At 46.7% G+C, this 50063-nt stretch carries 46 protein-coding genes, 1 rRNA gene and 1 pseudogene; 21 read left to right on the forward strand and 27 right to left on the reverse strand.

Translation table 11 applies throughout. The features are described from left to right. Nucleotides 1-252 precede the first annotated feature (252 nt). The 3 genes and pseudogenes from FTT64_RS11995 to tyrS all read right to left on the reverse strand — a co-directional run. A pseudogene (locus tag FTT64_RS11995) lies at nucleotides 253-699 on the reverse strand (metallophosphoesterase); the annotation flags it as partial. Nucleotides 700-806: 107 nt separating this feature from the next. After that, complete coding sequence (locus FTT64_RS12000) at nucleotides 807-1079, reverse strand: hypothetical protein (RefSeq protein WP_005181154.1); 273 nt, start codon at nucleotides 1077-1079, stop codon at nucleotides 807-809. Nucleotides 1080-1566: 487 nt separating this feature from the next. Continuing rightward, nucleotides 1567-2799: a tyrosine--tRNA ligase gene (gene tyrS / locus FTT64_RS12005; protein ID WP_005181149.1), complete on the reverse strand. Its 1233-nt coding sequence runs from the start codon at nucleotides 2797-2799 to the stop codon at nucleotides 1567-1569. Between the two features lie 63 nt (nucleotides 2800-2862). Here tyrS and FTT64_RS12010 point away from each other — a divergent pair, with 63 nt between their 5' ends. Then, entirely contained in the window at nucleotides 2863-3990 is a 1128-nt protein-coding gene (locus tag FTT64_RS12010; protein ID WP_180182436.1) for an anhydro-N-acetylmuramic acid kinase, read from the forward strand. A 73-nt stretch (nucleotides 3991-4063) separates the two neighbouring features. Here the strand turns inward: FTT64_RS12010 and erpA are convergent, their stop codons facing one another. The 4 genes from erpA to FTT64_RS12030 all read right to left on the reverse strand — a co-directional run bounded on the left by erpA (nucleotide 4064) and on the right by FTT64_RS12030 (nucleotide 8110). After that, complete coding sequence (erpA, locus tag FTT64_RS12015) at nucleotides 4064-4399, reverse strand: iron-sulfur cluster insertion protein ErpA (RefSeq protein WP_005181144.1); 336 nt, start codon at nucleotides 4397-4399, stop codon at nucleotides 4064-4066. Nucleotides 4400-4515: 116 nt separating this feature from the next. Beyond that, a complete protein-coding gene (locus FTT64_RS12020) occupies nucleotides 4516-5490 on the reverse strand; it encodes a putative solute-binding protein (protein ID WP_171066731.1) in 975 nt (324 codons plus the stop codon). 344 nt (nucleotides 5491-5834) lie between these two features. Next, complete coding sequence (locus FTT64_RS12025; RefSeq protein ID WP_016659761.1) at nucleotides 5835-6845, reverse strand: putative solute-binding protein; 1011 nt, start codon at nucleotides 6843-6845, stop codon at nucleotides 5835-5837. A gap of 257 nt (nucleotides 6846-7102) precedes the next feature. Then, nucleotides 7103-8110 (reverse strand): putative solute-binding protein, encoded by a 1008-nt coding sequence (locus tag FTT64_RS12030; RefSeq protein ID WP_034598267.1) that lies wholly within the window; start codon nucleotides 8108-8110, stop codon nucleotides 7103-7105. Between the two features lie 232 nt (nucleotides 8111-8342). Here FTT64_RS12030 and FTT64_RS12035 point away from each other — a divergent pair, with 232 nt between their 5' ends. Together FTT64_RS12035 and FTT64_RS12040 are read left to right on the forward strand one after the other, a co-directional pair. Beyond that, nucleotides 8343-10280, forward strand: a complete 1938-nt coding sequence (locus FTT64_RS12035; protein WP_127800781.1) for an ATP-binding cassette domain-containing protein — start codon at nucleotides 8343-8345, stop codon at nucleotides 10278-10280. A gap of 311 nt (nucleotides 10281-10591) precedes the next feature. Further along, complete coding sequence (locus FTT64_RS12040) at nucleotides 10592-11755, forward strand: zinc-dependent alcohol dehydrogenase (protein ID WP_104470784.1); 1164 nt, start codon at nucleotides 10592-10594, stop codon at nucleotides 11753-11755. 52 nt (nucleotides 11756-11807) lie between these two features. On the opposite strand, the gene gyrB is transcribed toward FTT64_RS12040, so the two are convergent. From gyrB to dnaA, 4 genes are all read right to left on the reverse strand, one after another. After that, entirely contained in the window at nucleotides 11808-14276 is a 2469-nt protein-coding gene (gene gyrB / locus FTT64_RS12045) for a DNA topoisomerase (ATP-hydrolyzing) subunit B (protein WP_168405797.1), read from the reverse strand. Nucleotides 14277-14318: 42 nt separating this feature from the next. Further along, the gene (gene recF, locus FTT64_RS12050) at nucleotides 14319-15401 is read right to left on the reverse strand and encodes a DNA replication/repair protein RecF (RefSeq protein ID WP_005181126.1); all 1083 of its coding nucleotides are present in this window, start codon (nucleotides 15399-15401) and stop codon (nucleotides 14319-14321) included. A 24-nt stretch (nucleotides 15402-15425) separates the two neighbouring features. Then, complete coding sequence (gene dnaN / locus FTT64_RS12055) at nucleotides 15426-16574, reverse strand: DNA polymerase III subunit beta (RefSeq protein WP_016659767.1); 1149 nt, start codon at nucleotides 16572-16574, stop codon at nucleotides 15426-15428. Between the two features lie 110 nt (nucleotides 16575-16684). After that, complete coding sequence (gene dnaA, locus FTT64_RS12060; RefSeq protein ID WP_005181121.1) at nucleotides 16685-18064, reverse strand: chromosomal replication initiator protein DnaA; 1380 nt, start codon at nucleotides 18062-18064, stop codon at nucleotides 16685-16687. Between the two features lie 660 nt (nucleotides 18065-18724). Here dnaA and rpmH point away from each other — a divergent pair. From rpmH to FTT64_RS12090, 6 genes are all read left to right on the forward strand, one after another. Beyond that, nucleotides 18725-18859, forward strand: a complete 135-nt coding sequence (rpmH, locus tag FTT64_RS12065) for a 50S ribosomal protein L34 (RefSeq protein WP_000831329.1) — start codon at nucleotides 18725-18727, stop codon at nucleotides 18857-18859. Between the two features lie 28 nt (nucleotides 18860-18887). After that, on the forward strand, nucleotides 18888-19280 hold the full coding sequence (gene rnpA / locus FTT64_RS12070) for a ribonuclease P protein component (RefSeq protein WP_005181120.1): 393 nt from the start codon (nucleotides 18888-18890) through the stop codon (nucleotides 19278-19280). A 9-nt stretch (nucleotides 19281-19289) separates the two neighbouring features. Further along, nucleotides 19290-19610 carry a membrane protein insertion efficiency factor YidD gene (gene yidD, locus FTT64_RS12075; RefSeq protein ID WP_045795963.1) on the forward strand — a complete coding sequence of 107 codons (321 nt, stop codon included), beginning with the start codon at nucleotides 19290-19292 and terminating at the stop codon, nucleotides 19608-19610. Nucleotides 19611-19615: 5 nt separating this feature from the next. Continuing rightward, nucleotides 19616-21385 carry a membrane protein insertase YidC gene (gene yidC, locus FTT64_RS12080; protein WP_005181113.1) on the forward strand — a complete coding sequence of 590 codons (1770 nt, stop codon included), beginning with the start codon at nucleotides 19616-19618 and terminating at the stop codon, nucleotides 21383-21385. A gap of 95 nt (nucleotides 21386-21480) precedes the next feature. After that, complete coding sequence (gene mnmE / locus FTT64_RS12085) at nucleotides 21481-22836, forward strand: tRNA uridine-5-carboxymethylaminomethyl(34) synthesis GTPase MnmE (RefSeq protein ID WP_180182437.1); 1356 nt, start codon at nucleotides 21481-21483, stop codon at nucleotides 22834-22836. Between the two features lie 275 nt (nucleotides 22837-23111). Beyond that, a complete protein-coding gene (locus tag FTT64_RS12090; protein WP_005181102.1) occupies nucleotides 23112-23447 on the forward strand; it encodes a DUF1622 domain-containing protein in 336 nt (111 codons plus the stop codon). Between the two features lie 117 nt (nucleotides 23448-23564). Here the strand turns inward: FTT64_RS12090 and FTT64_RS12095 are convergent, their stop codons facing one another. Beyond that, nucleotides 23565-24707 carry an MFS transporter gene (locus tag FTT64_RS12095; protein ID WP_005181100.1) on the reverse strand — a complete coding sequence of 381 codons (1143 nt, stop codon included), beginning with the start codon at nucleotides 24705-24707 and terminating at the stop codon, nucleotides 23565-23567. Nucleotides 24708-24846: 139 nt separating this feature from the next. Further along, a complete protein-coding gene (locus tag FTT64_RS12100) occupies nucleotides 24847-25113 on the reverse strand; it encodes a metal/formaldehyde-sensitive transcriptional repressor (RefSeq protein ID WP_075168114.1) in 267 nt (88 codons plus the stop codon). A 54-nt stretch (nucleotides 25114-25167) separates the two neighbouring features. Here FTT64_RS12100 and dmeF point away from each other — a divergent pair, with 54 nt between their 5' ends. Both dmeF and FTT64_RS12110 read left to right on the forward strand, forming a co-directional pair. Continuing rightward, entirely contained in the window at nucleotides 25168-26181 is a 1014-nt protein-coding gene (gene dmeF / locus FTT64_RS12105) for a CDF family Co(II)/Ni(II) efflux transporter DmeF (protein ID WP_180182435.1), read from the forward strand. A gap of 90 nt (nucleotides 26182-26271) precedes the next feature. Beyond that, nucleotides 26272-26973, forward strand: coding sequence for a DsbC family protein (locus tag FTT64_RS12110; RefSeq protein WP_180182434.1), 702 nt, complete (start codon nucleotides 26272-26274; stop codon nucleotides 26971-26973). A 72-nt stretch (nucleotides 26974-27045) separates the two neighbouring features. Here the strand turns inward: FTT64_RS12110 and FTT64_RS12115 are convergent, their stop codons facing one another. From FTT64_RS12115 to FTT64_RS12135, 5 genes are all read right to left on the reverse strand, one after another. Beyond that, the gene (locus FTT64_RS12115) at nucleotides 27046-27306 is read right to left on the reverse strand and encodes a GlsB/YeaQ/YmgE family stress response membrane protein (protein WP_005181091.1); all 261 of its coding nucleotides are present in this window, start codon (nucleotides 27304-27306) and stop codon (nucleotides 27046-27048) included. A gap of 166 nt (nucleotides 27307-27472) precedes the next feature. Then, nucleotides 27473-28000 carry a hypoxanthine phosphoribosyltransferase gene (gene hpt / locus FTT64_RS12120; protein WP_005181088.1) on the reverse strand — a complete coding sequence of 176 codons (528 nt, stop codon included), beginning with the start codon at nucleotides 27998-28000 and terminating at the stop codon, nucleotides 27473-27475. A gap of 70 nt (nucleotides 28001-28070) precedes the next feature. After that, on the reverse strand, nucleotides 28071-28226 hold the full coding sequence (locus FTT64_RS12125) for a hypothetical protein (RefSeq protein ID WP_005181085.1): 156 nt from the start codon (nucleotides 28224-28226) through the stop codon (nucleotides 28071-28073). Further along, nucleotides 28213-29529 (reverse strand): guanine deaminase, encoded by a 1317-nt coding sequence (gene guaD, locus FTT64_RS12130; RefSeq protein WP_180182433.1) that lies wholly within the window; start codon nucleotides 29527-29529, stop codon nucleotides 28213-28215. Before guaD ends, FTT64_RS12125 begins: the two co-directional genes overlap by 14 nt. Before the next feature lie 263 nt (nucleotides 29530-29792). After that, a complete protein-coding gene (locus FTT64_RS12135; RefSeq protein ID WP_075168119.1) occupies nucleotides 29793-30758 on the reverse strand; it encodes a TerC family protein in 966 nt (321 codons plus the stop codon). Between the two features lie 525 nt (nucleotides 30759-31283). Between FTT64_RS12135 and FTT64_RS12140 the strand changes: the two genes are divergently transcribed. After that, nucleotides 31284-31616 carry a GNAT family N-acetyltransferase gene (locus FTT64_RS12140; protein ID WP_323126860.1) on the forward strand — a complete coding sequence of 111 codons (333 nt, stop codon included), beginning with the start codon at nucleotides 31284-31286 and terminating at the stop codon, nucleotides 31614-31616. Nucleotides 31617-31654: 38 nt separating this feature from the next. After that, nucleotides 31655-31936, forward strand: a complete 282-nt coding sequence (locus FTT64_RS12145; RefSeq protein WP_005181076.1) for a GNAT family N-acetyltransferase — start codon at nucleotides 31655-31657, stop codon at nucleotides 31934-31936. Nucleotides 31937-32031: 95 nt separating this feature from the next. Here the strand turns inward: FTT64_RS12145 and FTT64_RS12150 are convergent, their stop codons facing one another. Further along, on the reverse strand, nucleotides 32032-33117 hold the full coding sequence (locus FTT64_RS12150) for a zinc-dependent alcohol dehydrogenase family protein (protein WP_005181074.1): 1086 nt from the start codon (nucleotides 33115-33117) through the stop codon (nucleotides 32032-32034). 250 nt (nucleotides 33118-33367) lie between these two features. Continuing rightward, nucleotides 33368-34735 carry a UDP-N-acetylmuramate:L-alanyl-gamma-D-glutamyl-meso-diaminopimelate ligase gene (mpl, locus tag FTT64_RS12155; RefSeq protein WP_005181071.1) on the reverse strand — a complete coding sequence of 456 codons (1368 nt, stop codon included), beginning with the start codon at nucleotides 34733-34735 and terminating at the stop codon, nucleotides 33368-33370. A gap of 254 nt (nucleotides 34736-34989) precedes the next feature. On the opposite strand from mpl, the gene FTT64_RS12160 reads away from it, so the two are divergent. After that, nucleotides 34990-35328: a DMT family protein gene (locus FTT64_RS12160; protein ID WP_005181069.1), complete on the forward strand. Its 339-nt coding sequence runs from the start codon at nucleotides 34990-34992 to the stop codon at nucleotides 35326-35328. Between the two features lie 3 nt (nucleotides 35329-35331). On the opposite strand, the gene FTT64_RS12165 is transcribed toward FTT64_RS12160, so the two are convergent. Further along, the gene (locus FTT64_RS12165; RefSeq protein WP_005181067.1) at nucleotides 35332-36612 is read right to left on the reverse strand and encodes a DUF2254 domain-containing protein; all 1281 of its coding nucleotides are present in this window, start codon (nucleotides 36610-36612) and stop codon (nucleotides 35332-35334) included. Nucleotides 36613-36900: 288 nt separating this feature from the next. Here FTT64_RS12165 and purE point away from each other — a divergent pair, with 288 nt between their 5' ends. From purE to FTT64_RS12180, 3 genes are all read left to right on the forward strand, one after another. Beyond that, nucleotides 36901-37413 carry a 5-(carboxyamino)imidazole ribonucleotide mutase gene (purE, locus tag FTT64_RS12170; RefSeq protein WP_005181065.1) on the forward strand — a complete coding sequence of 171 codons (513 nt, stop codon included), beginning with the start codon at nucleotides 36901-36903 and terminating at the stop codon, nucleotides 37411-37413. A 15-nt stretch (nucleotides 37414-37428) separates the two neighbouring features. Further along, complete coding sequence (locus tag FTT64_RS12175; protein WP_180182432.1) at nucleotides 37429-38550, forward strand: 5-(carboxyamino)imidazole ribonucleotide synthase; 1122 nt, start codon at nucleotides 37429-37431, stop codon at nucleotides 38548-38550. Between the two features lie 739 nt (nucleotides 38551-39289). Further along, nucleotides 39290-40573: a lytic murein transglycosylase gene (locus FTT64_RS12180; RefSeq protein WP_075168300.1), complete on the forward strand. Its 1284-nt coding sequence runs from the start codon at nucleotides 39290-39292 to the stop codon at nucleotides 40571-40573. A gap of 42 nt (nucleotides 40574-40615) precedes the next feature. Here FTT64_RS12180 and FTT64_RS12185 read toward each other — a convergent pair whose 3' ends face one another. The 4 genes from FTT64_RS12185 to grpE form a co-directional block, all read right to left on the reverse strand. Beyond that, a complete protein-coding gene (locus tag FTT64_RS12185; RefSeq protein WP_162182855.1) occupies nucleotides 40616-41005 on the reverse strand; it encodes a hypothetical protein in 390 nt (129 codons plus the stop codon). A 120-nt stretch (nucleotides 41006-41125) separates the two neighbouring features. After that, on the reverse strand, nucleotides 41126-42037 hold the full coding sequence (locus tag FTT64_RS12190) for a matrixin family metalloprotease (RefSeq protein WP_180088503.1): 912 nt from the start codon (nucleotides 42035-42037) through the stop codon (nucleotides 41126-41128). Nucleotides 42038-42267: 230 nt separating this feature from the next. Next, a complete protein-coding gene (gene dnaK / locus FTT64_RS12195; RefSeq protein WP_005181052.1) occupies nucleotides 42268-44208 on the reverse strand; it encodes a molecular chaperone DnaK in 1941 nt (646 codons plus the stop codon). A gap of 119 nt (nucleotides 44209-44327) precedes the next feature. Beyond that, nucleotides 44328-44876: a nucleotide exchange factor GrpE gene (gene grpE / locus FTT64_RS12200; RefSeq protein ID WP_005181051.1), complete on the reverse strand. Its 549-nt coding sequence runs from the start codon at nucleotides 44874-44876 to the stop codon at nucleotides 44328-44330. Nucleotides 44877-45708: 832 nt separating this feature from the next. On the opposite strand from grpE, the gene FTT64_RS12205 reads away from it, so the two are divergent. Next, complete coding sequence (locus FTT64_RS12205) at nucleotides 45709-45957, forward strand: hypothetical protein (protein ID WP_160232205.1); 249 nt, start codon at nucleotides 45709-45711, stop codon at nucleotides 45955-45957. 243 nt (nucleotides 45958-46200) lie between these two features. Here FTT64_RS12205 and FTT64_RS12210 read toward each other — a convergent pair whose 3' ends face one another. Further along, complete coding sequence (locus FTT64_RS12210; RefSeq protein ID WP_180057765.1) at nucleotides 46201-46626, reverse strand: hypothetical protein; 426 nt, start codon at nucleotides 46624-46626, stop codon at nucleotides 46201-46203. Nucleotides 46627-46828: 202 nt separating this feature from the next. On the opposite strand from FTT64_RS12210, the gene FTT64_RS12215 reads away from it, so the two are divergent. Then, a complete protein-coding gene (locus FTT64_RS12215) occupies nucleotides 46829-47905 on the forward strand; it encodes an alpha/beta hydrolase (protein WP_180057768.1) in 1077 nt (358 codons plus the stop codon). A 10-nt stretch (nucleotides 47906-47915) separates the two neighbouring features. Here FTT64_RS12215 and FTT64_RS12220 read toward each other — a convergent pair whose 3' ends face one another. Beyond that, nucleotides 47916-48626 carry an acetoacetate decarboxylase family protein gene (locus FTT64_RS12220; RefSeq protein ID WP_160255809.1) on the reverse strand — a complete coding sequence of 237 codons (711 nt, stop codon included), beginning with the start codon at nucleotides 48624-48626 and terminating at the stop codon, nucleotides 47916-47918. Between the two features lie 97 nt (nucleotides 48627-48723). Between FTT64_RS12220 and FTT64_RS12225 the strand changes: the two genes are divergently transcribed. Further along, a complete protein-coding gene (locus FTT64_RS12225) occupies nucleotides 48724-49296 on the forward strand; it encodes a peptidylprolyl isomerase (RefSeq protein ID WP_005181044.1) in 573 nt (190 codons plus the stop codon). 435 nt (nucleotides 49297-49731) lie between these two features. Next, nucleotides 49732-50063: ribosomal RNA gene (locus tag FTT64_RS12230) — 16S ribosomal RNA — on the forward strand; the annotation flags it as partial.

Consider the following 50063-nt stretch of genomic DNA (forward strand, 5'->3'; position numbering starts at 1 on the left):
TGTTCAAATGGCGATTCAGCGTTTAATTGGTTTTGGGAAAAAAGAAGAGTTTAAGGAAATTTTGGCAATTTTAAGAAAGCAGAATCCTGATAGGATAAGGGTTCTGTGAAATTTGTCGTGTACAGAGCGTTCAAATATAAAAGACTTTTCAATGCGCTGAGTCTGATACAGCGGCGAAGATGAGCCGAAATTCACATTGGCCGATACAATACGGGTTGGTGTGGCACAGTTACCGGCATCCAGATAGTTAATAAATTTCTGTAGGCCTGCATCTTTGGCATCAAATTCATGATTACCCAGCACAAAACTGTCAAAGCAGACCGTATTCATGGCATCTGCATCCGCCTTACCTTCAGAAAGGTTGAAATACAAATCGCCGGTAATCGCATCACCACTGTGCAGTTTAATCACATTCGGATATTCCTCTGCCAGACGGTTGATTAAACCGGCGACGCGGGCAAAACCACCCCGGCTGACGCTATAATTTTCTTCCTCAGCCCCTTGTGCCAGGCTAAAGTTCCAGTGCTCTTCATCTAAATGGGAATGATGGTCATTAATATGCAGAATATTCAGTTCAACGGCTTTACCCTCGACTACTGGCGTCGGTGCAGCAGTATGACGGTCATTATCCCCACAGGCTGTCATGAAAACAGAAAGACAGGCTATTGATAATATGGTTTTTTTATTCAATACGTTCATCTGGCAATTACCCTGAGACTCAGTGTTTTAATTGGAATTGTTTGTCTGAGTCTGTGGCCTGAACATGTAAGGCAGATGAAAAAACGATCAAGATTTCATGACAATAGTTAAACCCGTTCGCGAATATGCTGCATGACCTCTAAGACCAGTGCCTGTTTACCGCGATAATCTTCGGCAGCAAACAGCAGTCTGGCTTTGCGCGGCAGTTGCTCGTGAATCAGGGCAAATAGCTGATACATGGCCGACAGCTCTAATTGCTCAAACAGTGTCTTGACCGGTTGATAGGCAAACTGCTTTTCACTTTGCGGCTGATATTCAAACAGGAAACGTAAAATGGCATCCAGCTGCTGATCATGGGTATCGGTATTATAGGAATACATGCGCTCCCTCTGGCTCGAGTTTATTTTTTATATGGAAATGATGATCCGGATTTATTTATACGCCGGATTTTTGCAGCGGGCAACCATGGGCAGACACCGCTCCAGCTGCTCAAAAAAACCGCTTTTTTCAGGTCAAAGGCTAAATTTTGGATAAAAAAAAGAAAGAGATCTCTCCCAAAATCTCTCCCTCGGAGTTGAATCTTTTACGGATCCATATGTTATTGTCATTATTATTTTCGGCTATTTCCGCGCTTCTTGGGGATGAAACGTCATCAAATAGCAATTTACCCTCTAGATATGTAGACACCACATATTTAGACGGATAAATCTTAAACATAAAATATGACAAAATCAAGACAATCGGAAAAATTTAATTCTTGTTTTTATAAGGTTTTTTTTAAATTTAAATATTTAAATATCTTATAAGCAATATCATAAAAAAAGCAGACCGAAGCCTGCTTTTTAATTCAATTACTTAACTGCGTTTTTAGTCGGTAAAGGTGACTTTGGCAATGGCCTTTTTACTGGCCTGTACAATCAAAGTTACGTTTTCTTTCACCGAGAATGAGGCATCGACTGGTTGCCAATCAACTTTCACTGCACCACGACCGACTGCATCTTTAGCCTGTGCCGCGTTCTTGGTTAAACCTGCCGCACGTAAAATAGAAGCAATGAAAATCTCACCGCCATATTCGCCACGTGAAATGGTCACTTCTGGTGTACCTTCTGGCAATTCACCTTCGGTAATCAGGTTACCGGCACCTTTATGCGCATTGGCTGCAGCTTCCGCACCGTGGAAACGCTCGACCAGTTCCAGCGCCAGAATCTTTTTCACATCCTGCGGGTTACGGCCTTCCGCCACTTCTTTCAGTAACTGCTGGATTTCTGCCACAGACTTGAAGCTGAGCAGGTCAAAATAACGCTCAATCAGTGAGTCCGGCATAGACAGTACTTTCTGGTACATCGCGCCTGGGGCATCAAATACACCAATATAGTTGCCCAATGATTTCGACATCTTGTTGACGCCATCTAAACCTTCCAGAATTGGCACGGTAATACACACCTGTGCTTCCTGGTTATAACGGCCCTGTAAGGTACGGCCCATCAGCAGGTTAAAGGTCTGGTCAGTACCGCCCAACTCTACGTCGGCTTCTAAAGCCACTGAGTCATAGCCTTGTACCAGCGGATACAGGAATTCGTGAATCGCAATTGGTTGCTGGTTGTTATAACGCTTGGTGAAGTCATCACGCTCCAGCATACGCGCCACGGTTTGCTGTGAGGCCAATTGAATTAAATCGGCCGCAGTTTTGCTGGCAAACCATTCCGAGTTAAACACCACTTTGGTTTTGTTTGGATCAAGAATCTTGAACACCTGTTCCTGATAGGTTTTGGCGTTTTCCAGTACCTGCTCGCGTGACAACGGCGGACGGGTCGCGCTCTTACCGGTCGGGTCACCAATCATGGCAGTATAGTCACCAATCAGGAAGAAGACCTCGTGCCCCAAATCCTGGAACACTTTCAGCTTGTTAATTAAAACCGTATGACCCAAATGCAGGTCAGGTGCAGTCGGGTCAAAGCCCGCTTTAATTTTTAAAGGACGGTTCTCTTTTAATTTCTTTAGAAGATCTTCTTCAGAAATAATTTCATGCGTACCTCGTTGGATGAGGGCAAGTTGTTCTTCAGCTGGCAAGAAATTTGACATCACAAAACCCAAACACATCAGTTATTCAATTTGTGCGATATACTAACACTTTTTCAGCACATTGCAGGCTTAAGAATAACCATGACAGCGATCTATATTGGGGTAATGACCGGCACAAGTATGGATGGTGTCGATATTGTTGCTGCTTCTTTTGATCCTTTACAGCTTCATGCCACCCTGACCCTGAGCTTCGATCCCGATTTACGCGATGAACTGATGGCCCTGACCCTGCCGGATGACAATGAAATTGACCGGATGGGCAAGGCCGATGTGGCGCTGGCGCAAATGATTGGACATGGCATTAACCGCCTGATTGAAGAACACCAGCTTGATCGCAGCCAGATTCGTGCCATTGGTTCACATGGCCAGACCATCCGCCACCGGCCTGAACATGGCTTTACCCTGCAAATTGGTGATCCAAATATTATTACCGAAATAACCCAGCTGCCGGTGGTCTCGGATTTCCGCCGGCGTGATATGGCTGCCGGTGGACAAGGTGCTCCGTTGGTACCAGCTTTTCATCAGGATGTGTTCCAGCATGACAGCATCCACCGGGTGATTCTGAATTTGGGCGGGATTGCCAATGTCAGCATGTTGCCTGCCGGACAGACGGAAAAAGTCTATGGTTTTGATACCGGCCCGGCCAATATCCTGATGGATGCCTGGTGTGAACGCTACACCGGCCAGCCTTATGATGAAAACGGCAACTGGGCGGCTTATGGACAGCCAATTCGCAGTCTGCTGGACCGGCTACAGGCACATGAATATTTTTCCAAAGAGCCGCCAAAAAGCACCGGCCGTGAAGATTTTAACCTGGAATGGCTGGATGAACAGATTGCCGACTGGCGCAATGACCTGGCCTATCAGGAACTGGAAGATACCCCGGAAAATGTACAGGCCACCTTGTTAAAACTGACCACCCGCGCGATTAAAAAAGCCATTTACCGCTCGGGCATGGACACCGGTGAAGTCTATGTCTGTGGTGGCGGTGCCTATAATTCCTATTTACTGGAACAGCTGCGCTGGCGCTTACGCAAACATGAGTGGAGTGTACAGACCACGGCGGATTTAGGCCTTAACCCGACCTGGGTGGAAGCCACTGCTTTTGCCTGGCTGGCGATGCGTTTTCTGAACCAGCAAAGTGGCAATTTCCCGGCTGTGACCGGGGCCAAAGGCTACCGGATTTTAGGAACATTGACCGCAGTCTAGGCCAATCTCTTTGTATTAAAAAAGATATTAAAAAAGCCCTCAAAATAGAGGGCTTAGTATTTTAAAATTCTGCTTAAATCGAGAAAGAAGAACCACAGCCACACGTAGTGGTCGCATTCGGATTTTGAACCACAAAACGTGAACCTTCCAGACCTTCTAAATAGTCCACCACTGAACCGACCAGATATTGATAGCTAAGTGAATCGACCAGCATTTTTACGTCACCATTCACGAATTCAGCATCATCTTCATTCATGCTTTCAGCAAAGTTAAAGCCGTAAGAGAAGCCCGAACAACCACCACCGGTCACATAAACGCGTAACATTAAATCTTGGTTGCCTTCACTGTCACGCAATTGGCGTACTTTGTTCGCAGCATTGTCAGTCAGCACAAGGGCTTGGGCATTCATGTCGGATTCCTCGTTCGATTCAAATGTCTTTTAACAGAAAAGACCACATATCAAGTATAACATACCCAATATATGGTCAGTCATGTTCAATTCAAAGTCAATTCAGACTAATTTTATCAAGATTGTTTGTAATTCTCATCCTGCAGGCCGCATTCGAAGTTTTTCGGATCCTGCTTACAGCGGAATTGCCACAGCAGCTTCATCATGCGTTTGTCATAAATGCCACGTTTGGTCAGGTCAATCCGCGCCTCACGCATCATCTTCTGATAGCCCGGTTTGTCGGCTGCCGGAATATTCATCCAGTATTTTTGCGGAATATCGGCTTTCATTTTACCCAAGATGTTAAAGGCACGCGGTAATTGACCTTTGACCCATTCCCGTGATTTCTGGCCAAAACCGGCCGGGAACTTGTTCGGGCGAATAATAATATTGCCAGTCACCTGTAAAATCGGATAATTCACAATCGCGCCTTTACTGCCCAAGCCCTTATGCAGCTCCAGTGGCTTAAACACGGCGGCCGGCGCACCAATAATATCGACCTGACCGTTATTGAATTTACTGCCGAAGTTGGTGACATCTGAACTGACTGCCTGCGCGCCAATCTGCTGCACCATAATTTTTTGTGCCTGGTCATAATCCAGGACCGCAATTTTTTTACCGGCAGCTTTGGCCACGGTATTAATACTACGGTCATTGACCATTAAAAAGGCATCACCAACAGGCACTACACCAGCCACTTCATACTGGCCCTGAGTCATGAAGCGGGAAAATTTCGGACTGGCCAGCCCCTGCATGACTTTGACCGCCAGATTTAAATCGGGAATTGCACCAATCGCATCCAGTGAACCGGTAAAGCTGTTAAATTGACGCCCTCGCATACCGGTGACACTAATCCCGTCACATTTACCCGCTTTAAAATCTTCGGCAATTACCGCTTCATTCTGCCCGACCCGCAGTTCAATATCGGCGCCCCAGGCTTTGGCCGCCAGCTGATAGTCCAGCATCAGCGCATACACATCACCACTTTTTCCCACCAAATCAAAGACACACACTGTCTGCTTGGCCTGTGCTGCAGTCGCACCGAGTCCCATCACTGCAGCCAGTGCGATGCCTTGAGCATAATATTTCATTGATCTTTCCTTTATCGCTGTTCTTGTTGTTTTCAGTTGTACTGAAGTGTTTAATATTTTAAAAAGCTGTTTTTGCCTATCCATCATTGTTCTTTTTACCCTTGGAGATCACGCTCTCCTGCTCCTCCTGTCTGTATGCCTTGGATGAAACAACTCATCTCTATTTTTTAGGCTTGGGCAAAGATGAAACTATTATTTTTGATTAGCTTACGTGATTTGACCTGAACTGCAATGGCCCAAGTGACAAGGTTCCAGATGCAACAACCCGGCACAGATGCCGGGTTGTTTTTCCTTAAAAATGAAGCTTATTCACCGCCCAGTGAACACTCGAAGTTGGCTTTATCGACAGAACAGCGGGCACGTTTGAGTACGCTCATCATCGACGCATCATAAATACCGCGCTTGGTCATATCCATCCGCCCTTCACGTAACAGTTTCTGGTATTTGGTTTTCTCTTCCGCGCTCAGGTTCATTTTGTATTTGGCTGGAATGCCTGCTTCCAGACGTTTAATCATGCCCAAACTTTTTGGCAGGTTTTTCGAGAACCAGTCACGCGATTTCTGGCCAAAACCAGCCGGGAATTTCTCCGGACTAATTACTAAATCAGCCGTGACATGCAGTACCGGGAAATTAAACATGGCGCCTTTGCTGCCCAAGCCTTTATAGATTTCCAGCGGCTTATAGGCATAGGCTGGCGCACCAACCATATCGACCTGGCCATTATTAAATTTCGCCACAAAGTTAGAGACATCGGAGATTACCGCCTGAGCACCGACACGTTGCACCATAATTTTTTGTGCATCGTCATAGCCCAGTACCGCAAATTTCTTGCCGGCAGCTTTTTCAATTGAATCAATATTCTTGTCACGGACAAAAATAAAGGCTGAACCTAAAGGTGCAATTCCCGCCACCTCATATTTTTTCCCCCCCAGATTGGTGACCATTTTGCCGGCATTACGTTTGTCCAGTGCAAAGGTAATTGCACGTTGGGCAATGGCATTGCTGGGCACACCGCCCAGCGCATCAATTGAACCGGCAAATTTATTGTACTGACGGGCACGCATCGCAGTCAGGAAAACCGCATCACATTTGCCGGCTTTAAAGTCATTATCGGCCACGGCTTCATCCTGACGGGGAATCAGGTTGATGTCTGCGCCCCAGCCTTTCGCGGCCAGCGCCCATTCCTGGGCCATTTGATAAGATTCACCAGATTTGCCGAGTAAATCGAAGATACATACATCGACTTTGGCTGCCTGAGCATTGCTGGCCATACCCAAAGTAGCCAGCGCAGAAAGCGCGAGAATTGTTTTTTTCATTGTATTTGTCCTTACAGAATCGTCTTTCATCAAGAGTGTCCATACACTTGCTGAATATTAAGCAACTTGTTTTTAAAAAAATAGAGCTTTTACTCCAAATATTTTTAAATCGTGACCAATTCAATTTATACAGCTGCTGATCTCAAACCCACAAATTGCAGAGATCAGCAGTATTTTCAATGGCTTAAAAATTTCAGGCAGCGCAGTGAAAATTTACACATCACGGCCACTTTTTTACAAACTTATAACCATTTTCTCTATTCGCCACCAAGTGAACATTCAAAATTGGTACGTTCTACCGTGCAACGTGCCCGTTTCAGGACCCGCATCATTGAGCCATCATAAATGCCTTTTTCGGTCAGTTCGATGCGGCCATCACGTAGCAGTTTCTGGTATTTGTCCTGATCTTCCTTGCTGAGTCGGGTGCGGTATTTATTTGGAATTTCCGCTTCCAGACGTTTCACCATGGCAAAGTTTTTCGGAATCTGCTGGACAAACCAGCGCCGGGACTGCACTGCAAAACCATCTGCGAATTTTTCTGGCCGGATAATCAGGTCCGCCGTGACATTGACCACCGGAAAATCAATCATGGCGCCGCGTGTGCCCAAACCTTTTTCAATTTCCAGCGGTTTAAAGGCATAGGCCGGTGCGGCCACAATATCAACCTCGCCCTGATTAAACTTGCGTACAAAATTGGAAATATCGGAATCGACTGCAATACCACCGACCCGCTCCACCATCATTTTTTGTGCCGGATCATAATGCAGAATCGCAAATTTCCGGTTTTTAATGTGCTCAACCGAGTTCATGGCCCGATCTTTAACAAAAATATAGGCCGAGCCAATCTGGCCGATGCCAGCCACTTCAAAGGTTTCCTGGCCAATCCGGGTCACCAGACGGCGGTTATTGCGCCGGTCCAGCACATAACTAATGGCTTTCTGGGCAATGCTATTACTTGGCACACCGCCCAGTGCATCAATCGAACCGGCAAATTTATTGTATTGCCGCGCTCGCATTGAGGTCATATAGGCACCATCACACTTGCCCGCCTTAAAATCGCGCTCGACCTGGGCTTCATCCTGATAGGCTTTCAGACTGACATTGCTGCCCCAGCGCTTGCTGGCCAAGGCCCATTCTTCCAGCAATTTATAGGATTCTCCGGCCCGTCCCAACAGATCAAAAACACAGACCTGCGGATTGGCCTGAGCCAGGCCACTGACGCCACACAAGGCCAGTGTCGACAACAACAAAACTCCGTTTTTCATTTTTGTCACCGTACATTTGTTTTTGTTTTTTATCAGAAATTTTAATATATCGGGCTTGGTTTTATAAAAAAACCCTGCATAGCTGCTTTCCGATAGATGACACGGCGCCCGCTTTTTCATTATTTTTTTCGATGTGTTGCTGTAGCACCTGAAATAAACTGCGCCAGCTTTTTGTTTTCCAGAGCGCATCCTTTAGAATAGGCGCATTCTGTTCCTGAGTTTAGTGAGTCCAATGATTCAATTTGACCAAGTCTCTTTACGCCGTGGTGGTCGTGTCTTATTTCAAAAAGCGTCCATGCAGATCCATCCGGGTTGGAAAGTTGGCCTCACCGGAGTCAATGGCGCCGGCAAATCGACCTTATTTGCCGCCTTATTGGGAGAACTGGGGGCAGATGAAGGCAGCCTGACCCGTCCATCGGGCTGGACCGTTGCGCACATGGCCCAGGAAGTCAAAGCCCTAGATATGCCGGCGCTGGATTTTGTGTTATCGGGCGATGAAGAATACTGGCAGATTCAGAAACAGCTGGCACAACCTGAACAGCTCAGTAACAGCGAACTGGCACAATTACATGGCCGTTTTGATGAAATTCATGGCTATTCTGCCCCATCTAAAGCCGCCCAGTTAATGGCCGGTCTCGGTTTTATGGAACATCAGCTACGTCTGGATGTCTCCAGTTTCTCCGGTGGATGGCGCATGCGTTTAAATCTGGCACGCACCCTGATGAGCCGCTCCGACTTACTACTTCTGGATGAGCCAACCAACCACTTGGATCTGGATGCCATTTTATGGCTTGAAGACTGGCTCAATGCCTATGAAGGCACTTTAATCCTGATTTCACATGACCGCGATTTTCTCGATGCAGTGACCGATCATATCCTGCATATCGAAAATCAGGAACTGACCTTATATACCGGCAATTACTCGACCTTTGAAGTGACCCGCAGCGAACGTCTGGCCCAGCAGCAACAGGCCTTTGAAAAGCAGGTTGAAGCCCGCGCACATCTGCAAAAATTTATTGACCGTTTTAAAGCCAAAGCTACCAAGGCGCGTCAGGCGCAAAGCCGGATTAAACAGCTGGAAAAAATGCAGTTGCTGGCACCGGCGCATGTCGATACCCCGTTTACCTTCAGTTTCCGTGAACCCACCAAAATGAGTTCACCCTTACTGACTCTGGATCAGGCCGAAATTGGCTATCCGGGCAAAAGTATTGCCAGCAAAATCAGTCTGCAGATTACCCCAAGCTCGCGTATTGGCCTGCTGGGCATGAACGGCGCCGGTAAATCTACTCTAATTAAATCACTGGTTGGTGATTTAGCGCTTTTAAATGGCCAGCGCAAAGCCTCTGAACTGCTGAATATTGGTTACTTTGCCCAGCATCAGATGGATGCACTGGATGCACAAGCCAGCCCGATGCTGCAATTGTCACGTCTGGCCGACAAACAGATCAGTGAAGCCACCCTACGTTCGTTTCTCGGCAGTTTTGGTTTTAGCGGTGAACGCATGGATACGCCGTGCGAAAGCTTCTCCGGTGGTGAACGTGCCCGTCTGGCCTTGGCGCTGATTGTCTGGCAGCGCCCGAATGTACTGATTTTGGATGAACCGACCAACCATCTGGATTTAGACATGCGTCATGCCCTGAGCATGGCCTTACAGGATTTTGAAGGCGCAGTGGTACTGGTATCGCACGAACGTCAGCTAATCGCCAGTGTCTGTGATGACCTGCTGTTGGTGCATGCCGGACGCTGTACTGAATTTTCCGGTGATTTGCAGGATTATGCCAAATGGTTACGTGAGGCCCGTCAGCAGCAGATCAATGCCCAAACCGCATTGGCACAGGCCAGCGCAAGTACCAACAAGACTGCCGCACCGGCCAAAGTTGATAAAGAAGCACAGCGCAAACTGGCGGCGCAGCGCCGTGAAGAAACCCGTCCGCTGCGGAAAAAAATTGAACAATGTGAAAGCCAGATTGAAAAAATCCAGCCCCGTCTGGCCAGTATTGAAGAACAGCTGGCTGACAGCAGCCTGTATGAAGCTTCGCGTAAAGAAGATCTGCTCAAGCTGATGAATGAACAGACCAGCTTAAAAGCCACGCTGGAACAGGCCGAAGAAACCATGCTGGAACTGATGATGGAACTGGAAACCCTGGAACAATCATTCCAGAACAGTTAATCCCGTTTCTTCCGAAACCTTCCCCTCAAGATAGCCCCAGTGGCTATCTTTTTTTATTTCCATTTTATGATCACTCCTCTTTTTAGCCCGTCTGTTTTCTTTAAAAAGATCAAGGAGGATGCTCACCAATAGCTGTTTTCCTCTCCGTTTTAGCTCTGATTGCACTTACTGAACTGCAATATAAAGCCCTCTTGCACACAGCTTGGCCGGTTTTTTTATACATAAATTTACAGCCGCGCATCTCATCATGAAGAAATGTGGCCGGCTCAATGCGCGGGTCTGGCCTTCTGCTAGCCAAGAGAGGAAATTCTATGCGTGCCTTAACCTATCATGGAGCCCGAGATGTAAGAGTTGAATCGGTGCCTGACCCAATTATTCAGGAACCGGATGATGTTATCCTTCGCGTCACTGCCACCGCCATTTGTGGCTCAGACCTGCATTTATATCGCGGTAAAATTCCGGCCACAGAACACGGCGATATTTTTGGACATGAATTTATGGGCGTGGTCGAAGAAGTCGGCCCCGAGGTCACAGCGGTAAAAAAAGGCGACCGGGTGATTATTCCCTTTGTGATTGCTTGTGGTCACTGCTTTTTCTGTGAACATGAGCTGACTGCCTCCTGTGAAAATACCAATACGGGCCGCGGCGCCATTCTGAATAAAAAACAGATTCCACCGGGTGCAGCGCTGTTTGGCTACAGTCATCTTTATGGCGGCGTGCCGGGTGGACAGGCCGATTATGTGCGAATCCCCAAAGGCAATATCGGTCCTTTTAAAGTTCCCGGTTCACTGCCAGATGAAAAAGTGCTATTCCTGACCGATATTCTGCCAACCGCATGGCAGGCGGTGACCAATGCACAAATTGGCAAAGGCTCCAGTGTAGCCATTTATGGTGCCGGACCCGTGGGATTACTGTCAGCGGCCTGTGCACGGATGCTTGGCGCTGAACAGATTTTTATGGTCGATCATCACCATTACCGGCTGCAGTTTGCCCATGAAACCTATGGCGCGATTCCAGTCAATTTTGATGAAATGGATGCGGCCGAGTTTATTATTGACAATACTCCCGGCCATCGGGGTGTCGATGCGGTCATTGATGCAATTGGTTTTGAAGCCAAAGGCAGCATGATTGAAACCGTGATGACCAACCTGAAACTGGAAGGCTCCAGCGGCTTTGCCTTGCGCCAGTGTATTGCCGCAGTGCGCCGTGGCGGCGTGGTCAGTGTGCCGGGCGTCTATGCCGGTCCAATTCATGGTTTCCTGTTCGGTGATGCCTTTGATAAAGGCCTGACTTTCAAGATGGGCCAGACCCATGTGCATCGGTACCTGCCCGAATTACTGGAACGCATTGAAAATGGCGACCTGTCCCCCGAAGTGATTATTACCCACCGTATGAAACTGGCCGATGCTGCCGAGGGCTATCGTATTTTTGATCAACGCGAACAGGATTGCCGCAAAATTATTCTCACGCCCTAATCCATCGCGCCAACAAAAAAGCGCCCGCAGGCGCTTTTTTTAAATCATGCCCTTAGGCATCAATATCGGCATTCAGGGCGTTCTCTTCAATAAAAGCACGACGTGGTTCCACATCATCGCCCATTAAACATGAGAACATCCGATCTGCTTCAATCGCATCTTCAATGGTCACCTGCAGCATATGACGGTTTTCCGGGTCCATGGTGGTTTCCCAAAGCTGCTCGGCATTCATTTCACCCAGACCTTTATAACGCTGGATCATCATGCCGCGGCGTGAGTCCTGCAGAATATGCTGCCAGACCTGATGGAAGCTGTTGACCTGAATCTTGCGCTCGCCTTTTTGCAAGTACGCGCCTTCTTCAATCAGGCTAAACCAGCTCTTCGAGTTCTTCAGCAAACGTGCGTACTCACCCGAACCGAGTAAACCGGCATCCAGCAAATAGGCATGTGGCAGGTTATGCACATAAATGGTAATACGTGGCCAGTAAATCGCAGACTTCTGTCCTTCCGCATCTTCTTTGTCAAAGGTTTCGATGCTGAGTTCAGGACGTAAACTGCTTTGAGTGGCCGCGATATAGGCACACAGCTGCTCACCCCAAGCCTGTACATAATCCAGATCATGCGCCTGATCCAGCTTGAACGCCTCTTGCGCCAGCAAACCATCTAACAGGCTGGCTGGATAACGCAAGGTTAAACGGCTCAGGCTCTTTTGCGAGGTCTGATAATCGGCAATCACCGAAGCCAGTGCTTCACCACGAATCGCCGGTGCATCTGCGCTGACATGCAGGGCCAGTTCATCAATGGCATTGGAAATCAGATAGGTTTCCAGTGCTTCATTGTCTTTAATGTACTGTTCCTGCTTACCTTTTTTCAGCTTGTACAGCGGTGGCTGGGCAATATAGATATGACCACGTTCCACCAGCTCCGGCATTTGACGAAAGAAGAACGTCAGCAGCAAGGTACGGATGTGCGAACCATCGACGTCGGCATCGGTCATGATAATGATTTTGTGATAACGCAGCTTGTCCGGGTTATATTCTTCACGGCCAATTCCGCAGCCCAGTGCAGTAATCAAGGTGCCGACTTCTGCCGATGAAATCATCTTGTCAAAACGGGCACGTTCCACGTTCAGGATTTTACCTTTTAGCGGTAAAATCGCCTGCATTTTACGGTTACGGCCTTGCTTGGCTGAACCACCCGCAGAGTCACCCTCGACCAGATACAGTTCAGATAAAGCTGGATCTTTTTCCTGACAATCGGCCAGTTTACCCGGTAAACCGGCAATATCCAGCGCGCTCTTACGACGGGTCATTTCACGGGCTTTACGCGCTGCATCACGGGCACGCGCTGCATCAATAATCTTGCCGGCAATCGATTTGGCCGCTTGCGGGTTTTCCAGTAAATATTCCGAGAAGGATTTATTCATGGCCTGCTCGACCGCAGGTTTTACCTCACTCGACACCAGTTTTTCTTTGGTCTGTGAAGAGAATTTTGGATCAGGCACTTTCACCGAAATAATTGCGGTCAAACCTTCACGTGCGTCATCCCCGGAAACCACCACTTTCTCTTTTTTGAGCAGGTTTTCGTTTTCCATGTAGCTGTTTAAACCACGGGTCAACGCGGCACGGAAACCGGCTAAATGGGTACCGCCATCTTTTTGCGGAATATTGTTGGTAAAGCAGCGGACATTTTCCTGATAAGAATCATTCCATTGCAACGCAACTTCAACCCCAATGCCATTTTCTGCCTGCACGGTAAAATGGAAAATATCATTCAGATGGTTTTTGCCTTCGTTAATATATTTCACGAACTCAGACAGACCACCTTCATAGTCATAGATATGTTCCAGGTTAATACGCTCATCTTTCAGGACAATACGTACACCGGCATTCAGGAACGACAGCTCACGTAAACGGCGCGCCAGAATATCAACATTATAAATGGTCTGGCTAAAGGTTTCAGCACTTGGCCAGAAACGAACCATGGTTCCGGTCTCTTCTGTTTCACCAACCACGGTTAATGGATATTGCGGATCACCATGACGGTATTCCTGCTGATGAATCTGACCGGCACGTTTAATGGTCAGTTCCAGTTTGCTCGACAGGGCGTTTACCACCGATACCCCGACCCCGTGCAGACCGCCCGACACTTTATAACTGTTGTCGTCGAACTTACCGCCGGCGTGCAGGATGGTCAGAATCACCTCGGCAGCCGATACGCCTTCTTCCGGGTGAATGTCGGTTGGAATGCCGCGACCGTTATCGGCCACAGATACCGATTCATCTTCATGAATAGTGACTAGAATCTCGTCACAATGGCCGGCAAGCGCTTCGTCAATCGCGTTATCGACCACCTCGAACACCATGTGGTGCAAACCGGTACCATCATCTGTATCACCGATATACATGCCCGGGCGTTTACGAACAGCATCTAGGCCACGTAATACTTTGATACTAGAGGAATCATAAGCCTTTTCATTGGTTTGTTCTGTTTGAGTGGCAGATTGATCTTCTGAACTCATGGTTTCTCCCTAGTAAAAACTGGTCTATCCAAAGATAAAAAACTATTGCACAACAACTTGAACAGTACCGTTTTCAACATTGAATAATTGATAGGAAATAGACAAATCATGTAAGTGATTCTGCACTGATTCATGGTCTAAGGTGGTAATAAAAACTTGACTACCAAGTTGGCTCAATCGCTCAATTAAACGTCGTTGTGCGGTTAAATCTAATTCTGCTGTCAGATCATCTAATAATACCACAGTTTCCTTATTGCACGCATGCAGCATTGCAATCTGTGACAGTTTTAAAGCCATGATCAATAACTTTTTTTGTCCGCGTGACAGCACTACATCGGCATCGCCCGTCGCTGTTTTTAAACGTAAATCTGCGCGATGCGGTCCATATTCGGTATAACGGCGCTCCACATCTTTCTGATGATGATTGACCAAATCGCTCATTAAACCCGGTTCCGGATGAAATCCGGGATGGTATTCCAGGCGAATATTTAAATCGGGCAACAACTGCTGTAAATCCTGCTGAAAATAGTGCTGCCACTGCTCGATAATACTGTAGCGTTGCAGATGCAGCATTTCACCATACTGGCTCAGCATCTGGTTCCACGGTTCTAGTTCTGCCAGGCTTAAATGACGCCGGGTTTTTAGTAAGCTGTTACGCTGTTTTAAGGCCCGCGAATAGTATTGCCAGGCATGATAAAATTCCGGTTCCACGTGGAACATCATCCAGTCCAGCAACTGCCGGCGCGGTTTGGCGCCGTGGTCGATAATATCAGTACTTTGCGGATCAATCAGTTGTAGCGGCAGCAGTTTGGCCAGCTGCCCCTGGGTGGCAATATGATCACCATTGACCTTAATCAGTTGTTCCCCAGACAGCAGTTTTTGCATGCCGATTTTTTCGGTGGGCGACTGGGCAAATACAATCGCATCTTGGGCATCATGCTGAATATAGTTTTTGGGGATATGGGTACGGAAGGAACGACCGGTGGCCAGTAAATGAATGGCTTCCAGAATCGAGGTTTTACCGGAGCCATTGGCACCATAAAAGACATTAAACGGCTGCAACCCGACGAGTGCAACCGCTTTTAAGTTTCGAACACGTTCTATATTTAAACGCGTAATATGCATAATCGTGTCAGATCACATACAAGCTTAGACACGCATCGGCATCACAACATAGGTTTGATCTTGCTGCGCTGGGTCTTGCACCAGTACCGACTGGTTGGCTTCGGTCATGGTCATCGCCACATCATCACCATCCAGTGCACCTAATACATCCAGCAGATATTGAGCATTGAACGACATTTCTAGCGGTGCATTGTTGTATTGCACGGCCAGGTCTTCAATCGCTTCATCCTGCTCCGGGTTGTTGGCGCGTAATTGCAGTGAATCTGCATTAAAGTTCAGGAATACGCCGCGTAATTTTTCATTACTTAAAATCGCCACACGCTGTAACGACTGCTTGAACACGTCATGTGCAATCATCACCACTTTATCACCACCACGTGGAATCACACGGCGGTAATCCGGGAATTTACCGTCAATTAACTTGGTGGTGAAACGTACGGTAATATCGCCCTGCTCTTTGTCACGGCTTGGCACGGAAATGGTTACATTTAACAGTTCACGACCAATTAACAAAGACAGCTGCTCATCTTCAATACTGAGCAAACGCTGTAATTCACCCACGGCTTTACGTGGCACAATTGCCTGAATTGGCTGCGTCGCATTTGAGGAGGCACCGGTTTCACATAATGCCAAACGGTGGCCATCGGTAGTCACAGCGCGCAGCTGGTTTTCATCAATTTCCAGCAAGGTGCCGGTCAAATAGAAACGCACATCCTGCACGGCCATGGCAAAGGCGGTTTTTTCAAATAAACGTTTTAATTCACGCTGGGTCACCGCTACCTGTGTGCCTTGAGTATTTTCAGTGGCCAATAACGGATAATCTTCGGCTGGTAAAGTCCCCAACACGAAACGGCTGTTGCCCGATTTTAAAATACAGCGCTGATCTTCAGTAATCTGCAGGTCAATTAAAGCCGCAGTCGGCAAAGATTTACAGATATCCATCAGTTTACGTGCCGGCACTGTGGTCTCACCCGCCTGTAAACATGCACCTTCAGCCAGAACCGTACTGGCCACCAGCTCAACTTCCAGATCGGAACCGGTAATGGTCAGTGCCTGTTCGGTCACCTGAACTTTCACGTTAGATAAAATGTTTAACGTATGGCGACGTTCAACCGCTCCTACAACATGTGATAGAACATTGAGTAAGCTTTCTTTGGCGATTTTTAAACGCACGGTACATTCCTCTAACAACTGAAGATGATGAAGATAAAAATTAATTTTTTAGCAGTGTACTATGCGGCAGAATATGCCGCATTGCAAGAACAGAATTTGACCAAACCGGCCTAACTTTGCAACAGGCGTTGCAGGTTTTTATAGTCCTCGTTGAAGATTGGATCTTCTTCGCGCAGGCTTTGTACTTTCTCGCAGGCATGCATCACGGTACTGTGGTCACGACCACCAAAAGCCATGCCAATTTCAGGGAAACTGTCACCGGTCAGTTCACGGGCCAGCCCCATTGCCAGCTGCCGCGGACGGGCATAAATCCGGGTACGTTTTGGCCCGACCAATTCTTTCAGTGGAATACGGAAATATTCACTGACCACACGCTGGATATTTTCGGTACTGATGGTACGCGCACGAATCGCCAGCACATCTTTTAAAGATTCACGCACTACATCCAGATCAATCGCGGTGCCTTTAAAACGGGAAATTGCGACTACCTTGTTTAAGGCGCCTTCCAGTTCACGCACGTTGGCGACCACCTGCTGGGCAATAAACAAGGCACAGTTGCGCGGTAAATCGACGCCACTGCTTTCGGCTTTCTTTAATAGAATTTCAATCCGGGTTTCAATATCGGGCGGTTCTACCCCAACTGACAAGCCCCAGGAAAAACGTGACACCAGACGCGGGTCCAGTTCGGTCAGTTCTTTTGGATAACGGTCCGACGTCAGAATAATCTGCTTGGATTCATCCAATAAGGCATTAAAGGTATAGAAAAACTCCACCAGACTGGCTTCTTTACCGGCCAGCAAATGAATGTCATCGACCAAGAGCAGATCAAGTGAACGGCAATTTTTCTTGAATTCTTCAACCTTGCCCTGCTGTAGCGAGCTGACAAAGTCATGTACAAAGCTTTCAGCAGTCATATACATGACCCGGGCATTCGGCTTGGCCTGCAACAAGGCATTCCCCACTGCCTGCATCAAGTGGGTTTTACCCAGACCGGTCGGGCCATATAAAAATAGCGGGTTATGTTGTGAAGCGCCCAGATGGGTCAATACTTTACGGCAGGTTTCTGCCGCCATCTGGTTAGAACGGCCTTCTACAAATAAAGAAAAGGTAAATAAAGGGTTTAACTGACGCTTGCGGCTGTTTTTGCTGCCACTCTCTTCTTTGTCCTTTTTTGGACGGCTGACCGGTGCCGGTGCTGACTCTAAAGCAGCGGTGGTGGTCGCTGGCTGTTCACTGGCCGATAAAATGGCGCCCGGACGGGAATCGACCAGGATTTCAACTTTACGTACCCGTCCTTCAGACAGTTGTTCGGCCAGAATCGTGATCAGCTCAAGATGATGTTCCTGAATATAGCGGGTCCAATACGGGTTCGGTGCATATAAACGTAAAGTATCTTCTGATTCTTCTGCAACTAATGGGCGAATCCACATCGTAAAGACATTCCCAGAGAGCTCTTGTCGCAAGCGATTTAAGCAGTCCGTCCAAAGCATGTGAAAACCCCTATTTATTCCATTTTAAATTTAAAACGCATTCGTCCGCTGCAAGCGGGTCGCCATTCTAACCAAGTTATCCACATCTGTCATGAGAAATTGAGCGAATTTAGCCAAAAAACAAACATCAAGATCTAAATTTAAATTTAAAAGCTGGTGTGAATAAGTTTATCCGCAAGCTGTGGATAAAATATAGCATAAAGTTATCCACAATGTATTAAAAATATAAAAACACAGTTATCCACATGCAAAGTCTATGTTTTTTAAATTTAAAAATTGCTTTTCCACATAAAAAAGCCACCCTAATAAGAATAAATTTAAATTTATAAATTTGAATTTATATATTAGAGCGTGCTCGGATGTGGATAAACTGAAAATAAATTTAAATTCGAATTTAAACCTGCAGAGAATAAATTTATTCACATGGTCTTGTGGATAATTATGTGAATAATATTGTTTATAACTTATTTTATATTTTTTAACAATAGGATAGCTTGTGAATAAGCCAGAATATGTACAATTGCCTATTCCTGGATAAACTTAAGGCCTTTTATAAAAATTAGGCTTATTTAAAGGAAAACCGTGTTTTTGATTGACAGCTCAAGCAATGAGCACTAAAATCGCGGACCTTTATAGAAAGATCATTTTTGGAGTTTCGACATGAAACGTACATTCCAACCATCTGAATTAAAGCGTAAACGCGTTCATGGTTTCCGTGCTCGTATGGCTACTAAAGCTGGTCGTCAAGTATTAGCTCGCCGTCGTGCAAAAGGTCGTCACAGCTTAACTGTTTAATCAGTCACGCTGCATCGACTTGGGTGTTATGACATCACTTTATGGCTTCAGCACAGAGCTTCGTATACGCTGTGCTGCCGATTATAAAGATGTGTTTGATGGTGCGCTTTTTAAAGTGCATCAACCCCATTTCTTATTTCTGGCAAAACCGTCCGAACTGCTGAACAGCCGTTTGGGTATTGTTGTTGCCAAGAAAAAAGTGCGTCGTGCACACGAAAGAAATCGAGTAAAACGACTTGCTCGCGAAAGTTTTCGCCTGCATCAACAGCAATTGGCTGTGCTGGATATTGTGGTGATGCCCAAAATGGGGATTGAAACAGTGCCAAATGCAGAGTTACATCAGCAATTACAATTTGCTTGGCAGAAATTGCACCGCCTTGCCAAAAAGCATTCTAAAATAGCTCCCTCCCCACATCAGTAGAGATGACCAATGGTACGTTTACTGCATTGGTTGATTCGTTTCTATCAGATTGCGATTAGTCCGCTTCTTGGACCACGTTGTCGCTATATTCCAACCTGTTCTCAATATGCCCTGGAAGCAGTCCAGATCCATGGGGCCGGACGTGGTGTGTGGCTGGCGACCAGACGTATCTGTCGTTGTCATCCGTGGGGTGGTTCGGGCTATGACCCTGTACCGGCCAAAGCAATTCGTTTTATTTCATTTCAGCAAATAGATTCTCAAACGGGTCACATTGCTGTACCCTTTCGTGAACGTTTATTGAACCAAAATCACTCTAACCACTTGGGGTAATAGATATGCAACAATGGGCCAGGATTGCAATTCTCGGGGCCATGTTTGTTGTCGCTTATTTGCTCATTTTGGCTTGGCAAAAAGATTATGGAAATGCTGAAACCCAACCACAGCAACAGGCTGCGGTGGTTTCACATGAAGTGTCTGCAGATTTGCCAAATGGCCAAACCGCTACAGCAGCTTCTGATGTACCGCAGGCAAATATTTCAGCGCAGCAGACTCAAACCACAGATGCCACTGCACCTGTAAGTCAGCAGCTTATTTCAGTACAAACTGACCTTTATCATCTTTGGATCAATCCAAAAGGTGGTGATATTGTTCGTGTTGAATTACTCAATCATGACAAAAATAAAGACAGTGATGCACCGTTTGTAATGCTTGAAAGCGATGACAAACGTACCTATGTCGCTCAGTCAGGCCTGATTGGTCTGAATGGACCAGACAGCAGCCGTAATGGTCGTCCAAGCTATGAAGTTGAAAAATTAAGCTATAGCCTGGAAGATGCCAAAGCCGTTCAGAATCAGGACGGTGAAGCGGTGAAAGTGTTAAATGTACCGATGGTGTACAAAACCGCTGACGGTGTAGAAATTATCAAGACCTTCAGCTTCAAGCAAGGCGAATATCCGATTGTGGTCAACCACAAAGTGGTAAACCGCAGTGGCCAGAACTGGCAAGGTCAAATGTTTGGTCAGATCAAACGTGATAACTCGGATGATCCGGGTAAATCGGACCAGGGCATTTTCACTTTGGGTACCTTCCTGGGCGGCGCCTGGGGGACACCGGATGAACACTACAACAAGCTGAAATTCGACAACTTCACTGAAGAAAAACTGAATGTTGAAGCGACTGGCGGCTGGGTTGCGGTGGTGCAGCACTACTTCGTGAGTGCATGGGTACCGGGTAACCTGAAACTGACCCAGGCCGATGGCCAACCGTATAGCGCCAAGCTGGAATCGCGTAAATCAGGCGATAATATGAATATTATCGGCTTTACTTCGCCAACCATTAATGTACCGGCGGGTACAGTGGCAGAAGTCGATGCGACATTCTATAGCGGTCCAAAAATCCAGTCAGAGCTGAAAGATCTGGCCACTGGTCTGAATCAGACTGTGGATTATGGCTGGTTATGGCCAATTGCCAAACTGCTGTTTGTAGGCTTGGAATTCTTCCACGGCTTAGTGGGGAACTGGGGCTGGGCAATTATTCTGTTGACCATTCTGGTGAAGCTGATTCTGTGGCCATTATCGTCGAAGAGCTACCGTTCTATGGCGAAAATGCGTGTGATTGCACCTGAAATGCAGCGCATGAAAGAAGAGTTCGGTGAAGACCGGATGCGCTTCTCGCAAGAGATGATGGCGCTGTACAAACGTGAACAGGTTAATCCGTTGGCCGGCTGTTTACCGCTGTTACTGCAAATGCCAATCTTCCTGGCCCTGTACTGGGTACTGATGGAATCTGTAGAGCTGCGTCATGCGCCATGGTTACTCTGGATTCAGGATTTATCGGCAATGGACCCTTGGTTTATCTTGCCGCTGATCATGGGTGCGACCATGTATATTCAGCAAATGCTGAACCCACAGCCGACCGATCCTATGCAGGCTAAAGTCTTCCGCATTATGCCGGTCATCTTTACCGTATTCCTGCTGTTCTTCCCGGCGGGTCTGGTGTTGTACTGGATTGTCAACAACCTGATCACCATCTTGCAGCAAGGCCTGATCAACAAATCTGTTGAGAAAGACCGTGCCAAACGTGATGAAGCGACCCCAGTCAACTAAGTTGTACTGACGAGCTGAATAAATCCGCTTAAGATGATACTCTTAGGCGGATTTTTTTTGGCCCGACTTTAAGCATTGCGACAGGTGAATTTATGCTGACCCAAACCACAACAATTGCTGCGATTGCCACTCCACCCGGGCGTGGCGGTGTGGGGGTAATTCGCCTGTCTGGTCCCAAATCCTATGCTATTGCTGAAGCCTTAACCCAAAAGCAGCTGCCGAAAGCCCGTTTTGCCGGCTTCCGTCAGTTTTATGAGGCTAGCGGTGAGGTGATGGATGAAGGTTTAGTGATTTGTTTCCCCAATCCGAACTCTTTTACCGGTGAAGATGTGGTGGAACTGCAAGGTCATGGTGGCCCTGTCATTCAAAATGCCCTGCTGGCACGTTTACTGGAACTCGGCGCGACCGCAGCCAAAGCGGGTGAATTTTCCATGCGCGCCTTTGAAAATGGTAAGCTTGATCTGGTACAGGCCGAAGCGATTGCCGACCTGATTGACGCGACCTCGCAGGCTGCAGCACGTTCTGCGGTACGTTCTTTACAAGGTGCATTTTCAACCAAGGTCAATACGGTTTTAGAAAAACTGATTCATCTGCGTTTGCATGTGGAAGCAGCGATTGATTTTCCGGAAGAAGAAATTGATTTTCTGGCCGATGGTAAAATTCTGGCCCTACTGGATGATGTTGCCAGCTCAGTCACCGTGGTACAGCAATCGGCACGTCAGGGACAATTATTGCGCGAAGGCTTGCAGGTGGTGATTGCCGGTAAACCCAATGCCGGAAAATCATCTTTACTGAATGCTTTAGCCGGGATTGAACGGGCGATTGTGACCGATATTGCTGGTACCACCCGTGATGTGCTGCATGAAAAAATCACCTTAAATGGCTTGCCGATTACCCTGACCGATACCGCCGGTTTACGGGAAACCGGTGATGTGGTGGAAAAAGAAGGCATCCGCCGCGCGATTAAAGAAATTGAACAGGCCGATTTATTGCTGCTGGTGTATGACTTAAGTCAGGGTGAAGATCCACTGGCCTTGGCCCAGGAATATTTTGCCGATCATCTGGAACCCAAACGTCTGATGCTGATTGGTAATAAAGCAGATTTGACTGGTGCTGAAGCCGTTATTGGTGATTATCAGGGTTTTCGTCATATTACCGTGTCGGCCAAGCAGGAAACCGGTGTTCAATCGCTCATAGATGCGATTACAGCCCATGCAGGCTTCCAGCCGGAAGAAGATACCTTCATTGCCCGAACTCGTCATTTAGACGCAATGAAGCGCACCCAGTACTATCTGGCCGAAGCGCGCGAGCAGCTGGTAGATTATCATGCCGGTGAGCTGGTGGCTGAATCCCTGCGTCTGGCGCAAAATGCCCTAGGTGAAATTACCGGAGATTTTAGTGCCGATGATCTGTTGGGTAAAATTTTCGGTTCTTTCTGTATTGGAAAATAAGCGCAGCACGCTCTGAGCTTGCTATGCATTTAAAAGCATCAGGTGTTAGCCACCTGGTGCTTTTTTATTGCTTTTTATCAGGCAATCTCGTCATTTCAGCCTAAATAGTTTTGTATGTTCTAAGGGAACAGCCTGTCACATTGTATGGGCTAGCCTATATCCCACCATCCGCCCTTCTATTGCCCGATATTCAGGCTATGATGAGTGAATAACCTACAAGTTGTTCCAATAAAATCCTGAATGCGGTTCAACAAAAACACTGCCGGAGGTGTGGCATGCTGGAGGTGGTTGATTTACGTGAGTCACTGGTTGCTTTAGTGAGTGTGCTGCAGCTGTTGCTCGAGTTTATCTCGGTGGTCTGTGTGGTGATTGGTCTGGTCAAAACCTTAATGGTGCTGGTTCAGCTAAAATCCGGCCGCAGTGCGCGCTATTGTTTTGGCAATTGGCTGGCCACTGCGCTGGAGTTTCAGCTGGCCGCGGATATTCTGGCCACCACGGTCGATCCGGATATGGACAGCCTGATCAAACTGGCGATTATTGCGGTCATTCGGACCTTTTTAAACTACTTTTTAATGAAAGAGCTGGAACATCAACCCGGTACAGAGAAATAAAACTATTCAATCATCTGGTGGATGTTGATATGGTCAGCATCTGATTGGCAGCGCAGTCTGTCCGCACCCAGGATCAGGCCGAGGGTGCCTGATCATCCCCGACTCAACAGCATTAATTTAAAAGGTTAGCACTTTACGCTGCTGCCAGATCAGGCTGAGGCAAAGCAGCCCAATCAGCATGCAGAAGCTGATAATACCCACACTTAAGCCAAAATGGTCTGATAAATAGCCCACTGCAATAATCGGTACAATGGTGCCCAGATAGGCAATAAACAGATAACTGGACATAATTGCAGCGCGGTTGTGCGGCTGACTCATCTGGTGAATCAGGCCAAAGGCGCCCAATAAGCTCAAGCCATGCCCAATTCCGACCAGCACATCACTGACAAAGAACAGCGGGCTCCATTGCAGCGACATACATAAACCCAGCAGAAGCAGACTGCCGAGCAGCGCATAGAGCCCCCAGCGCAAGGCCGTGGCAGGCAGCACGCTACGGGCAAAAAACTGGACGATGGCTGAAATAATTAAAATCGCAGAAATTGCTACACCACTGACCAGTGGTCCATGCCAAGGCAAAATATCCTGCACAAACGACGGCGACAGCGAAGCAAACAGACTAAAGCCGGCAAAGGCACAAAACGCAGCGAAACTGACCAGAAAAAAAGCAGCCTGATACGGCGCATCCGGGGTTTGTAATTTGGGATAAACCGAAAAGGGCTGCTGTTCAAAGGCAGGCTGTTTTAGCTTGAACAGGCCCAGCCCACAGAAAATGGCACTGACAATCACCGGAAGATAAGGCGTGACCAGCGGTTGCTCGGCAAACTGGGCAATCACACCGCCCAGAAATGGCCCTAAACCAAAGCCAATTGCGGTAATAATCGAGCTGAGCTGCGGCGCCAGCAGCTTATGGCTATCGGGCACTACATTCATCAGCCCCAGCATGGCAGAAGTGGTAATCAGTCCGGAGGCAATCCCAATAATAAAGCGGCCGAGGCCCAAATACAGTGCTGTCGGCGCCCAGGCTGACAGTATCAGTCCAATCGTGACCAGGGCAATACCGACCTGCAAGCTGCGAACAAAACCAAAGCGGTTACTGGTTCGCCCCAGAAACAGTAAAGTGGCCAGACAACCGAACATATAGGCTACAAACAGATAGGTAATATGACTCGGCAGCAGCTGCCACAGCTCCTGATATAGGGGATATAAAGGGCTGGCCAGTGCGGTTCCAACGGTACCAATACACAGCGCCAGGCTGACCATTAAAAACGGCTGCCACGATTGAGCGTTTGACATGAGAGAATAAAAAAATACCTCAGCTTTTTGGCTCAGGTATCATGATATGAGAAAAGATCGTTTCAGTGTAAAGGCAGGAATTTCGTGGGTCAATCGAAAGATGGGCTTAGGTATAGCGTTTTAACAATTTTAAAAATTCATCCAGTTCGACTTCATTGACCTCGACCTCATCGCCAATGACATGATGGCGCAAATGCGATTCAATCAGCTCATTCATCAGCCCGTTAACCGCGCCTTTAATCGCAGCCACCTGCTGTAATACTTCGATACAGCCTTTTTCCGGATCATGAATGGACTGTTCCACCGCACTGATCTGACCTTGTAAACGCTTGATGCGATTTAAAACTTTTTTATCTGTATGTAAATGGCCCACACTTCACCTTAATTTCAAATATACTATGGGGGAGTATATTGGACGATTCTCCCCATGCAAAATCATGTTTCTCACCGTACCCATCACCATCAGTTTGATGAAGGCAATCCACTGGCCCAGAAGCGTATATTATATGCTGCGATATTAACCGGTGTCATGATGCTTTTAGAGATTATTGGCGGCTGGATTTTTAACTCGATGGCACTTCTGGCCGATGGCTGGCATATGAGCTCGCATATGCTGGCTTTGGGGCTGGCCTATGTGGCTTATCGGGCGGCGTGTCATTATGCCCAGGATGCCCGTTTTAGCTTTGGTACCTGGAAAATTGAGATTCTGGCCGGTTATAGTAGTGCGATTTTATTGCTGGTAGTGGCCGGTTTTATGGCGTTTCATTCGGTAGAACGCTTATTTTTCCCGGTTAATATTCATTATAACGAAGCCATTCCGATTGCGATTTTAGGCCTATTGGTCAACTTGATTTGTGCCTGGTTACTGCATGATGATGGTCACCATCACCATCACCATCACCATCACCATCACCATCACCATCACCATCACCATGAGTCGGGGCATGGACATGCGCATGCACATACAGCTGGAGCACATGATTTAAACCAGAAAGCTGCGTTTATGCATGTGGTGGCCGATGCTGTGACCTCCATTTTTGCCATTGTGGCCTTAATTGCCGGCAAGTTCTGGGGCTGGGATTTTCTTGATGCGGTACTGGGTATTGTGGGTTCGATTCTGGTGGCGCGCTGGGCCTGGGGCCTGATTCAGGAAACTGGATGCACCTTGCTGGATGCCGAAATGGATCATCCAGTGGTGGAAGAAATTCGCGAGGTGATTGCCGAGCTGCCAGGAATGGTCAATATTACCGATCTGCATGTCTGGAAAGTCGGTCGTGACAAGTTTTCCTGTATTCTGGCCGTAGAAACTGAAGATGAATTAAATGCCGATCAAATCCGCACGGCCCTGTCAGTGCATGAGGAAATTGTGCATATCTCAATTGAAATTAACTCGATTCATCCGGTTTATGTTCCACGTGAAACGCCATTGTCGATGCTGTAGTGATTCGGTAAATTTCTCTGATGAAAGTTAAATCTTTGCCCCGATTTAAGATTAGAATCGGGCAAGGATTGATAAAGACAAAATTTCACTATGTTCAAACATGCATTCTTGCTGGCAGCGCTCGCGATGAGCTCAACGCCGGCACTGGCCAATGTCGACACGGTCAAAGCCAATTTAAAGCAGCAACATCCAAACCTGGACATCCAGAATATTCAGGCCACTGAAATGCGCGGGATTTATAGCGGTTCGATGCAGGGTCAGGTGGTCTATCTGAATGAAGATGCCAAGCATATTCTGGCCGGTTCCATGATCCGTTTAAGCGACCAGCAGAATTTGACCAAAGCGCTGCTGGTACAACAAAACAGCATCGACTGGAAAAAACTGCCGCTACAAGATGCTTTAAAAACGGTTCGAGGGACGGGTAAACGTCAGCTGGCCATCTTTTCTGACCCAAATTGCCCGTATTGCAAACAGCTGGAAGTAGAGCTGAAAAAACTCAATGATGTCACCATTTACACCTTTATTTTACCGTTAAAGGCACAATCGGTACGCCCTTCGCAGCAGGTGTATTGTGAAGCCAATCCGGCCCAGGCCTGGGAAAACCTGATTACCAAAGGTCTTAGCCCGCGTGCGAGCCAGCCTTGTGCCAATCCGATTCAGCGTAATCTGAAACTGGCGCAAAGCCTGGGATTAAACGGCACACCGGCCATTATTTTCTCGAATGGCTTTAAGGTGATGGGCGCCTACCCTGCTGCGCAGATCGAGCAGATTTTCAAGGAATTTGGACTCTAAGCTCAGATTGTTAAAAGTCAGATTTTAGACCATAAAAAAGCACCGGCGAATGAACGGTGCTTTTTTATTGATTTAAACGCGATGTGAGCGTTTGGAAATCATGTTATAGATAAACAGAATAATCAGCGCACCAATCACCGAGGCAATAAAGCCGGCAGCTGAGTTTTCATCATACAGACCGAGGAAGCGACCACCGTAAGTGGCCAACAGAGAACCGGCTATCCCGAGTAAGGTGGTCATAATAAAGCCTGCTTTATCATCACCTGGATGGATGGCACGGGCGATAAGACCTGCAATAAAACCAATCACGATAGCCACAATAAGTGTCCACATCTCCTGTCTCCTTCTTGTTATGGTTTATCAAGTTGAGTTGTTGCTATTTGATTTATTTTTCAGGATTTTTGAGAGGACAAACAGTAGAGTCCTGCTACAGATTGTAGTTTTTTTGTCCGCTTTGTCGTAAAAAAAGTGGCTGAACGCCACTTTCTTTTGCGGTTGCTTACAGACCGATTTCACCAATAAACGGGATATGGCGATATTTCTGGTCATAGTCGAGGCCATAACCGACAATAAATTTGTCTTCTACTTCAAAGCCCAGGAATTTAACTTCCAGTTCAATTTCACGGCGTGACGGTTTGCTGACCAAGGTACACAGCTCAATCGAATTTGGTTCACGGGTTTGTAGAATTTCCAGTACTTTGCTCAGGGTATTGCCAGAGTCGATAATATCTTCTACCACCAGCACATCTTTGCCACGAATTTCGCCGTCGAGGTCTTTCAGGATTTTTACATCACGCGAAGACACAGTACTGCCGCCATAACTTGAAACGGTCATAAAGTCCAGTTCATGCGGTTTTTCAATGGTCCGGCATAAATCGGCCATAAACAGCACAGAACCGCGCAGTAAACCGATTAACACCAGCTCCTTGTCGCTATTGGCATAATGCGCATTAATCTGTTTACCAAGTTCTTGAACTTTCGCATGAATTTCTTCAGCAGAAATCAATACTTTCATATCAACGGTCATGGGTAGATCCCTAAAAGAGCAAAAAATAAAAAAGGTGTTGACCTGCAACACCCCAAAATATGCCTTAATTTTAATACATCTTGCGGTCAGATGCATCCTCTTTGCTGTCTAAAAAAACAGCATTTTTGACCGGGTGGTCTCTTTTCAGCAATAAGGCCAGACCAATCAGCGTGAGCGCCACCCGCCATTTCGGTTGCGCCCGGCGTATAGGTTTAGTCGCGGACATAGGCACATTGTCCATAAATATAGGTGGCCTGAATATTCCGTTCATCGCCCATGGTCATGAGCGCAAACAGGCTGTCTTCCAGGCCTTTGCTGTGCTGCTGGCGCAGGGTCTGCAAGGCGGTGGCGTTTAAATCCAGCACAATAAAGTCCGCTTCTTTACCGATATTGAAATTGCCGAGCTTGTCATCCAGATCCAGTGCTTTGGCACCGCCTAAAGTGGCATGATACAGCGCTTCATAGGCCGACAGGTTTTGCTCAAGTAGCTGCTGGACTTTATAGGCTTCGCTAATGGTGCGCAGCTGGCTAAACGAGGTCCCTGCCCCGATGTCGGTGCCCAGGCCCATTTTGACCTGTTTCTGCCAGGTCTGATGAATCGGGAACAGGCCACTGCCCAGGAACAGGTTGGAGGTCGGACAAAAGGCAATTGCGGAATTGGTCTGGTGCATACAGTCCCACTCCTGCTCTTCCAGATGCACACAATGCGCAAATACCGAACGTGAACCGGTCAGCCCATAATGATGATAGACATCTAAATAGCCTTTTTGCTCCGGGAACAGGCTTTTGACCCAGGCAATTTCATTTTTGTTTTCACTTAAATGGGTATGCAGATACACATCCGGATATTCAGCTTTCAGCTGCTGCGCTTTTTCCAGTTGTGCCGGCGTTGAGGTCGGTGCAAAACGCGGGGTAATCGCATATAAATTACGGCCTTTTCCATGCCACTTTTCAATCAGTGCTTTAGATTCCTGATAGGCGCGTTCTGGCGTGTCACAGAGTTCCTCGGGTGCATGACGGTCCATCAGCACTTTACCAGCAATCAGGCGCATCTGGTGCTGTTCTGCGGCTTCAAAAAGGGCATCGACAGATTCAGGATGCACGGTACAGAACACCAGTGCCGTGGTGGTGCCATTTTTCAGCAGTTCCTGCACAAAAAATGCAGCAATCTTGTCAGCATAGCTTTTATCAGCAAACTGCATTTCGGTTGGAAAGGTATAGGTATTCAGCCATTCCAGCAGCTGGGTGCCATAGGCGCCCACCATTTCGGTTTGTGGGAAATGAATATGGGTATCAATGAAGCCGGGTATAATCAGCTGATCGGGATAATGCTGCACCGAAACACCAGCCGGAATATACGCCTGCCCCTCTTCCCAGGGACCAAACCAGTGAATTTTCCCGTGTTGGGTAATTAATAAACCATCTTCTACATAGCGCACTTGGTCGTGAATGTCACGCGCTTGGGCAACTGTATTCTGAATATCGAGGAAGCGGCCGCGAATTGCCGTCGTTGCAATGACAGAAGACATGAAAAACCTGCACTTGTTTAATTTTTTCGGTTGATTGTAGCTGAAAAGCGCTGCCCTGTATGGAAAATCCAACATTCAGTCACAGACATTGGGTGTCATGCAAAACTGTTGCCAGTTTGGGTGAAATACAAGATGTCCACTGGGTCAACTCTAAAATATTCAGTTAAATCGAGTATTTATACGCTGATATTTAAGAGTAATCCCTGAATATGGAAAATAAAAAAAGCCCGTATGCAACGGGCTTTTTGATCAATCAGGCCACTTTAGAGCGTGGTTTCATGATGCTTGCGACTGTGGCGAATCGACAGCCAGGCAGTAATTGCCAGCACAATCACAATAAAGCTTAGGGAAATCCAGATTGGCATATGGAACACATCCAGCATCAGCATCTTGAAGCCAATGAACACCAGAATAATTCCCAGCCCATACGGCAGATAATGCATTTTGGTGGCTGCACCGGCCAGCAGGAAGAACATGGCGCGTAAGCCTAAAATCGCCATCAGGTTGGCGGTCAAGACAATAAAGGGATCACTGGTCACAGCAAAAATCGCAGGAATTGAATCCACCGCAAAAATCACATCGGAGGCTTCAACCAGAATCAGCACCAGAAAGAGTGGCGTGGCCCAGAGTAAGCCCTCTTTACGTACAAAGAAGCGGCTGCCTTCCAGCTGCGGGGTAATCCGCATATGTTTGCGTAACCATTTCAGGATCGCCATATCTTCGATATTGCTGTCTTCATCGTCCTGTCCACGCAGGAATTTAAAGCCGGTATAGACCAGGAAGGCACCGAACAGATACAGAATCCAGGAGAATTCCTGCACAAACCAGGCGCCAATAAAAATAAAGATGGTACGCAGCACAATAGCGCCCAAAACGCCATACAGCAGGATTTTACGTTGTAACGCTGGTGGAATGGCAAAGGCAGCAAAAATCATCAGCCAGACAAAGACGTTATCAATGGCCAGTGATTTTTCCAGTAAATAACCGGCCAGATATTCCATCACCTTGGTATTGGCGACATCCAGTCCGGCGGTCTGTTTCAGATACAGCCATAGGCCACCACCAAACAGCATGGCCACGCTGACCCAGGCGATACTCCAGTAAGCGGCGGTACGCACCTGAACGGTCTGGCCTTCTTTTTGTTTAAAGCCCAGAAAGTCGATGGCGAGCATGACCATAACAATCGCAAAAAAGGCCAGATACAGCCAGATATTGCCGATAGATTCCATACAATCTCCACATCCGACAATTGGCCATAAAAAAACCTTGACCCGTTGCCAGATGAAATAAAAACATCCATAACAACGTGATCAAGGTCTTGCCTACATTGCCCTGCCTGATGCAGATTCAATGCTCAGATACCGACTTTTTGCAAAGTGTAATGACGATAGTCTGACACGTTAAAACCAGTGAGTTTCATCTGGGTTTTAACGCTTGGAGGAGGCTACTCCCCTTGTTCAACAATTCTGTGTTGGGGGAATGCCCCAAAGTCGACAGAGAATTGCATATTTTTAAGTAAAGTGCAATTAGGCTTATTTAAACGGATCGCGAGATTTTTCCTTATAGATTGAAATTCCGAGATAAATGGCTAAACCCGCCAACAACAAAATAATGATGAAAAAAAGATCCATAGTTAAAAATATTGAAATGTATTAATCATGTAATTAATTGTATCCATATTCTAGCTAAAAAACTAGTCATGTTTCACAGATCATAAAAAATGTGGGTCACACTTTTATTTTCTGTCTTTTTCTGTGAATAAAGCGGATACTGACTATTCCAGATGGGAGGATATGATAAAAATGATGGTGCAACACGAAAACAATGACAGCAAAGGGGCCTTTTTTGTTGAAGCCAATGGCGAGCGTCTGGCAGAGATGACCTATTCACGCGCTGGCGAAGATAAAATCATTATTGACCATACCACGGTCAGTGAACAGTTACGTGGTCAGGGCGTGGGACGTCACTTAGTTGAAGCTGCGGTCAATTATGCCCGCGAACAGCAGACCAAGATTATACCGCTCTGCCCTTATGCCAAAGCGGCTTTTGAAAAAGACCCATCTATTCAGGATGTACTTCAACCCTAATTCATCAGGTGACACATAAACTTTAAGGCAGGACAGCAATGGATATTCAACATCAAGAGGCAAAACGTGGCGGCGCATTTTTTATTGAACGGGATGGACAGCGGATTGCTGAAATCACCTATCAATGGCAGGACGCACATAAAATTGTCGCCGACCATACCTGGGTAGATGATTCATTGCGTGGCCAAGGCATTGCTCGTCAATTACTGGATGTACTGGTCGAGTTTGCCCGGGAAAAACAGCTCAAGATTGTACCGGTCTGTTCTTATGTTGAAGTCATGTTTCGACGTGAGCCCAGCCTGGCCGATGTCGCCGCTTAAATCTGGCACTTGAACCTGCAGCTGACTTTGTAATGCCAGCTGAAATATAAAAACCACGAGCATGGACTCGTGGTTTTTGATTGCCGATAAAGACCTTAGCTGTAATCAATGATCACTTTCAGGGCTTTTTCATCTGAAGCGTGTTTAAATACCTCATAAGCCTTTTCAAACTGGTCAAATGTAAAATGATGGGTGGCCAGACGTTCCATCGGCAGTTTGCCGGCACAGCAGCTTTTGAGCAGCATGCCGGTGGTATTGGCATTGACCAGACCGGTGGTAATGGTCAGGTTTTTAATCCACAGTTTATTTAACTCAAAATTCACCGATTTACCGTGTACCCCGACGTTGGCCAGATGACCGCCCTCTTTGACGATATGCTGGCAAATATTCCAGGTGGCTTCTACCCCCACGGCCTCCATGGCGCAATCGACCCCGCGGCCATCGGTAATCTCCAGAATGCGCTGAATGGCATCTTCTTTGGCCGAGTTAATGGTATGGGTCGCGCCAAGTTCTTTGGCCATGGCCAAGCGGTTATCATCCATATCTACCGCAATAATCTGTGCCGGTGAATAGAATTGTGCAGTCAGCAGACAGCCCATCCCAATCGGGCCGGTACCAATAATGGCAATGGTATCGCCGGGTTTGACATTGCCATATTGCACGCCAATTTCATGCGAAGTCGGCAACACATCTGATAAAAATACCGCGACCTCTTCATTCAGTCCTTCTGGCAGCGGATACAGCGAGGTATCGGCAAATGGGGTTCGTACATATTCGGCATGGGTGCCGTCAATCATATAACCCATGATCCAGCCGCCTTCATTGCGACAGTGCGCATAGAGCTGTTTCTGGCAGTTTTCACAGGTACCGCAGCGGCTGACGCAGGAAATAATCACCCGGTCGCCCGGTTTGAAATTTTTGACCGCCGTACCGACTTCTTCAACAATCCCGATGCCTTCATGGCCGAGAATACGACCATCAAACTGGCCGGTTTTTTCGATTGCGGTGCTTTCAATTTCCGGGTTTTTGCCTTTCCAGATACCAAGGTCGGTACCGCAAATCGTTGACTTGGTCACGCGGATGATGGCATCAGTGGGTTGCAGAATCTGGGGGCGTGGACGCTGTTCAAAACGGATATCATTGGCGCCATGATAAACCATGGCTTGCATTGTCTGGGACATGGTGGTCATCCTCTTGTTGTGCTTATTGTGGGACAGCCTGCGCCTTTTCACCTCATCAGGAACCGTTATGGCGCAGGATGTGATCGTTCTAACTTAACAGGAGTTGATGACAAGTTCATCTCTAAAAAACCGTTTTTATTCATATATTTGTATATTTATTTTAATCTATTGAATTGTATGAAAATAAAACAGGGCTGCAGTATCTGGACTACAGCCCTGTTGAATGATGTTTCAGGTCAATAAAACGTGCTTAAGCCGATTTTAATGCACTTAATAATTTCTGGTGCAGACCACCAAAACCGCCATTGGACATGATCACCACCGCATCGCCCTCGCCTGCTTCTTGGCTGACGGTATGAATAATGTCATCCAGCGTCCGGGCAATTTTGGCCTTGTTTGGTGCCGCAGCTACTACTGGCTGTAAATCCCAGTCCAGCCCTTCCGGTTGATACCAGATCACTTCATCGGCCAGACGTGCTGAATGTGCCAGTCCATCTTTATGGCTGCCCATACGCATGGTATTGGAACGAGGCTCAATAATCGCCCACAGTTTGCGTTCACCTAAACGTTTGCGCGCGCCTTCCAGAGTGGTGTCAATTGCCGTCGGATGATGGGCAAAGTCATCATAGACCTCAATGCCGCGTACGGTATCGAGCAGTTCCATACGGCGTTTTACCCCGCCGAAATTGGACAAGGCCGCACAGGCCGTTTCAATCGATACACCAACATGCGCCGCCGCGGCAATGGTTGCCAGGGCATTGGCCACTGAATGCTGGCCGGTCATGTTCCAGCAGACTTCGCCCTGAACCACACCATCTTGCAGCACTTTAAAATGTGAGCCATCGGCCTGTAACTGCTCGGCAGATAGCGCGGCCTGAGCATGTGCAGTTAGTGAGGTGCGCACCACCGGTGTCCAGCAGCCCATTTCCAGCACTTCATCAATATGGGTTTCGGTAACCGGTGCAATAATGCAGCCTTCACTTGGAATGGTACGTACCAGATGATGGAACTGTTTTTGAATTGCCGCCAGATCATCAAAGATATCGGCATGGTCAAATTCCAGGTTATTTAAAATGGCAGTTTTCGGATGGTAATGCACGAACTTGGAGCGCTTGTCGAAGAAAGCAGAATCGTATTCATCGGCTTCAACACAGAAGTATTTGCCACCACCTAAACGCGCGCTTTCTTTAAAGCCAAGCGGAACACCGCCAATCAAAAAGCCCGGTTCCAGACCGGCCTGATCCAGCACCCAGGCCAGCATGGTGGTGGTGGTGGTTTTACCATGGGTGCCGGCCACGCCCAGAACATGCTTGCCTTGCAGCACATGATCGGCCAGGAATTGTGGACCTGAAACATAAGGCAGACCGGCATTGAGCATATATTCCACCGCATCAATACCACGTTTCATGGCATTACCGACAATCACCAAGTCCGGATGCGGCTGTAAATGGCTGCGGTCATAGCCCTGCATTAAGGTAATGCCTGCATTTTCCAGTTGGGTCGACATCGGCGGATAAACATTCTGGTCGGAACCGGTCACGGTATGACCCAGGTCACGCGCCAACAAGGCCAGAGAGCCCATAAAAGTGCCACAAATACCCAAAATATGCAGATGCATCCGCTGTTACTCCACTGCGTGTAGGACCGTACCATTCTTGTTGATGGCCTGGTCATGATGTATTGAATTGTCAGCAACGATAGCAAGGCTGTTTCGGAAAAGATAGTCATTCTTGTAGGGATTCGTTGACTGAAATCCGAAAAAATCAGGCATTTTCCAGGTGGATGCTGACCGTGAAAAAAATCCGCATAGCCACACTGCTTTTTGGGCCTGAAACCGTACAATAGGCTGACGTTTTCTGGATGCTGCCGCCTATGTCCTTCCCTTTACTGCTGTTAATTATTTCCAACTGTTTTATGACTTTGGCCTGGTATGGACATCTGAAATTTTTGCATGGCGCGCCGCTGTGGCAGGCCATTTTGTTTGGCTGGATGATTGCCCTGCTCGAATACGCCTTTATGATTCCGGCCACGCGCTTGCTGGCCCAGCATGGCTGGTCACTTGGGCAAATGAAAATTACCCAGGAAGTGGTGACCCTGCTGGTCTTTGTGCCGTTTATGCTGTATCTGTTCAAGCAGCCGTTTAAACTGGATTATCTCTGGGCCGGTTTATGCCTGCTCGGTTGTGTTTACTTCGTTTTTCGCAGCAGTTAAGTCTTATTCAGGCTGTGGCAGATGCGGAAAAAGCGCGGCGAAATCCGCTTGAATCAGCGCCCGTTCTGGTGCGAAATCAAAGTGATGTAAACAGCGTTGTAGCACCTGCATCGCCATCTGCGTGGCCGCCTGTCTGAGTTCCGGTTCCGGCACATTCTGCGCAATCATCGACAGGCATTTCAGCAGGCGCTGATTTAACTCCAGATTCTGGGCACAATCGCGGGCCAGCGGCATAAAGCTGCCATAAATCAGGTCTTGCAGATCAAAGCACTCAATACTGAGATGCGGATAATCACAGCGCGTCGCCTCCGGGTCCGGGCGACTGTCAATCAGAATCCGGGTCAGCGCATTCAGCGCGCTAATGCCGGACCCGACATCATTAATTGCACTCGACATGGCTTTTTGCCCGACCTCACTCATCACCAGCAGACAAAAACGCGGATCCTGTAGAAAACTGCGATTGGTTTCAATAATCAGATGCTGCAGAATCTGATCGCGGATCTGCTGTTGCTGTTCTTCGGACAGCGCCTGCGGGCTATAGACCTCGACCAGCGCAGTCATCGGATCTAAAAATTTTCCCGGCATAGATGGCAGATGTAAATGCAGTTGCTGCTGCGCGGCAATCTGCTCCAGTCCGGCCAGATCGACATGGTTAAAATAGCCGGTTGTGCTGCTATAGACGCAAAAGCTGGGCGCAAAGGCAGGCTTCTGCCCTGTTGCCCCCAAATCCGGTTGATGCCGGAACTGGCCCAAGGCCTTTTTGGCCGCAGTTTCAATCTTGTCGATGGTGGTGGTTAAATTGCCGAGTTTGGACAGGGTTTGTACCCAGTGAATCAGGGTATAAATCAGGTACATCAGCACCAGAATGGTACTGATAAACAGCACAAAACGTCCGGATGGACCGTAGTACTCCAGCCCCAGGGCAATTTTGGCAATCACTGCATAAATAAAAGCGGAAATAAAACTGGAAATGGCCAGCCGGGTGTTATCATCGCTCATCATCAAGCTATAGGCACGTGGTGTGCCGCTGCTTGAAGCCGAAGCAAAAGCTGCCACCATAATCGACAATGAGAAGGTCGTCACTGCCAGCATGCTGGAGGCAATAATATCCAGCAAGCTGCCCAAGGTGTCGATGCTGATATTCGGTACCGTACTGGCCGGAATAAAATACTGGCTGGCGATGGCAAATAATGAAAAAAATGTCGCAAAGATGGCACCCAGCGCCGGCATCAGCCATAAGTTTTCTGAAGGGTTTTGTAGCCAGATTTTAAGTTTGAACCACATGGAAACTGCCCTGAAAATATCTTTAATCTAATCTTAAGTTATTCATTACAAAAAGCTTTATCTTGATAGTTATAGCGTTTTTTTCACCGCTGTATGTCCTCTTTTTGTATTTTTGGCCTATTGCCATCATTGTATTTTCTTCAGTTTTACAAACAGATAATTTTAATCTTTATTCTTGCGCCGAACTTTAGCCAGCCGGTTTTTCAGTCTATAATACGGAGCTTATTCATTAAAGCTTGGCTCTCGTCGAGATTTATCTTTTTTCACTTAGTCTCTGGAACATTAGCAATGAATGCGGCCGCAGCACAAGACGCTCCTCTCGTTGGAATTATTATGGGTTCTCAATCTGATTGGGCAACTCTCGAACACACTGCCAATATGCTCAAGCAGCTTGGTGTCCCATTTGAAGCGGAAGTGGTTTCTGCGCACCGTACCCCAGACCGTTTATTCGAATATGCCGAAACTGCGCGTGATCGTGGTATTCAGGTGATTATTGCCGGTGCGGGTGGCGCTGCCCATTTACCGGGCATGTGCGCAGCCAAGACTGATCTTCCAGTGCTGGGTGTGCCGGTTAAATCTTCTATTTTAAATGGTGTCGATTCACTGCTGTCGATTGTACAAATGCCGGCCGGAATTGCGGTGGGTACCTTGGCAATTGGTCCGGCCGGTGCCACCAATGCTGCCATTATGGCTGCCCAGATTCTGGGTTTAACGCGTCCAGAGATTGCGAAAAATGTCGCTGATTTCCGTGCAGCGCAAACCGATAAAGTGGCCAGCAACAATATTCCGGGTCAGGCTTAATACGGGACATTCCTTATGAATAAAACCATTGGTATTTTTGGTGGTGGGCAGCTTGGTCGTATGATGGCGCAAGCCGCGTTACCACTCAATATTCAATGTACTTTCTTTGAAGCCAGTGCAGATTGCCCTTCTGCGGCTTTAGGTACGGTCTATTCAAACGCAGCTGAACACGGTTTGCAGGATTTTATCCAGAGTGCAGATGTATTTAGCCTGGAATTTGAAAATACCCCGCTGGCTGATGTCGATGTCTTGACCCAAAGTAAAGCGTTGCATCCGCCGCGTCAGGCGCTGGCGATTGCGCAAAACCGTCTGCAGGAAAAAACCTTATTTGATGCACTGCAGATTCCGGTGGCGCCGTATAAGGCGGTTGATTCGCTGGACAGTTTACAGGCGGCGGTAGCTGAATTAGGTCTGCCGATTGTACTGAAAACCGCAACTGGCGGTTATGATGGTAAAGGTCAGTTTGTGCTGCGTAGTGCCGATCAGATTGATCAGGCCTGGGCAGAACTTGGCCCTGCCGGCTCACTGATTGCAGAAAGTTTTGTCACCTTCTCGCGTGAAGTATCAATTATTGCAGTACGTGGCCAAAATGGCGATGTCAAAACCTGGCCATTGGCTGAAAACCACCACCATCATGGGATCTTGTCGCACTCGATTGTACCGGCACCGAACAGTGCTGATTTACAGCCAGTGGCGCAAGACTACATTACACGTCTGCTGAATCATCTCAACTATGTCGGTGTGTTGACACTAGAACTATTTGTCACTGAAAAAGGCCTGTATGCCAATGAAATGGCGCCACGCGTGCATAATTCAGGGCACTGGTCGATTGAAGGCGCAGTCTGTTCACAGTTTGAAAACCATGTCCGTGCAGTGGCTGGTTTGCCGCTCGGTTCGACTGAGGTGGTGCGCCCAACGGTGATGGTGAATATTATTGGTCAGCATCCAAAGTCGGAAGATGTGTTGGCGTTAAATGGTGCACATCTGCATTTGTACAATAAAACTGAACGCGAAGGCCGTAAAATCGGGCATATTACCCTAATGCCAAACGACAGTCGCGAACTGACGTCACTCTGCCGTCAGCTGGCGAAAATTTTGCCAAATCCGCTGGCCTTGAGTGAAGATATGAGCATTTAACTGCAGATTCGTTTATGAAAACAGCGGTCCCTCAGCGGGCCGCTTTTTTTATACCAGAAATTCGGGCAAGATTGCGCTCTTTTTCGCCAGCTGCCATTGGTCGGCTGGTTCAACAACAGGCTTGATTGCTTCAGTCCAGATCTTTTATAACTATAAATGGCTAAAAAACAAACATAAATACAGAGCATCTGAAAAAATTAAAAATGAATTCAAACACAGATTTTATTTTGAATTTAAATCTGAACATGCAGTTTGAATTTAAAATATCCGCTGAACTTTAAATTCAAAAATATGAATTCAAATCCGGTTGTAGTTTAAAATTTAAAATTTGAATTTAAAACCTGCGAAATAAATTCAAAAACTGCAATTTAAATTTAAAAAGTACAGATTTACGGTTCGGTGGATGGGTTTTGTGGATAAGTTTTGCTGAAATAAATTTAAAAATGATGATTTAAATTTAAAACTCGTGTTGTTTTGTGGGTGTGGATAACTTTTACTGGCTGAAGTCTGAAAAAATGAATTTAAAACAACGAATTTAAATTTAAAAAATAAGAAAACCCAGATTTGAATTTAAAAATACCTAAGATTAGACCTGTGGATAAAATTTTTTAAATTCAAAACTGAAATATGAATTTAAAATGAAGCAAAATAAATTTAAATTTACGTTTTTACCCTGTCATTTTATGGCCCAGCTGTTATGGTAAAACCAGTTTTAAATTCAAATGACATAAGGGATAGTATGCATCGCTTTGCTTTTGTTTTCGGATCTTTGGCATTGGCTGCATCTCAGCTACATGCAGAACTGATTATTAATGGTCAGCCGGTCACCACTACGGCGCCGGTGCCAAGTACCATTCAGCCTCAAAATAATTTCCAGGTCTGTCTGGCCAATTTACGCGGCCAGGCTATGGCCAAGGGCGTCAGTGGCAGTACTTATGACCGCTATACCCAAAATTTAACGCCAGATTATTCCGTGATTGAACGCCTGAATTATCAGCCGGAATTTTCGACGCCAATCTGGGATTATCTGTCTGGTCTGGTCGATGAAGAACGCGTACAACTGGGCCAGCAAAAACTGGCCGAGCACCGTGAGGTGCTGAACCGGGTTGCAGCAGCTTATGGGGTACCGCCAGAAACCGTGGTCGCGGTGTGGGGCGTAGAAAGTAATTTTGGCGATATTTCTGGCCGTTATCCGTTATTGCAGGCTTTAGGTACTTTAAGCTGCGAAGGCCGCCGTCAGAGTTATTTCCGCGGCGAATTCTTTGCCGCCATGCGTATTTTACAACGCGGCGATGTGCGTGAAGATCAGCTCAGAGGCTCATGGGCCGGGGCATTTGGTCATACCCAGTTTATGCCATCGACCTATGAAGAACTGGCAGTGGATTTTGATGGTGATGGCCGCCGTGATCTGGTATCAAGCACTACCGATGCCTTGGCATCAACCGCCAATTTCCTGAAAAAACGTGGCTGGCAAAGCGGACAACCGTGGGGCTTTGAAGTGAAATTGCCCGCAGGCATGTCGGTCAGTGGAGAAGGGCGCCGCAATAAAAAATCCTTAAGCAGCTGGGTCAATCGTGGGCTAGTACGAGCCGATGGCAGTGCCTTGATTCAGGGCAATCTTTCAGGCAGCAGTCAGGCCGGTTTGCTGACACCGGCAGGCGGCAATGGCCCGGCTTTCCTGGTGTTTAAAAACTTTGATGCCATTTACAGTTATAACGCCGCGGAAAGTTATGCCTTGGCCATTGCGCATTTATCCGACCGTTTACAGGGCAAAGGCCCGTTTGTGACGGCATGGCCTACCGATGATCCGGGCACTTCACGCGCAGAACGTCGTGAAATCCAGCAGTTTTTATTAAATCGCGGTCATGATATTGGTGCGGTAGATGGCCTGATTGGTGATAAAACCCGTCAGGCCATTCGTCAGGAACAGATCCGCCTGGGCTTAAGTCCCACCGGGCGTGCCGGACAGCAGGTGTTACGCGCTTTTCGTAATGAAAATGCCAAACTGATGATGCTGCAATAAATAAATATGCAATAAAAAGGGCGCCTTATGGCGCCCGGATGTTTATTCAATATCTGAAGTATCAATCTTCACGGCTTCTAAAATATCAAAAATCACCGTGGTTACATCCTGACTCAAATCACGGTTATTAAACACCTCATAGGCCGTAATGGTGACATCGGTGTCGCTTGGCAGCAGTTTTTGTTCTTCTTCAATCAGGTGATTGACCGGCAACAGGGTCTGTTTAATTTCTAAATGCAGGATATCTTCAAACTCGACATTTTCTTCTTCGAGTTCAATCATTTGCTCATTAAAATATGGCAATAGAATAGAGTAGAGATACGGCTGAATATCGACGATATCAAACAGTTCAATATCACGCGTTTGTTCAATCGTGCTGATGTGGTCATTTACTTCAATCAAAATATGGTAGTAACTCACATTAATCTCCACAAACATTCCTGTTGAAATTGCGGCTTTCACAATAACATGAAATAGTCAGAGAGGGCAGTGCTGTTGGCGATAAAGCCCCGGTTTTCTAGATTAACTTGTAATGAAAAGCATCAAATGTATTTAACGCTGCTGCAAAAGCGCCAAATCGGCGGCAGTTAGTTGAAAATGATCCAGATTTTGCTCTTGCATGAGAGGATGCATCAGGGCATGTGGATCATGGGTATGCCCCAATCCCAAGGCGTGACCGAATTCATGTGCCAAGGTTAAACGCAGGTCGGCGGCTGACTGAAACTCATAGATGAGAATAGTTTTGCCATCAAAACTGCCTTTATCAAATAAACGCGGCTGAAAGCGCTGGTTAAATTGCTGCACCGAAGCATCAATTGACTGATTCAGCTGGTTGAGGGCATCGATCTGTTGGTTCAAGCCTGCAATACGCACATTAAACTGTTGAATTTCAGCCTGTAAACTGGCGGTTTGCTGTTCGAGTTGCTGACGCTGCAGGTTTAAAGAGCTGCGCTGTATGGCTGATGCACCGCCTTGCTGGTTCAGCTGCTGCACCTGCTGGTTATAGGCATTCAGCTGTTGCTGTAACTGGGCATTTTTAAAAGCCAGCTGCTGGTTCAGTTGCTGAATCTGCTGTTTGACTGTCTGCACTTGGGTCTGTTGGCGTTCCCAATGCTGCTGCTGTTGCTCAATCTGGCCCATCTGTAGGCGACGCTGTTCCGATTCATATTGGCGTTCATCATAAATCAGGCGGATTGCCAGTCGTGCTTGTGGATCATAGACAAAATAGTCCTGACCAGTACCCTCTGTCCAGATTTGTGTGGCCTGTTGGGCCAGCTGCACTACCTCGGCATGACTTAAACCAAAGCGCGGGTCCACTTCGGCAATCCGGTAACGCAGCCGGGTATCCAAAGGTGCCTGAATCCGGGTCAGCAGGCTGTTGTGCTGCAGCTGCGGATGTTGCTGGTTCTGATACCACAGCATGGCGGCAAACAGCAGTAACACAATCAGGATTAAGGGACGCATCACGCAGATTGGGTTTCCTGTAGAGAGGGGGCAATTAACTGCACATCCGCATCTGTGTGATCGATTTTCTTTCCTTTATATAGCAGGAGAAAAGGATCAAAAGCAGAGTAGGCCAGATGGGGTGTCTAACTAGCTTAAAAAAGCCGCAGAGATGAAACAAGTCTTTTTTGCTTTCAAACAGATATAAAAAAACCGCGCTTACGCGCGGTCTTTTTGTTTAAAGCGACAAATTATTTTTTGTCATCTTTCACTTCAGTGAACTCAGCATCTACAACGCCATCGTCCGCTTTTTGCTGTTGACCTGCATCGCCACCGAAGGCATTCGGGTCAAAACCTTGCGCACCGCCTTGGCCTTGAGCTGCTTCATATGCACGTTGCGTAATTGGCATGATGATGTTTTGCAGTGCTTCAGTTTTCGCTTTGATCGCGTCAACGTCATTTTCTTTGGTTGCTGCTTCAAGTTCTGAAACTGCTGTTTCTACCGCAGTTTTTTCATCAGCAGTCACTTGTTCGCCAAGATCTTTTACTGCTTTTTGAGCAGAAGAAACCAGGGCATCTGCTTCGTTACGTGCTTTTGCCAGTTCTTCAAACTTACGGTCTTCTTCAGCATTCGCTTCAGCGTCTTTGATCATCGCTTCGATTTCAGCATCAGACAAACCTGAGTTTGCTTTAATCTGGATCGATTGCTCTTTACCCGTGCTCTTGTCTTTCGCAGACACTTTTAAGATACCATCGGCGTTGATGTCGAACGATACTTCAATTTGTGGCACACCACGTGGCGCAGGTGGGATGTCGCCCAACTGGAAGTTACCCAACAATTTGTTTTGTTGAGCCATTTTACGCTCACCTTGGTAAACCGAAATGTCTACTGCAGGCTGGTTGTCAGCAGCGGTAGAGAACACTTGTGATTTTTTCGCAGGGATGGTGGTGTTTTTCTCGATGATTGGAGTTAACACACCGCCCATGGTTTCAATACCCAGTGTCAGCGGTGTTACGTCAAGCAGAAGAACGTCGTTCTTGTCACCTGAAAGTACCGCACCTTGAATCGCCGCACCCATTGCTACAGCTTCATCCGGGTTCACGTCTTTACGTGGCTCTTTACCGAAGAATTCTTGTACTTTTTGTTGTACAAGTGGCATACGAGACTGACCACCCACCAAAATCACGTCAGAGATGTCAGAAGTCGAAAGACCCGCATCTTTCAGTGCAATACGGCAAGGCTCGATGGTACGCGCAACCAGGTCTGCAACCAAACCTTCTAATTTCGCACGTGTTACGTTGATCACCAAGTGTTTAGGACCAGTCGCATCCGCTGTGATGTATGGCAGGTTGATTTCAGTTGCATTTGAAGAAGAAAGCTCGATTTTTGCTTTTTCAGCCGCTTCTTTCAAACGTTGTAACGCCAGTGGATCGTTTTTCAGGTTGACGTTTTGTTCTTTCTTGAACTCTTCAACCAGGTAATCGATCAATGCGTTATCGAAGTCTTCACCACCCAGGAATGTATCACCGTTAGTCGACAATACTTCGATTTGCTGGTCGCCATCAAGATCCGCAATTTCAATGATGGATACGTCGAAAGTACCACCACCCAAGTCATAGACTGCAACTTTACGGTCGCCTTCTTTCTTGTCCATACCGAACGCTAACGCCGCAGCAGTAGGTTCGTTGATGATACGTTTAACGTCTAAACCAGCAATTTTACCGGCATCTTTAGTCGCTTGACGCTGTGCATCGTTGAAGTATGCAGGAACGGTTACAACTGCTTCAGTAACAGTTTCACCGAGGTAATCTTCCGCAGTTTTCTTCATTTTTTTCAGAACTTCTGCAGAGATTTGCTGTGGTGCTAATTTTTTGTCGTTAACTTCAACCCAAGCATCACCATTGTCTGCTTTGATGATTTTGTATGGCACCAGACCGATATCTTTTTGTACCGCTTGGTCTTCGTAACGACGACCGATCAGACGTTTGATTGCGAACAATGTGTTTTTCGGGTTAGTTACTGCTTGACGTTTCGCAGACTGACCGACCAGGATTTCGCCATCTTTATACGCAATAATAGATGGAGTTGTACGCGCGCCTTCAGCGTTTTCAATTACTTTAACTTTATCGCCTTCAAGTACCGCAACACATGAGTTGGTTGTACCTAAGTCAATACCAATGATTTTAGCCATTTGGATGTTTCCTCAAAAATTTTATTGTGCTTTACACTTGTTATCCGATATGAGAGCCGTTCAATTTTTTTCAAGTTAAAAATATGAAAAAATTTCACCAACTCCCGAATTTATGAGGCTTAAGCGCCGACCATAACCATTGCAGGACGCAATAAACGGCCATTTAAGCTATAACCTTTTTGCAGTACGTTGCCAATTTCGTTGGCTTTGGCTGTTGGATCAATGCCCACCGCCTGATGTAAATCTGCATTGAAACCGTTCGCGGTATCTACCGCCACAATGCCGAATTTCTCTAAAGTCGTCAGCAGTGATTTCAGCGTCAGTTCCACCCCTTCAGACAGCGGGGTTTTTTCTTCGCCAGCTGCGGCAATAGCACGTTCCAGGTTATCTACGCTATCGAGCAGTTCTTTGGCAAATTTCTCCAGCACTGCTTCTTTATGCTTTTCAGATTCACGCTGAATACGCTCGACACTCTTTTGCGCTTCATACACTGCATTGGCGGTACGCGCTTTTTCAAGTTTTAAATCGCCTTCGAGCTGCGCAATCTGTTCTTGTAAAGACTCAACGGAAACGTCTGCCTGCTCGGTTTCAGCTTGAGTTTGGGTAGTATCTTGTTCTACTTGCTCTTGTTGCAGATCTTGAGCGTCTTGGTTGTGCTCGGTTGCCATTGATTTACTCCGTTTAAATGGGTTCTTAAACATGTACAGTCCTTCTGGCATCAGTATTGACTGGTTCATTCTGAACTGCCATGAGTGATGAATTTCGTAATTATTAAAGAAGTCGGGGCAGGGGATAAAAATTCAAGCGGTGCCAGTCATTAAATCTGCAGAAATTTGCTGAAAAAACATACATTCTTTTAATTTTTGATCTTTTTAGCAGGAGGGTGCAGGAAGATACTACGAGGCTGAAACCCCAATTTATGGGAAAATGATTTTAATTTTAAGTCCGGATAAATTCTGTAGATGCTGTTGAGTTGTCTATACAAAATTTTTAAGTTGATTATTCTTTATACATAAAAACGATCAGAATGAGTGAAAAATACTATTTTACAGGGCAAGGTCAACTTTGTATGATTGCGCCCAGATTCTATCGCTGTAGTTTCTTTTGATATTTTCTTGAAATGTGTTTTCTGGCTTATCCGCCCTCTGGATAAGCCTTTTTTTTGCCCTAAAGATTTAAAAGTGCCGCATTTACACTGTTATCTTTTCGCAAAACTAGCCGTATGTTGTGTAGAGCACGCTGTTTTCTTCCTCTAAAATAATTCTGCACTTTCGTTCTTTTTTATTGCTGTAATCTATAACAAAAACAGCAGATTAATCCTGCTGATTCCTTCCATTGGCTGTAAAAATAGCTGCATCTTCATGTTTATAAAAAACTGCATAACTCGTACCGGTGGATATAAAAATTTAACTTTTTATCTGCCCAGCCAGTGCTGAAATTTTGAAAGTATAGCCAGCGCAAAGTTGGACTTTGTATTTTTCAATGAATGAGGATCGAATGATGAAAAAAATGGGTGTATTGGCTGTGGCCTTGTTTGCTGGACTGGCGGTGGTAGGTTGTAGCAGTCATGAAACGGCACAGGCACCAGAAGTGGCACAAAATCCGGAGCAACCTGAAACGGTACAGGTGACTACCATGCCGGTAGAAGCGGGGGCTGAAGTGGGCGTAGCCGCAGAAGTCACTGCCCCGGCCGCTGCTGCACCAGCAGGGCCGGAAGCACCGGCGGTTGAGGCACAGCCACAGCCCTAAATTCAACGCTGTCTATTTCAAATGAAACAGGACTATCAATTTAAATCAGGGAGGAAAATTTAACTTCTCAACAGGGAGATCAAACTAATAGGCCAGGGAAGGTCATGCTATTTTCACTATTATTATTGAAGGTCGTTATTTTTCTGTTACAGCGCTTTCAATCAAAGCACTTGGCAAAAATAAAAACCCGAAAGCCAGTTTTCGGGTTTTTAAACTGTGCATCGTACGCTGTCAAATACAGGATTAATCACGACGGTCACGTTGCCGTTTGCGATATTCTTCCATCCGTTTACGCTGTTCTTCGACCCGTTTTTTACGCTGCTCTTGCTGTTTGCGTTCGACTTGCTGGCGTTTACGGTTCAGTTCGGCGCGTCGTTCGCGTTCCCGTTGTAACTGCTGACGACTTTGTTCGGCACGTTTACGTTCCAGTTCACGTTTTTGTCGATCCCACTGCGCTTCGCGTTGGCGTTGTTGCTTTAAGCGTTTTTGACGTTGTTCATATTCCCAACGCTGACGTTCTGTCATGCGGCGATAATCATAGTTACGGTCGTAATCCCGGTCATAACGGTGATCATAGCGGCCATTGTAGTGGCCATCTTCAGGGAACGCGACACAACCGACCGCTAAAAATACGGTCGCACAGGAAACCAAGAGGAGTTTTCTAGACATGGTGAGCGTCCTTTTTCTATCCGGATTAGCAAAATCAATCCCTCTGTATCATCAAAATTGTCAATGACACCTTATAGAAATAAGATTAGCGTATATAAATTCTGAATATGTAGGTCGATGACTGGACTTCTATAACGAAATAGTCACTAAACTACTGATCATGTAGAAAATGTGAAGAATGAATAAAAAAGGAAGATGATAGATGAGTGCGTATCAACAGAAACTGCAAAAAATCATTGATAACAGTCAGGGTACGGTGGTGCGAACACTCGATCATTTACCGTGTGTGGCGCAGGAATCACTGGCGCGCGCCTTGGGCTATCCTTATCAGTATCCGCAACTTGATCCCCTCATTAAATGCATGATGGCGGCCCAAATCAAGCAGGGGCGTATCGGTTTTATTGGCGAAAATCCGGCGCAATCGCGTCAGGCTTTTGATACTCAGATGAAGGCGATCCGTAAACAGCCGACCTATGTCAAACGGGTCGAAGATTTACGTTTAAGCCTGCAAAGTGGCACCATTTCAGCCCGTTATTATCATCCTGCACCGCATAAAAAACTGCCGTTGATTGTGTTTTATCATGGTGGTGGTTTTGTGGTGGGCAATCTCGATACCCATGATGAAGTTTGCCGGCTATTGGCGCATGCCGCTCAGGCGCAGGTGGTCAGTGTCGATTATCCACTGACCCCCGAGGTTTCACCGACACAGCTGATTCAGTGCTGTGAAGATGCTTTGGCTTGGGTGTATCAGCATCGCCGTCAATTTAATATTCTGAAAAACCGTATTGCCGTGGCGGGTGATAGTGCTGGTGCCAATATTGCTACCGTGGTGTCACAGCGTAGTAAAAATACCGCCTATGCACCGCATGCCCAGTTACTGATTTATCCAGTGGTGGATTTTAAAAGCCGTCATCCGTCGTTCTTTGCCTATAAAGATGGTCTGGTGCTGACTGAGCAGGATATTGATTTCGTCACCGAGTATTATGCGTTACAGCACAATATGGCACTGGATGATGCCCTGATTTCACCAACCTACGGCAATTTAAGAAAACTGCCGCCGACCTTTATTGTGACGGCCGGGCATGATGTGCTGCGCGATGAAGCGGAAATTTATGCGCACAAGCTGCGTCAGCAAGGGGTCAAAGTCCAATATAAGGAATATACCGACCAGACCCATGGTTTTATTAATTTAACCCCGGTTTCGCGCCGTGCTAAAAAACTCACGCTCGAGCTGGGCAAGAATTTCAGAAAATTTTGGGATCGACCACGCTTCTTTTAAAAGGGGTAACTTAAAAAGGCCGACTCAGATTTTTTCTGGTTTCACGTGGAACAGCGGTTTTGGTTTTAATCTGCGCTTCGGGGAATAACAGATCAAACTCCGGTACATAAAAACTTTGTAATAGTCGGGCCTGGGAAAAATCAGGAAAAATATCCTGGGTATTTTGCCATTCCACCGTTTTGAGTTTAGATAAACGGCCGCGAAACTTCGGACTAAACTGGTAGCGCTGGCCTTGCCAGGCCTGCTGAATGGATAAAAATGAAGCCGGAATATGGTGGCTATTGATATAAAACGAGGTGCTGTTTTTCGGCCGCTCCAGACAAATTGACATCTCTTGCTGCTGATGACGCACAATACAATAGGTGCGACCTTCTTTTTCCAGCCATTCAAATTCGGCCAGCTCTTTCGGAATGCCCCATAACTGCTGGCCATGCACTAAAGAGGCCTGAGTCGAGACATAAATCTTGGGGATGGTCGACAAGCGATGTTTATACAATAAAGGATGATCCATAATTAACAGTTCATCATACGGACCCACTGGTGAATCCTGATAACGGATCAGCATCACATTGACCATGCGTCCTAAAGGAGACGGGGCCAGCCGAAAACGCTTGGCTGTTTTTAGGAAAAAAGGGTTCAGCCAATAATTCAAAATAAAAGCATCGCCGTGTAAGCGCCAAGGCGGATGCGCAAAAATCTGGTTCTGGATATTGTTATTCATCTTATTCTCAGGATTTGAAAGGAACAGCTAATGTTTTCTTCATACTGAACAATTAATATAAGTGAAGCAAAACATCAAACCACGGATTCGTAAAGAAATGTTAAAACGTAGCGTTCTTATGGCCGCCAGCCTTGCCTTTAGTGCCTCTGCATGGGCTGCCAATTCAATGATTGAAATGAAAACTTCCATGGGCAATATTGAAATTGAACTTTTTAACGACAAAGCGCCGTTGTCAGCAGCCAATTTTGAAAAATATGTCAGCAGCAGTTTTTATACCGGTACCATTTTCCATCGCGTCATTCCGGGCTTTATGATTCAGGGCGGCGGTATGGATGCAGCCATGGTGGAACGTCCGAATACCCGTCCACCGGTCAGAAATGAATCCTATAATGGCCTGAGCAATCAGCGTGGTACTTTGGCGATGGCACGGACCAATCATCCTGATTCAGCCAAAAGCCAGTTTTTTATTAATCTGGTCGATAACGACTTCCTGAATAAAAGTCCACGTAATGCGGGTTATGCCGTGTTTGGCCGTGTTACCAAGGGGATGGATGTGGTCGATAAAATTGCCAAAGTACCGACCCGCAATGTTGGTGTGCACCAGAATGTTCCGGCTCAACCGGTGAAAATCCTGAGTGTGAAGATAAAACCGGCAACGGCAAAAAATTAACGAAAATAAAAAGCAGAAATATAAATTAAATATTTCTGCTTTAAAATTAGAAGTTTATTTCAAAGATCGGGTAAAAATGCTCCATATTGGTGCATAAAAAAGAAACACTCGATAAAACAAGATGCTAAAAGCACTTGCGTGTGTAAGAAATTGTCCTATAATGCACCCCATACCGACGAGATACACGGTGATGAACGAGGCGGATCGCTGAGTTGTCGAGTGTTTTGAGTCCAGCTTCTGGCACTGACGAGGTGTTAGAAAGATCATTAAGAGATTATGAAGAACAACTTGTGTGGATTTTTACTGGTTGATTAATCGAATATATTTTCATTAATTGATTGGTTTAAATTACTCGAAGTTTATTTGAGCGAAATTTAAGTCAGAAAATTGATGAGCCAAGTTTAAGAGTTTTACTTATAAAACTCGAAATGATTTTAACTGAAGAGTTTGATCATGGCTCAGATTGAACGCTGGCGGCAGGCTTAACACATGCAAGTCGAGCGGGCGAGGTTGCTTCGGTAACTGAGCTAGCGGCGGACGGGTGAGTAATGCTTAGGAATCTGCCTATTAGTGGGGGACAACATTCCGAAAGGGATGCTAATACCGCATACGTCCTACGGGAGAAAGCAGGGGATCATTTGACCTTGCGCTAATAGATGAGCCTAAGTCGGATTAGCTAGTTGGTGGGGTAAAGGCCTACCAAGGCGACGATCTGTAGCGGGTCTGAGAGGATGATCCGCCACACTGGGACTGAGACACGGCCCAGA

The organism is Acinetobacter sp. Q186-3 (genome assembly GCF_013420655.1).
GTDB classification, from domain to species: domain Bacteria; phylum Pseudomonadota; class Gammaproteobacteria; order Pseudomonadales; family Moraxellaceae; genus Acinetobacter; species Acinetobacter indicus.

Bases quoted from the DNA above. Each gene is read 5' to 3' on its own strand.
- rpmH (WP_000831329.1), top strand. From the start codon at position 18,725: ATGAAACGTACATTCCAACCATCTGAATTAAAGCGTAAACGCGTTCAT.
- FTT64_RS12095 (WP_005181100.1), bottom strand. From the start codon at position 24,707: ATGGTCAGCCTGGCGCTGTGTATTGGTACCGTTGGAACCGCACTGGCC.
- FTT64_RS12190 (WP_180088503.1), bottom strand. From the start codon at position 42,037: ATGCGTCCCTTAATCCTGATTGTGTTACTGCTGTTTGCCGCCATGCTG.
- FTT64_RS12040 (WP_104470784.1), top strand. From the start codon at position 10,592: ATGCGTGCCTTAACCTATCATGGAGCCCGAGATGTAAGAGTTGAATCG.
- mpl (WP_005181071.1), bottom strand. From the start codon at position 34,735: ATGCATCTGCATATTTTGGGTATTTGTGGCACTTTTATGGGCTCTCTG.
- FTT64_RS12150 (WP_005181074.1), bottom strand. From the start codon at position 33,117: ATGTCCCAGACAATGCAAGCCATGGTTTATCATGGCGCCAATGATATC.
- FTT64_RS12165 (WP_005181067.1), bottom strand. From the start codon at position 36,612: ATGTGGTTCAAACTTAAAATCTGGCTACAAAACCCTTCAGAAAACTTA.
- FTT64_RS12205 (WP_160232205.1), top strand. From the start codon at position 45,709: ATGAAAAAAATGGGTGTATTGGCTGTGGCCTTGTTTGCTGGACTGGCG.
- FTT64_RS12020 (WP_171066731.1), bottom strand. From the start codon at position 5,490: ATGGGACTCGGTGCGACTGCAGCACAGGCCAAGCAGACAGTGTGTGTC.
- FTT64_RS12215 (WP_180057768.1), top strand. From the start codon at position 46,829: ATGAGTGCGTATCAACAGAAACTGCAAAAAATCATTGATAACAGTCAG.
- FTT64_RS12220 (WP_160255809.1), bottom strand. From the start codon at position 48,626: ATGAATAACAATATCCAGAACCAGATTTTTGCGCATCCGCCTTGGCGC.
- FTT64_RS12125 (WP_005181085.1), bottom strand. From the start codon at position 28,226: ATGTCCGCGACTAAACCTATACGCCGGGCGCAACCGAAATGGCGGGTG.
- FTT64_RS12225 (WP_005181044.1), top strand. From the start codon at position 48,724: ATGTTAAAACGTAGCGTTCTTATGGCCGCCAGCCTTGCCTTTAGTGCC.
- FTT64_RS12090 (WP_005181102.1), top strand. From the start codon at position 23,112: ATGCTGGAGGTGGTTGATTTACGTGAGTCACTGGTTGCTTTAGTGAGT.
- FTT64_RS12030 (WP_034598267.1), bottom strand. From the start codon at position 8,110: ATGAAAAACGGAGTTTTGTTGTTGTCGACACTGGCCTTGTGTGGCGTC.
- FTT64_RS12000 (WP_005181154.1), bottom strand. From the start codon at position 1,079: ATGTATTCCTATAATACCGATACCCATGATCAGCAGCTGGATGCCATT.
- dnaK (WP_005181052.1), bottom strand. From the start codon at position 44,208: ATGGCTAAAATCATTGGTATTGACTTAGGTACAACCAACTCATGTGTT.
- hpt (WP_005181088.1), bottom strand. From the start codon at position 28,000: ATGACCGTTGATATGAAAGTATTGATTTCTGCTGAAGAAATTCATGCG.
- guaD (WP_180182433.1), bottom strand. From the start codon at position 29,529: ATGTCTTCTGTCATTGCAACGACGGCAATTCGCGGCCGCTTCCTCGAT.
- FTT64_RS12175 (WP_180182432.1), top strand. From the start codon at position 37,429: ATGAATAAAACCATTGGTATTTTTGGTGGTGGGCAGCTTGGTCGTATG.
- FTT64_RS12145 (WP_005181076.1), top strand. From the start codon at position 31,655: ATGGATATTCAACATCAAGAGGCAAAACGTGGCGGCGCATTTTTTATT.
- FTT64_RS12115 (WP_005181091.1), bottom strand. From the start codon at position 27,306: ATGTGGACACTTATTGTGGCTATCGTGATTGGTTTTATTGCAGGTCTT.
- gyrB (WP_168405797.1), bottom strand. From the start codon at position 14,276: ATGAGTTCAGAAGATCAATCTGCCACTCAAACAGAACAAACCAATGAA.
- FTT64_RS12135 (WP_075168119.1), bottom strand. From the start codon at position 30,758: ATGGAATCTATCGGCAATATCTGGCTGTATCTGGCCTTTTTTGCGATT.
- FTT64_RS12160 (WP_005181069.1), top strand. From the start codon at position 34,990: ATGTCCTTCCCTTTACTGCTGTTAATTATTTCCAACTGTTTTATGACT.
- FTT64_RS12025 (WP_016659761.1), bottom strand. From the start codon at position 6,845: ATGAAAAAAACAATTCTCGCGCTTTCTGCGCTGGCTACTTTGGGTATG.
- tyrS (WP_005181149.1), bottom strand. From the start codon at position 2,799: ATGTGTTTGGGTTTTGTGATGTCAAATTTCTTGCCAGCTGAAGAACAA.
- FTT64_RS12110 (WP_180182434.1), top strand. From the start codon at position 26,272: ATGTTCAAACATGCATTCTTGCTGGCAGCGCTCGCGATGAGCTCAACG.
- FTT64_RS12035 (WP_127800781.1), top strand. From the start codon at position 8,343: ATGATTCAATTTGACCAAGTCTCTTTACGCCGTGGTGGTCGTGTCTTA.
- grpE (WP_005181051.1), bottom strand. From the start codon at position 44,876: ATGGCAACCGAGCACAACCAAGACGCTCAAGATCTGCAACAAGAGCAA.
- dmeF (WP_180182435.1), top strand. From the start codon at position 25,168: ATGCAAAATCATGTTTCTCACCGTACCCATCACCATCAGTTTGATGAA.
- yidD (WP_045795963.1), top strand. From the start codon at position 19,290: ATGGTACGTTTACTGCATTGGTTGATTCGTTTCTATCAGATTGCGATT.
- erpA (WP_005181144.1), bottom strand. From the start codon at position 4,399: ATGAATGCCCAAGCCCTTGTGCTGACTGACAATGCTGCGAACAAAGTA.
- purE (WP_005181065.1), top strand. From the start codon at position 36,901: ATGAATGCGGCCGCAGCACAAGACGCTCCTCTCGTTGGAATTATTATG.
- rnpA (WP_005181120.1), top strand. From the start codon at position 18,888: ATGACATCACTTTATGGCTTCAGCACAGAGCTTCGTATACGCTGTGCT.
- FTT64_RS12180 (WP_075168300.1), top strand. From the start codon at position 39,290: ATGCATCGCTTTGCTTTTGTTTTCGGATCTTTGGCATTGGCTGCATCT.
- dnaA (WP_005181121.1), bottom strand. From the start codon at position 18,064: ATGCTTTGGACGGACTGCTTAAATCGCTTGCGACAAGAGCTCTCTGGG.
- yidC (WP_005181113.1), top strand. From the start codon at position 19,616: ATGCAACAATGGGCCAGGATTGCAATTCTCGGGGCCATGTTTGTTGTC.
- recF (WP_005181126.1), bottom strand. From the start codon at position 15,401: ATGCATATTACGCGTTTAAATATAGAACGTGTTCGAAACTTAAAAGCG.
- FTT64_RS12010 (WP_180182436.1), top strand. From the start codon at position 2,863: ATGACAGCGATCTATATTGGGGTAATGACCGGCACAAGTATGGATGGT.
- FTT64_RS12210 (WP_180057765.1), bottom strand. From the start codon at position 46,626: ATGTCTAGAAAACTCCTCTTGGTTTCCTGTGCGACCGTATTTTTAGCG.